Origin of the sequence: Curvibacter lanceolatus ATCC 14669 (genome assembly GCF_000381265.1) — a bacterium.
In the GTDB taxonomy this organism is placed as follows: domain Bacteria; phylum Pseudomonadota; class Gammaproteobacteria; order Burkholderiales; family Burkholderiaceae_C; genus Curvibacter; species Curvibacter lanceolatus.
On sequence record NZ_KB906269.1, the window covers coordinates 1 to 56,112 of the forward strand.

53 protein-coding genes and 1 tRNA gene (1 of these 54 only partly in view) are annotated in these 56,112 nt (G+C 66.3%); 28 read left to right on the plus strand and 26 right to left on the minus strand.

Annotated features, from left to right (window positions below):
• Both F624_RS0123320 and F624_RS35990 read right to left on the minus strand, forming a co-directional pair.
• Window positions 1-934 (minus strand): cache domain-containing protein (locus F624_RS0123320; RefSeq protein WP_031256020.1); only part of this gene is annotated, 934 nt, incomplete at its 3' end.
• 666 nt (window positions 935-1,600) lie between these two features.
• Window positions 1,601-1,975: an excisionase family protein gene (locus F624_RS35990; protein WP_245573719.1), complete on the minus strand. Its 375-nt coding sequence runs from the start codon at window positions 1,973-1,975 to the stop codon at window positions 1,601-1,603.
• Between the two features lie 170 nt (window positions 1,976-2,145).
• Here F624_RS35990 and F624_RS0123330 point away from each other — a divergent pair, with 170 nt between their 5' ends.
• Window positions 2,146-3,378 carry a hypothetical protein gene (locus tag F624_RS0123330; protein ID WP_031256021.1) on the plus strand — a complete coding sequence of 411 codons (1,233 nt, stop codon included), beginning with the start codon at window positions 2,146-2,148 and terminating at the stop codon, window positions 3,376-3,378.
• Between the two features lie 37 nt (window positions 3,379-3,415).
• On the opposite strand, the gene F624_RS0123335 is transcribed toward F624_RS0123330, so the two are convergent.
• The 3 genes from F624_RS0123335 to F624_RS0123350 all read right to left on the minus strand — a co-directional run bounded on the left by F624_RS0123335 (window position 3,416) and on the right by F624_RS0123350 (window position 5,183).
• Window positions 3,416-4,315 carry a M23 family metallopeptidase gene (locus tag F624_RS0123335; protein WP_157443600.1) on the minus strand — a complete coding sequence of 300 codons (900 nt, stop codon included), beginning with the start codon at window positions 4,313-4,315 and terminating at the stop codon, window positions 3,416-3,418.
• Between the two features lie 167 nt (window positions 4,316-4,482).
• On the minus strand, window positions 4,483-4,797 hold the full coding sequence (locus F624_RS36405; protein WP_019576791.1) for a KTSC domain-containing protein: 315 nt from the start codon (window positions 4,795-4,797) through the stop codon (window positions 4,483-4,485).
• Between the two features lie 312 nt (window positions 4,798-5,109).
• Window positions 5,110-5,183: transfer RNA gene (locus tag F624_RS0123350), tRNA-Gly, on the minus strand.
• Between the two features lie 250 nt (window positions 5,184-5,433).
• Between F624_RS0123350 and F624_RS36290 the strand changes: the two genes are divergently transcribed.
• The 7 genes from F624_RS36290 (at window position 5,434) to F624_RS0123385 (ending at window position 13,149) form a co-directional block, all read left to right on the plus strand.
• Window positions 5,434-5,895 carry a type IV pilin protein gene (locus F624_RS36290; protein WP_019576792.1) on the plus strand — a complete coding sequence of 154 codons (462 nt, stop codon included), beginning with the start codon at window positions 5,434-5,436 and terminating at the stop codon, window positions 5,893-5,895.
• The gene (locus F624_RS33620; RefSeq protein ID WP_019576793.1) at window positions 5,895-6,530 is read left to right on the plus strand and encodes a GspH/FimT family pseudopilin; all 636 of its coding nucleotides are present in this window, start codon (window positions 5,895-5,897) and stop codon (window positions 6,528-6,530) included. The genes F624_RS36290 and F624_RS33620 overlap by 1 nt, the downstream gene beginning before the upstream one ends.
• Window positions 6,514-7,008, plus strand: a complete 495-nt coding sequence (pilV, locus tag F624_RS33625) for a type IV pilus modification protein PilV (RefSeq protein WP_019576794.1) — start codon at window positions 6,514-6,516, stop codon at window positions 7,006-7,008. The genes F624_RS33620 and pilV overlap by 17 nt, the downstream gene beginning before the upstream one ends.
• Window positions 7,005-8,174: a PilW family protein gene (locus F624_RS0123370; protein WP_084679631.1), complete on the plus strand. Its 1,170-nt coding sequence runs from the start codon at window positions 7,005-7,007 to the stop codon at window positions 8,172-8,174. The genes pilV and F624_RS0123370 overlap by 4 nt, the downstream gene beginning before the upstream one ends.
• A 47-nt stretch (window positions 8,175-8,221) precedes the next feature.
• Complete coding sequence (locus F624_RS0123375) at window positions 8,222-8,833, plus strand: pilus assembly PilX family protein (protein ID WP_157443601.1); 612 nt, start codon at window positions 8,222-8,224, stop codon at window positions 8,831-8,833.
• 51 nt (window positions 8,834-8,884) lie between these two features.
• The gene (locus F624_RS36295) at window positions 8,885-12,607 is read left to right on the plus strand and encodes a pilus assembly protein (RefSeq protein ID WP_019576797.1); all 3,723 of its coding nucleotides are present in this window, start codon (window positions 8,885-8,887) and stop codon (window positions 12,605-12,607) included.
• Between the two features lie 68 nt (window positions 12,608-12,675).
• A complete protein-coding gene (locus tag F624_RS0123385) occupies window positions 12,676-13,149 on the plus strand; it encodes a RidA family protein (RefSeq protein ID WP_019576798.1) in 474 nt (157 codons plus the stop codon).
• A gap of 18 nt (window positions 13,150-13,167) precedes the next feature.
• Here the strand turns inward: F624_RS0123385 and F624_RS0123390 are convergent, their stop codons facing one another.
• Window positions 13,168-14,088 (minus strand): pseudouridine synthase, encoded by a 921-nt coding sequence (locus tag F624_RS0123390; RefSeq protein ID WP_019576799.1) that lies wholly within the window; start codon window positions 14,086-14,088, stop codon window positions 13,168-13,170.
• A 145-nt stretch (window positions 14,089-14,233) separates the two neighbouring features.
• Between F624_RS0123390 and F624_RS0123395 the strand changes: the two genes are divergently transcribed.
• Together F624_RS0123395 and pdxH are read left to right on the plus strand one after the other, a co-directional pair.
• Window positions 14,234-15,457, plus strand: coding sequence for an MFS transporter (locus F624_RS0123395; protein WP_019576800.1), 1,224 nt, complete (start codon window positions 14,234-14,236; stop codon window positions 15,455-15,457).
• Window positions 15,458-15,529: 72 nt separating this feature from the next.
• Window positions 15,530-16,186, plus strand: coding sequence for a pyridoxamine 5'-phosphate oxidase (pdxH, locus tag F624_RS0123400; RefSeq protein WP_019576801.1), 657 nt, complete (start codon window positions 15,530-15,532; stop codon window positions 16,184-16,186).
• Window positions 16,187-16,208: 22 nt separating this feature from the next.
• On the opposite strand, the gene F624_RS0123405 is transcribed toward pdxH, so the two are convergent.
• The 4 genes from F624_RS0123405 to msrA all read right to left on the minus strand — a co-directional run bounded on the left by F624_RS0123405 (window position 16,209) and on the right by msrA (window position 20,585).
• Complete coding sequence (locus tag F624_RS0123405; RefSeq protein WP_019576802.1) at window positions 16,209-17,159, minus strand: AEC family transporter; 951 nt, start codon at window positions 17,157-17,159, stop codon at window positions 16,209-16,211.
• A gap of 113 nt (window positions 17,160-17,272) precedes the next feature.
• On the minus strand, window positions 17,273-19,414 hold the full coding sequence (locus F624_RS0123410) for a TonB-dependent receptor (protein WP_019576804.1): 2,142 nt from the start codon (window positions 19,412-19,414) through the stop codon (window positions 17,273-17,275).
• A gap of 96 nt (window positions 19,415-19,510) precedes the next feature.
• Window positions 19,511-19,948, minus strand: a complete 438-nt coding sequence (locus F624_RS33630) for a hypothetical protein (RefSeq protein ID WP_019576805.1) — start codon at window positions 19,946-19,948, stop codon at window positions 19,511-19,513.
• A gap of 100 nt (window positions 19,949-20,048) precedes the next feature.
• A complete protein-coding gene (msrA, locus tag F624_RS0123420; protein ID WP_031256030.1) occupies window positions 20,049-20,585 on the minus strand; it encodes a peptide-methionine (S)-S-oxide reductase MsrA in 537 nt (178 codons plus the stop codon).
• Between the two features lie 165 nt (window positions 20,586-20,750).
• Between msrA and F624_RS0123425 the strand changes: the two genes are divergently transcribed.
• The 8 genes from F624_RS0123425 (at window position 20,751) to F624_RS0123460 (ending at window position 29,095) form a co-directional block, all read left to right on the plus strand.
• Entirely contained in the window at window positions 20,751-21,446 is a 696-nt protein-coding gene (locus tag F624_RS0123425; protein ID WP_019576807.1) for a TetR/AcrR family transcriptional regulator, read from the plus strand.
• A gap of 17 nt (window positions 21,447-21,463) precedes the next feature.
• Window positions 21,464-22,690: an efflux RND transporter periplasmic adaptor subunit gene (locus F624_RS0123430; protein WP_019576808.1), complete on the plus strand. Its 1,227-nt coding sequence runs from the start codon at window positions 21,464-21,466 to the stop codon at window positions 22,688-22,690.
• Between the two features lie 6 nt (window positions 22,691-22,696).
• Complete coding sequence (locus F624_RS0123435; protein WP_019576809.1) at window positions 22,697-25,903, plus strand: efflux RND transporter permease subunit; 3,207 nt, start codon at window positions 22,697-22,699, stop codon at window positions 25,901-25,903.
• Window positions 25,904-25,925: 22 nt separating this feature from the next.
• A complete protein-coding gene (locus F624_RS0123440) occupies window positions 25,926-26,591 on the plus strand; it encodes a protein-L-isoaspartate O-methyltransferase family protein (RefSeq protein ID WP_019576810.1) in 666 nt (221 codons plus the stop codon).
• A gap of 19 nt (window positions 26,592-26,610) precedes the next feature.
• Entirely contained in the window at window positions 26,611-26,952 is a 342-nt protein-coding gene (locus F624_RS0123445; protein ID WP_019576811.1) for a rhodanese-like domain-containing protein, read from the plus strand.
• 34 nt (window positions 26,953-26,986) lie between these two features.
• Window positions 26,987-28,354 (plus strand): TolC family outer membrane protein, encoded by a 1,368-nt coding sequence (locus F624_RS0123450; protein ID WP_019576812.1) that lies wholly within the window; start codon window positions 26,987-26,989, stop codon window positions 28,352-28,354.
• Between the two features lie 64 nt (window positions 28,355-28,418).
• The gene (locus F624_RS0123455) at window positions 28,419-28,709 is read left to right on the plus strand and encodes a nucleotidyltransferase family protein (RefSeq protein WP_019576813.1); all 291 of its coding nucleotides are present in this window, start codon (window positions 28,419-28,421) and stop codon (window positions 28,707-28,709) included.
• On the plus strand, window positions 28,706-29,095 hold the full coding sequence (locus F624_RS0123460; RefSeq protein WP_031256032.1) for a HepT-like ribonuclease domain-containing protein: 390 nt from the start codon (window positions 28,706-28,708) through the stop codon (window positions 29,093-29,095). Before F624_RS0123455 ends, F624_RS0123460 begins: the two co-directional genes overlap by 4 nt.
• 28 nt (window positions 29,096-29,123) lie before the next feature.
• Here the strand turns inward: F624_RS0123460 and F624_RS0123465 are convergent, their stop codons facing one another.
• Complete coding sequence (locus F624_RS0123465; RefSeq protein ID WP_019576815.1) at window positions 29,124-30,440, minus strand: 3-deoxy-D-manno-octulosonic acid transferase; 1,317 nt, start codon at window positions 30,438-30,440, stop codon at window positions 29,124-29,126.
• A 57-nt stretch (window positions 30,441-30,497) separates the two neighbouring features.
• Entirely contained in the window at window positions 30,498-31,913 is a 1,416-nt protein-coding gene (locus F624_RS0123470) for a phosphomannomutase/phosphoglucomutase (protein WP_019576816.1), read from the minus strand.
• 178 nt (window positions 31,914-32,091) lie between these two features.
• On the opposite strand from F624_RS0123470, the gene F624_RS0123475 reads away from it, so the two are divergent.
• The 4 genes from F624_RS0123475 (at window position 32,092) to F624_RS0123490 (ending at window position 39,227) form a co-directional block, all read left to right on the plus strand.
• The gene (locus tag F624_RS0123475) at window positions 32,092-33,723 is read left to right on the plus strand and encodes a DNA-3-methyladenine glycosylase 2 family protein (RefSeq protein ID WP_019576817.1); all 1,632 of its coding nucleotides are present in this window, start codon (window positions 32,092-32,094) and stop codon (window positions 33,721-33,723) included.
• Between the two features lie 53 nt (window positions 33,724-33,776).
• Window positions 33,777-34,334, plus strand: a complete 558-nt coding sequence (locus F624_RS0123480; protein WP_019576818.1) for a methylated-DNA--[protein]-cysteine S-methyltransferase — start codon at window positions 33,777-33,779, stop codon at window positions 34,332-34,334.
• Window positions 34,331-35,200 (plus strand): DMT family transporter, encoded by an 870-nt coding sequence (locus tag F624_RS0123485; protein WP_019576819.1) that lies wholly within the window; start codon window positions 34,331-34,333, stop codon window positions 35,198-35,200. The genes F624_RS0123480 and F624_RS0123485 overlap by 4 nt, the downstream gene beginning before the upstream one ends.
• A gap of 229 nt (window positions 35,201-35,429) precedes the next feature.
• A complete protein-coding gene (locus tag F624_RS0123490) occupies window positions 35,430-39,227 on the plus strand; it encodes a sensor domain-containing protein (protein WP_051107503.1) in 3,798 nt (1,265 codons plus the stop codon).
• On the opposite strand, the gene modA is transcribed toward F624_RS0123490, so the two are convergent.
• The 4 genes from modA to F624_RS0123510 all read right to left on the minus strand — a co-directional run bounded on the left by modA (window position 39,206) and on the right by F624_RS0123510 (window position 42,696).
• Complete coding sequence (modA, locus tag F624_RS0123495; protein WP_157443602.1) at window positions 39,206-39,982, minus strand: molybdate ABC transporter substrate-binding protein; 777 nt, start codon at window positions 39,980-39,982, stop codon at window positions 39,206-39,208. The two genes, F624_RS0123490 and modA, sit on opposite strands and share 22 nt — an antisense overlap.
• Window positions 39,983-40,031: 49 nt before the next feature.
• Window positions 40,032-40,439 (minus strand): type II toxin-antitoxin system VapC family toxin, encoded by a 408-nt coding sequence (locus F624_RS0123500; RefSeq protein ID WP_031256036.1) that lies wholly within the window; start codon window positions 40,437-40,439, stop codon window positions 40,032-40,034.
• Window positions 40,439-40,675, minus strand: a complete 237-nt coding sequence (vapB, locus tag F624_RS0123505) for a type II toxin-antitoxin system VapB family antitoxin (RefSeq protein ID WP_019576823.1) — start codon at window positions 40,673-40,675, stop codon at window positions 40,439-40,441. The genes F624_RS0123500 and vapB overlap by 1 nt, the downstream gene beginning before the upstream one ends.
• 125 nt (window positions 40,676-40,800) lie before the next feature.
• Window positions 40,801-42,696, minus strand: a complete 1,896-nt coding sequence (locus F624_RS0123510; protein ID WP_031256038.1) for a propionate--CoA ligase — start codon at window positions 42,694-42,696, stop codon at window positions 40,801-40,803.
• 249 nt (window positions 42,697-42,945) lie between these two features.
• On the opposite strand from F624_RS0123510, the gene F624_RS0123515 reads away from it, so the two are divergent.
• Entirely contained in the window at window positions 42,946-44,076 is a 1,131-nt protein-coding gene (locus tag F624_RS0123515; protein WP_019576825.1) for an HD domain-containing phosphohydrolase, read from the plus strand.
• Between the two features lie 51 nt (window positions 44,077-44,127).
• Here F624_RS0123515 and F624_RS0123520 read toward each other — a convergent pair whose 3' ends face one another.
• Window positions 44,128-44,730, minus strand: coding sequence for an isochorismatase family protein (locus F624_RS0123520; RefSeq protein WP_031256040.1), 603 nt, complete (start codon window positions 44,728-44,730; stop codon window positions 44,128-44,130).
• A gap of 173 nt (window positions 44,731-44,903) precedes the next feature.
• Here F624_RS0123520 and F624_RS0123525 point away from each other — a divergent pair, with 173 nt between their 5' ends.
• Window positions 44,904-45,482, plus strand: coding sequence for a C40 family peptidase (locus F624_RS0123525; RefSeq protein ID WP_051107501.1), 579 nt, complete (start codon window positions 44,904-44,906; stop codon window positions 45,480-45,482).
• A 56-nt stretch (window positions 45,483-45,538) separates the two neighbouring features.
• On the opposite strand, the gene F624_RS0123530 is transcribed toward F624_RS0123525, so the two are convergent.
• From F624_RS0123530 to pdxR, 7 genes are all read right to left on the minus strand, one after another.
• Window positions 45,539-46,852 (minus strand): hypothetical protein, encoded by a 1,314-nt coding sequence (locus F624_RS0123530; RefSeq protein WP_019576828.1) that lies wholly within the window; start codon window positions 46,850-46,852, stop codon window positions 45,539-45,541.
• On the minus strand, window positions 46,849-47,586 hold the full coding sequence (locus F624_RS0123535) for an outer membrane lipoprotein-sorting protein (protein ID WP_043426583.1): 738 nt from the start codon (window positions 47,584-47,586) through the stop codon (window positions 46,849-46,851). Before F624_RS0123535 ends, F624_RS0123530 begins: the two co-directional genes overlap by 4 nt.
• A 38-nt stretch (window positions 47,587-47,624) precedes the next feature.
• A complete protein-coding gene (locus tag F624_RS0123540; protein ID WP_019576830.1) occupies window positions 47,625-48,929 on the minus strand; it encodes an ABC transporter permease in 1,305 nt (434 codons plus the stop codon).
• The gene (locus F624_RS0123545; protein ID WP_019576831.1) at window positions 48,926-49,642 is read right to left on the minus strand and encodes an ABC transporter ATP-binding protein; all 717 of its coding nucleotides are present in this window, start codon (window positions 49,640-49,642) and stop codon (window positions 48,926-48,928) included. Before F624_RS0123545 ends, F624_RS0123540 begins: the two co-directional genes overlap by 4 nt.
• 10 nt (window positions 49,643-49,652) lie before the next feature.
• On the minus strand, window positions 49,653-50,096 hold the full coding sequence (locus F624_RS0123550) for a DUF2141 domain-containing protein (protein ID WP_019576832.1): 444 nt from the start codon (window positions 50,094-50,096) through the stop codon (window positions 49,653-49,655).
• A gap of 140 nt (window positions 50,097-50,236) precedes the next feature.
• Window positions 50,237-51,244 carry a tripartite tricarboxylate transporter substrate binding protein gene (locus F624_RS0123555; RefSeq protein WP_031256044.1) on the minus strand — a complete coding sequence of 336 codons (1,008 nt, stop codon included), beginning with the start codon at window positions 51,242-51,244 and terminating at the stop codon, window positions 50,237-50,239.
• Window positions 51,245-51,381: 137 nt separating this feature from the next.
• Window positions 51,382-52,806: a MocR-like pyridoxine biosynthesis transcription factor PdxR gene (gene pdxR / locus F624_RS0123560; RefSeq protein ID WP_019576834.1), complete on the minus strand. Its 1,425-nt coding sequence runs from the start codon at window positions 52,804-52,806 to the stop codon at window positions 51,382-51,384.
• 81 nt (window positions 52,807-52,887) lie between these two features.
• Here pdxR and F624_RS0123565 point away from each other — a divergent pair, with 81 nt between their 5' ends.
• A complete protein-coding gene (locus F624_RS0123565) occupies window positions 52,888-53,367 on the plus strand; it encodes an OsmC family protein (protein ID WP_019576835.1) in 480 nt (159 codons plus the stop codon).
• Window positions 53,364-53,810 (plus strand): GNAT family N-acetyltransferase, encoded by a 447-nt coding sequence (locus F624_RS0123570; RefSeq protein WP_019576836.1) that lies wholly within the window; start codon window positions 53,364-53,366, stop codon window positions 53,808-53,810. The genes F624_RS0123565 and F624_RS0123570 overlap by 4 nt, the downstream gene beginning before the upstream one ends.
• Window positions 53,811-53,846: 36 nt before the next feature.
• Here F624_RS0123570 and F624_RS0123575 read toward each other — a convergent pair whose 3' ends face one another.
• Window positions 53,847-54,428 (minus strand): NADPH-dependent FMN reductase, encoded by a 582-nt coding sequence (locus F624_RS0123575; protein ID WP_019576837.1) that lies wholly within the window; start codon window positions 54,426-54,428, stop codon window positions 53,847-53,849.
• 150 nt (window positions 54,429-54,578) lie between these two features.
• Here F624_RS0123575 and F624_RS0123580 point away from each other — a divergent pair, with 150 nt between their 5' ends.
• A complete protein-coding gene (locus F624_RS0123580) occupies window positions 54,579-55,058 on the plus strand; it encodes an EVE domain-containing protein (RefSeq protein ID WP_019576838.1) in 480 nt (159 codons plus the stop codon).
• On the opposite strand, the gene F624_RS0123585 is transcribed toward F624_RS0123580, so the two are convergent.
• Window positions 55,047-55,958, minus strand: a complete 912-nt coding sequence (locus F624_RS0123585) for a LysR family transcriptional regulator (RefSeq protein WP_019576839.1) — start codon at window positions 55,956-55,958, stop codon at window positions 55,047-55,049. The two genes, F624_RS0123580 and F624_RS0123585, sit on opposite strands and share 12 nt — an antisense overlap.
• 141 nt (window positions 55,959-56,099) lie before the next feature.
• Between F624_RS0123585 and F624_RS0123590 the strand changes: the two genes are divergently transcribed.
• Window positions 56,100-56,112, plus strand: partial view of a sterol desaturase family protein gene (locus F624_RS0123590; RefSeq protein ID WP_342663603.1) — the 5' end (the start) only. Its footprint extends 830 nt past the window's final position; 13 of the gene's 843 nt are visible here — the first part of the coding sequence; it begins with the start codon at window positions 56,100-56,102; its stop codon lies beyond the right edge, outside the window.

A 56,112-nucleotide genomic window follows, 5' to 3' on the forward strand; every position in this document is an offset into this window, starting at 1 on the left:
CGTTCTGACGCACCGAGCTGCTCAGTTGCTCCATCGAGGCCGCGGTTTCTTCCAGCGCACTGGCCTGGCTTTCTGTTCGACTGCTCAGATCCTGGTTGCCTTGAGCGATTTCGATGCTGGCCGTTTCCAGGTTCTCAGAGGCCTTGCGTACCTGGGTGACCAACTGGTTGAGCGAGGCCTGGGTGGTCGACACCGATTCCATCAAGCTGCCAGGGCGATAGGTCTCATGGTTCTGGCGACGCAGGTCGCCATTGGCGATCGACGCCGCAATCTGGGCGGCCTTCTGGGGTTCCCCTCCCAACGTCTTGTAAATGCCTTGGCTGACCCGCACGGCCCAGAAGGCCAGGACGACAAAGACGGCCAGGCTCAGACCGATGACGCTCCAGGCGGTGCGCCAGAAAATATCGTCCACATCGTCAACCCAGACGCCAAAGCCAATCACCCAGTCCCAGCCCGCAATTTTGACGACCCCATTGATTTTGGGCACCTCCACATCGGTGCCAGGCTTTTTGACCATCAACTGCACGTAGGCAATCTCTTGATTGGCCAGGCCGTCGAGGTAGCGTTGAAAATCAAATCGCCCATCGGGTAATTTTTTTCCGAAGTCCACCTTGCCAACATCCGCCTGATTCGGCAGGACCAGGCCCAAAGCCCCCGTGGTGCGCACCCAGACGTAGGCTGCTTTGCCATTGCGCAGTGTTTTCAGCACATCAACGGCCTTGGCCTGGGCCTCATCGCGTGACAATTTGCCGCTTTGCTCTTGCGCCTGAAACTCTTTGACCGATGCCGCAGCCAAGCCCAGCACCGTCTGGATTTCTGCCCGTTTGTCGTCCAGCAGCAAAGACCGCAGCGTCAACAATGAAAAAAACGCGATCACTATCAGACCGAGTACGGAACAAGCCACCAGTCCTGCCAGCCGTGTCGATAATTTCATGGTTGCTCCTCGTCTCCGACGTTACAAAGTTCAAAAGACCTGCCCCTGCATTCTGGCAGTGCCACTGGCCGCTTGAAGGATGTTGTCTCTGGTATTTTTAGAGCTCGAACGCACAAGCACCCAGGTGGCAAGCTCAGTGCCAATTCAAGCTCGAGGCCCCACGGGCATCGGTGAATCGGCAGCTCCCCTCTCGGGATGGCGTGCCGGTGAGAAGGCGCCGCACCGCTAAACGCAAAGGGGCTGCAACAGGGACAGTCACCGCGCACCGACGGCGGAACAACCGAAGAAGCGGCCCCATGCAGGTGCAGTGCCGTTGAACGAGGGTCAGCTCGCTGAAGCGAGAAGTGGGGTGCCTGCGCAGCTGAGGAGACCCTGTCCCAGTTCAAAGCCAATTTGCAGACGAATATCAGGAGAGCACCAAGCGTGAGACAACAAAAAACCCGCTGCCAGAGGGAGGTCAGCGGGTTCTGAGGTGGCCTGAGGCCGTATGAGACAGGAATCTGGAGCGGTGAAGGGAAGCAAATAACCACCCTATCCCATTGTTTTTAAATGTTTTTCCCGATCACGGTTGATCTCCGTACCAACAAATGAACCAACAAAATCTTTCGTCTCACCTGATGTTGTGAAAAAGCCAAAAGAAAACCCGGCACTTGGCCGGTGAAGCGGCTACGGCATCCCCTGCACCCACTTCTCCACCGCCTGCATGTCAATCCAGATGCGGCCGTCTTCAGCGCGGCGCCATTGTCGGCCCTCGATCCAGTAACCCCGGCCCATCCGTTTGTTGATGGCGCTGCGGGTCAAGCCTGTGATGGCCGCACACATTTCGATGGTCACGAACCTGGCCGCGTTGATGATCACCGGTTGACCCGCCCCGATTGAAGAGCTTCGGAGCGCCAGTCGATTCGGTGCCGGCCTGGTCAGGCCATCCCCGGCAGGTGGCGTTGATACCCTGCTCCCGTCGGGCTGGGCCTGCGATCGCAGCGCAGTGGCCATCAAAGCAAACACATCAGCCAGTTGGGCCGCATTGATTGTGGTGTCCATCTGAACCTCCTGAAGGTTCATCCAGTGTGTCTCTAGCCCGTAGACAATGGAAGGTCAGAAAACCGCTCACGGATGCATGTTTGCCAAATTGGCATTTGGACACAGATCATGATGCTGACTCGACCTGCCCAAAATTCGTATCGATTCAACACCCGATTCGACGCGTACCTATGACTCTCAATCTTGACGCTCTAATTCCAAGCAAAAAGCCTGTTGACACCTCGATAGGCACTCTCTATGTACGCATCCCGTCCAACAAAGATCTGGAGACGCTCGTCAAACATGCCCCTGGCAATATTGGGTCTGAAGCGATAAAAACCCTAGTTAATCGCATAGAGAAAAAGCGGGACAGATCTGAAATTAGCGAACAAGACCTGGAAAATTTGACGGATGTCGACAAAGACAAACTGGCCACCGCGATCAGCCAAGCGAACAGCATCCAACCAATGCCCCTGGCCCATCAATTCAGCGAACTAGAGGCCTCCATCAAGGCTGCTCACTCGATAGCTTTGGAAGCCGCAGTACAACGCCAGGATGAATTGCGCCAATCAATTGAACGTCAATATTCATTCCTTAACGACTCCACTCGCCATAAGTTACAAGAACAAATGACCGGCTTAGCAGCGTTGAGGGACAACGGGTACACACAAGAAATCAGGCAAGCGATCAAAGACATGGGACCCAACGCTGAAACCATGTTTGCCCCTCAACAAGAGATCACACGGTTCGTTGAAAAGGCGAGAGAGTGTGCCGCTGGAGAGTACCAGCGCCATCTGGAAAAGGCTGGCGAGCAAGCAAAAAACGATGCACTCGCGCAACTTGATTTACCAGCGCTTGAGGCAGCCAAACTGGTGCAGCAGATCTCAGACCAATATCCTGGGCACTGGTCCCCGAAGGAGGTGAAGACCTATTCAGAAGCCCCAAGAGCTTACTTTCCAGATCCAGAGAAATCCAAGCTGGGAAAAGCAGCGATAGAAAGTGCGGAGCATTCGAGAAGAGCCGCAGAGCAAACTGCCGCCTTGGTTCAGTTGGTAGGCGACTTGAATACGACCATGGTAAGGGAAATCCTTCCAGCATGGATGGATAAGGATAAATCAGACCGACAGCAGCAAATCGAGGCAAGCGAACAAGCCCAGAAGAGCTTAGGTCTCGCCATTACCGGCTTGTACTTGGCAATTGGCAGCATTGCAGTTTCAATAGGAATGACCTTCTGGCAAGTCCAGGTTTCTCGAGAAATAGATAACCAAAACAGCGTTCAGCAACAAAAGACTGAAGATTTGATGCGAGACCAATTGGCCGCACAAAAGAAACTGCTCGAGCAGCAAGAAAAACTTCTAATCGAGTTTCAAAGAAGAAGTGTCGTACAGCCTTCGACAACCGCGCCCCCTCGACCACAAAAATAGAGTGCCGAATATTCGCAACGCTCTAACAGCACTTCAACTACTTCCAGAGCTCAAGCCCTGCCTTCGGCACGACCAAGCCAGGCGCCGCCGAACGCTTGAAAACGAACGGCACTGACACGGCCTCAAAGTGGTCTCTCATGGCCCTTGTGACCTGCACGGCGAAATGCAGGTGGGGTGCCGATGAGTACCCTGTGTTCCCAGAAAGCCCAAGCATCTGCCCTTCGGCGACCCGGGCACCAGGCCGGACCAGCACGCCGTTCTGTTTCAGATGCCAGTACAGGGCCTGGGTGCCATCGTCGTGCAGCACTCGGACATAGTTGGCCTCGCCCGCATAGGTTGGCTCCATACCGCCTTGGTTGCTACCCAGTCGCGTGTCGATGACGGTGCCGGCCCGGGCTGCCAGGACGGGCGTGCCGATGGGGACGGGAATGTCCACGGCGTGCCTCGAGTAGCCGTTGTCGTGACTGGTGAGAGGTCCACCTGGGCCCTGGCTTATGCGTGTGCCTTGCACCGGGTCAACGGGTATGCGGTAGGGCCACTCCCCGGCGGGCTGGGCTTTGAAGTCGCCGACGAAGTGGTGATAGATGTACCGAAAACCCCAAGGCGCTTGCCGATTGGCCGCGGTCAGGGTGGTGACGACCTCCGTTGATCGCGGGGGAATGACCGCAGCGATGGGCAGCGGCCGAGATGCAGTGACGTTGCTGCTTTCCGTGAGCCGCACCATGATCGAAACGGGTGCAAATCCTTCGTTCTCGGCAACCAGGCGCTTCCCGTCAATGACGTCGACCTCTCGCACGAAGAACGGGTACGGGATGTCTGCCCAGGCCGTCTGTGAGCAGCACAGGCAGATCAAGACCGCCAGCGCAGCCAGAGCCGAACGCACAGGCGGCAGCAGCCCTTGTGGCCATGGGCGAACCCCAACGAAGCACACCAACACGATCACCCTCTCTGAACGTCGCCCGGCGCCTGGTTGACCGTAGTTTCCGGCTCATCTGCCGCCGGCTCCGTGCTTGCTAGGCCATGCAGCTCGTAGACGATCCACAACAGGGCCAGCACCTGGGCAATTCGAATCAAGCGGTCAATCAACGACTCACCTCTATCAATTTAGCCTCGGTACTTTTTTGGGATGGGGTGGGTGCGGCAATCGAAAGGTCCATCGGTTCCGTTGCCCTTGATTCGTGTTGCAAAGAACTGGCGCTTCGAACCGGCACCCAGCAGGCCCTGCACAGTGGCTGGGTCAATTTCGCAGTAGTGGTAGTAGACCGTTTTCAGTCGGATGACCATGTACCGCTCGGCTTTGTCGTAACAAATCCGAGTGACGTCGCTGCCCTCGTTGACTTCAGAACAGGCGAACGAATCGAGCGAAACAGCGCCGTGGTACTTCACCTGCACGGTTTCAGCGTTGGCGACTTGGCTCATCAAGACGAGCGCTGCCAAGATGAATGACTTCAAAACGTGACCTCCCTATTTTTCTGAAGGTCACATCCTACCCAGGTTTGTTACAACCTCCCTCGACTCCTGCTCCCCATCTCCATGGCTGCACGACAGTGCCGAACCGACATGCCGAGGGCCCACATTCGATGTCCCATCACCTCAGGGGAACGTCGCCACACGTATCGGAAACTACCCCGTATCCGTATGTCTCGAGCTTGCGTGAGACAACAAAAAACCCGCTGCCAGAGGGAGGTCAGCGGGTTCTGAGGTGGCCTGAGGCCGTATGAGACAGGAATCTGGAGCGGGTGAAGGGAATCGAACCCTCGTATGAAGCTTGGGAAGCTGCCGTTCTACCATTGAACTACACCCGCGGCAGGCGGGATTATAGGGGCAGAACTGGGTCGGCCGGGGCTCATCAGCTCCAAAGCAGCTACCACGCGCAAGGTGGATAGCTTGGACGCCGAGGCTTGCATCACATCGGCTCGTAAAGCACCGGCAATGCACAACAAACGCTTCGTAAAACCAGGTATCGACCCGAATACATGACGCTGCGGGGGCTCAAGAGCGCTTGTAATCGCGGCCAGCAGGACGTTTTTGCTTGCTGTCTCAACTGGCCTGCCCATGCCCCGTCGCTCCTTTTTTTCGCTGTCGTCACGCCGCCTCCAGGGCTTCACATTGATCGAGCTGATGATCACCGTGGCCGTGGTGGCCATCCTGTCGGCCATTGCCCTGCCGGCCTATGTTTATTACATCCAGCGTTCGCGCATCCCTGAAGCGACCGCCGCGCTGGCGGCCAAGCAGGTGGCGATGGAGCAGCTGTTTCAGGACAGCCGCAGCTACTACGCGCCCAACACCAGTGCCTGCAGCACCAGCGGCATGGCCAGCAGCAGCTATTTCACCTATGCCTTCAGCACCTGCACCACCTCGACCTATGTGCTGAGCGCCACCGGCAACACGGGCACCAACATGGCGGGGTTCGTCTTCACCATTGACCAGAGCGGCAACCGGGCCACGACCTCTGTCCCCACGGGCTGGACCACCTCCACCACCTGCTGGGTCACGGCCAAAGGGGGGCGTTGTTGATGGGGCCAGGCCGCAGGCCACGGGGGATACAGGGCGTGACGCTGATCGAATTGATGGTGGCGCTGGCCATTCTGGGGATCAGCCTGTTGATGGTGATCCCGGCCTTTTCAACCTGGTTGCGCAACGCCCAGGTGCGCAGCCAGGCCGAGAGCCTGCAAAGCGGGCTGCAGATGGCCCGTGCCGAGGCCGTGCGCCGCAACGCGGCCGTGCGGCTGCAGATCACCAGCGACCTCAGCGACAACTGCACCCTGGTCACGGCAGGCACCCAATGGGTGAGCAATCTGGGCAGCAGCGTGAGCCCGGCCTCGCACTGCGCCAGCGCCATCAGCGACAGCACCAGCCCCTACCTGCTGCAACGCAGCGCCGGCAGCAGCTCCTTGAGCAACGCGTTGATCACCGCCAGCCAGAGCGCCTTGGCCTTTGACAGCCTGGGCCGCCTCACGGCCACCACCAACCCGACCACCACGGTCAGCGCGAACGTGACGTTTCAGATCACGGCCCCCAGCGGCACCTGCATCGCCGCTGCGGGCGACACACGCTGCCTGAACCTGGTGGTCAGCCCAGGCGGGCAGATCCGCCTGTGCGACCCCAGCCTGAGCAGCACCCAGGCCGCCGACCGTGCACGCGCCTGCTGAAACTCGGCCGCCCCGGCACGCCCTGCCCCGCTCTGCGCCCGCCCATGCGCGGGGATCGGCACTGATCGAATCGCTGGTGGCCGTGCTGCTGTTTTCGGTCGGCCTGCTGGGCCTGGTCGGCATGCAGGCCGGGGCGGTGCAGCAGGCCAGCCAGGCCGAGTACCGCAGCATGGCCAGCTTGCTGGCCAACTCGGTGGCCAGCCAGATGTGGGCCAGTAACCGCACGGCCAGCACGCTGCAGACCCAGTTTGCCAGCCCCAGCGGCAGCGCCTACCTGCTGTGGCTGGCGCAGGTGCAGGCCAGCGGGCTGCCCGGGGTCTCTTCGGCCAACAGCACCTTGCCCACCATCAGCTTCAGCACGCTGGCAGGTGGCGGCAGCAGCGCCACCGCACGCAGCCAGGCCACCATCACCGTGTATTGGCGCGCCCCGGCCGACACCCAATCCCACCAATTGGTGACGTTGGTTCAATTGAAATGAAGGCTTCTTTGCATATCAACCGGGTCGGAATGACGCGCCAGCAAGGTTTCGGCCTCATCGAGGTGATGGTCGGCATCCTCATCGGCCTGGCGGCAGTGATCGTGATGATGCGCCTGATGCTGGACTCTGACACGGCCCGCCGCACCACGGCGGGTGGCAACGACGCCCTGGTCAACGCCACGGTGGCGCTGTACGGCCTGGAGCGGGACGTGCGCAGCTCGGCCTTCGGGGTCAATGCCTTCGCCATCCTGGGCTGCAGCCTGAGCTACACCACCAGCCAGGACAATGCCTCGGTCAGCCTGCCCCTGAGCCCGACCACCATCAACCCGGCGACCAGCCTGGTGCCAGCCGGCGACAGCAACACCGACACCCTGCTGGTGATCACCACCACCAACAACGGCTCCTCCGAAGGCGATGCCCTGATCGCCACCTCGGTGGCGGGTACCTACCAGGTCACCTCGCCGGGCAGCTTCGCCGTCGGCGACTACGTGGTCGCGCAAAACAGCACCCGCCCCAGCCCCTGCACCCTGCCGCTCAACCAGGTCAGCGTGATCGACAGCAGCACGGCCAAGCTGACGGTGGCCAACAACACGGTGGGGCTGGGCGCGGGCAGCCTGGTCTTCAACCTGGGCAAAACGCTGTCACTGCATGCCTATGCCGTGCGCAATGGCAACCTCACCCAGTGCGACTACCTGCGCTACAACTGCGGCAGCAGCAGCTACACCAGCACACTGGACAGCACGGTGTGGGTGCCCGTGGGCAGCAACATCGTGGCCCTGCGGGCCCAGTACGGGCGCGACACCAGCACCGCGCTGATGGACGGCACGCTCGACACCTACGACCAGACCACCCCGGGCAGCAGTGCCGACACCAGCGGCCTGAACCTGTACTGCGCCTGGTCGCGTGTGCTCACCCTGCGCATGGCCGTGGTGGCGCGCAGCCCCCAATACGACAAGGCCCTGCCCACCAGCAGCGCGCCGGTGTGGGACGGCAGCACGGTCAGCACCAGTGCCCCCACCAACCCCAGCGCGGCGCCCATCGTGCTCAGCGGGCTGACCGACTGGACGGCTTACCGCTACCGACTGGCCAGCACCGTGGTGCCGCTGCGCGACATGATCTGGTCGGGCTCGCAAATCAACTACCAGGGCGGGACCACCGGATGCTGAGGCGCCCGCTCCCTCACGGCCGCCCCCCGCGCGGCGTGGCCCTGATCATGGCGCTGATCGTGCTGGTGGCACTCACCTTGGGCGCGCTGGCGCTCACGCGCTCGGTCTACACATCCAACCAGATCGCGGGCAACCTGGCCTTTCAGCAGGCGGCCACCCACTCGGCCGACGAAGGCGTGGAGGCCGCCATCGCCTGGCTGGAGAACAACAACGGCCAAAGCACCAGCAACACGGCCAGCACCTGTGCCACCTCGGTCGGCAGCACCGTGCTGGCCTGTGACCAGACCGCCTACGGCTACCTGGCCACACGGCAAGACCCCGGCAGCAGCCAGAGCTGGGCCGACTTCTGGAGCGCCACGCTGGACAGCCAATCGCTCAAGCTCAGCACCGACAGCGCTGGCAACACCGCGGCCTATGTGATCCTGCGCCTGTGCAGTGCCGCGGGCGACGCCAACTCAACCAGCGTGGACTGCACCCAGTCGCCCAACGCCAACTCGGGCACCTGCGCGGGCGGCAGCAGTTGCGACTCGCAAAAGATCAACCTCAAGAGCAGTGGCGGCAGCGGCCAGAACGGCAGCCAGGTGTACTACCGCATCACGGTGCGGGTCAGCGGGCCACGCGGCACCCAAAGCCTGGTGCAGGTCGTTGTGGCGCTTTAGGCGCCGGCCCTTGCTCCCATTCGCCATCGCCCTCCAACCAGGAACAGCCCCATGCGCAGCCCCCGCCATGCCCTGACCCTCTTGCTGGTCGCGGCCCTGCCACCCCTGAGCCAGGCCACCGTGACGGATCTGGCCAGCAGCCCCCTGGAGACCGCCAGCCCCGGCCAGGTCAAACCCAACATCCTGTATGTGCTCGATGACTCGGGCAGCATGGGCGACACCTACCTGCCCGACTGGGCCAGCACCAACACGGCGGCCCTGTTCCGCAACAGCCGCTACAACGGCCTGTACTACAGCGCCGCGGTCACCTACAGCCCACCGGTGTACTACGACGGCAGCAGCTACCCCAGCATGAGCTCGAGCAACACCAGTGCCTGGACCAAGGTGCCCGACGATGGCTTTGGTGTGCAAAGCACCTCGACCAGCAACCTGGTCGGCAACGCCTACTTCTACACCTTCATCGCCGGCGAGTATTGCAACGATGTGCACCAGGCCAACTGCAGCACCCTCAGCGCGGCCACAACGGCCTACCCCTACCCGGCTTACCTTCGCTGGTGCTCGGACACCGCGCTCAGCGACTGCCAGGTCACCTACGTCGACACGGCCCCCACCGGTGGCAAGACCTACACCCGCCCACGCTACCCCACGCTGAGCTACAACCCAGGTACCGGCACGGCCACCGTGCCGGGCTCCAACATCCTCACCAGCATCGTCTCGGGCACCACCTCGTACAGCTTCCCCGGCACCTCGGCCAAGGCGGCCACGCGCACCGACTGCGCCAGCACCACCTGCACCTATGCCGAGGAGATGACCAACTACGCCAACTGGTGGGCCTACTACCACACGCGCATGCAGATGATGAAGACCGCCGCCACCCAGGCCTTCAGCACCCTGGGCACCAGCTACCGCCTGGGCTACATGAGCATCAACAACAACACCGGTTCTGATTTTCTGAACATCGCCGACCTGACCGCCGGCAGCAGCGGGCAGAAAGCAGCGTGGTTCAGCAAGTTCACCAAGGCCACGCCCAACAGCAGTACGCCGCTGCGCACGGCGTTGAGCAAGGCGGGGCGCTACTACGCCGGCAAGCTCAGCAGCATCAACAACGTGAGCGCCACCGACCCGATGCAGTACGCCTGCCAGCGCAACTACACCATCCTCTCGACCGATGGCTACTGGAACGAGACCGCCACCCCCACCCGCATCGATGGCAGCACCGCCATCGGCGACCAGGACGGCAGCGCCGCCCGCCCCTACCTCGACCCCAACGCCACCGCCAACACCCTGGCCGATGTGGCTTATTACTACTACACCACCGACCTGCGCGCCTCGGCCTACAGCAACACGCTGAGCGCCAGCGGCGTCGACGTGGCCAGCAACAGCGTGGCCGATGGTCAGCAGCGCATGTACACCTCCACCCTCGGGCTGGGGGCTTCGGGTTACATGTTGTTCCAGGAGGGCTACACCTCGCTGACCTCAGGCGACTACTACGACGTGAGCGTGGGCACCACCGCCAGCACCAGCAACGCCGGCAACGGCATCTGCAGCTGGCAGACCTCGGGCAGTTGCGGCTGGCCCAAGCCCACCAACAACACACAGACCACCATCGACGACCTGTGGCATGCCGCCGTCAATGGCCGCGGGGTTTACTACAGCGCCAGCAACGCCAGCAACCTGAAGACCGGGCTCAGCACCTTTCTGTCCTCCGTGCAGGCGGCCACCTCGAACTCGGCCACCGCCACCACCAGCACGCCCAACGTCACCTCCAGCGACAACTACGTCTTCAAGTCCACCTTCCGCTCGGTCGACTGGTATGGCGAACTGGCCCGCTACACCATCGATGTGAGCACGGGCGCCCTGTCGAGCTATGTGGATTGGTCGGAGTCGGGCACCGTCAACAGTGCCGCCAGCACGGCCGCCACCGCGCTGTATGACAAGCTGATCGCGGCCTCGCGCAGCATCTACACCTACAACGCCACCACGGGCGCGCTGCAGCCCTTCACCTGGGCCTCGCTCACCAGCACCCAGAAGGCCTACTTCCAGATCACCGGCGGTGCGATCTCGGGCCTGTCGCAGCTGTGCAGCAGCGGCACGCTGTGCATTGCCAGTGCCTCGCAGGTGGACAGCACCACGGCGGGCACCAGCACCGGTGCCGGCGGCATCAACCTGGTCAATTTTCTGCGCGGGGACCGCAGCAACGAATCCAGCGATGCCAGCAAGTACTACCGGGCCCGCACCCATGCGCTTGGCGATCTGGTCGACTCGACTCCGGTGTACGTCACCACCCCGCTGTTCAGCTACAAGGACTCGGGCTACGCGGCCTACAAATCGGCCCAGAGCGCGCGCCAGGGCATGGTCTACATCGGCGGCAACGACGGCATGCTGCACGCCTTCAACGCCAGCACCGGGGTTGAATCCTGGGCCTACATCCCGTCGGTGCTGCTGCCCAATCTGTACAAGCTGGCCGACAAGAACTACAGCAGCAACCACGTGAACTACGTCAACGCCACCCCCAAGACCGGCGACGCCTACTTTGACAGCGCCTGGCACACCATCCTGATCGGTGGCCTGGGCGGTGGCGGGCGCGGCTTCTATGCACTCGACATCACCACCCCGGCTTCGCCCAGCGTGCTGTGGGAGTTCAGCTACGACACCAGCAAGACCACCGGCTACACCACCGATGCCGACCTGGGCTATTCGTACGGCATCCCGGTGATCACCAAGCTGTCGGACGGCACCTGGGTGGTCATCGTGAGCTCCGGCTACAACAACGTCTCGCCCGGCACCGGGCACGGCATCGTCTGGATCCTCAACGCCAAGACGGGCGCCATCATCAAGAAGATCGACACCGGCGCCGGCAGCAGCAGCGCCGCCGTCAGCGGCTGCAGCACCGCGCCCTGCCCGGCCGGCCTGGCCCAGCTCAGCGCCTATGTCGACAGCGCCAGCACCAACAACCTGGCCCTGCGCCTGTATGGCGGCGACCTGCTGGGCAATGTGTGGCGCATCGACATCAGTGCCCTGACCGCCGCCAACGCCGCCAGCACCACGGTCACGCCCCAGCTGCTGGCCACCCTGGCCGATGCCAGCGGCACCCGGCAACCGGTCACCACGCGGCCCGAACTGGGCTACAGCAATGGCAACTACCTGGTGTTCGTGGGCACCGGCGAACTGCTGGGCCTGAGCGACCTCAGCAGCACCCAGACCCAGTCGATCTACGCCCTCAAGGACCCGCTCACCACCTCGACCGCCACCACCGGCCTGTACGGCAGCCCGCGCAGCAACCCCTGCTCCAGCAGCACCAAGACCAGTTGCTTCGTGAAGCAGACCCTGAGCGACACGGGCGGCGTGCGCACCGCCACCAGCACGGTCAGCTACGCGGTCGACCTGGGCACCATGGATGGCTGGTTCGCCGACCTGCCCGAAAGCGGCGAGCGCATGACCACCGACATGGACCTGCAACTCGGCACCCTGGCCTTCACCACCAACATCCCCACCACCAGCACCGGTTGCAGCGTGGGCGGCTCCAGCTACCTGAACTATTTCAGCTACACCACCGGGCTGGCGGTGGGCACCAGCACCAGCACCGGGGTGTTGCTAACCTCCGGCACCACCACCGGCCTGTCCAGCGGCGTGAGCCTGGTGCGCCTGGCCAATGGCAAGGTGGTGGCCATCACAAACCTGTCGGACGGCACCAGCCAGACCACCAGCATCCCGGTGTCCAGCACCAGCACGAGCACTCGGAGGGTGTCGTGGCGTGAGCTCAGCGTGCAGTGAATCCATGCCCGACGACCCGGGTAAGATCCGCCCCAACTCCACCCATCGCCACCCACCCCGCCACCGCCATGACCACCCGCCAAGCCCGTTTCGAAGCCGCCTGTGCCCCCTGGGGCGACGCCTTTGCCGGCCCCATCGTGATCGGCGGCAACTACCAACCCGTGCTGTGCCATGGCGACACGGTCTACATCAGCGGCCAGGTGCCCCGCGTGGGGACCACGGTGCAGGTCACCGGGCGCGTGGGTGCGGGCACCTCGCTGGAGCAGGCACGCACCGGCGCCCGCATCAGCGTGCTGCGCGCCCTGGCCCTGCTGCTGCAGCAACTGGGCAGCCTGGACCGCATCCAGCAGGTGCTGCGCGTCACCGTGTATGTGCAATGCGCCGACGACTTCACCCAGCACAGCGAGGTGGCCGATGCCGCCTCCGACCTGCTGGTCGAGGTGCTGGGCCCAGCCGGCCGCCACACCCGCACCTCGGTGGGCGTGCTGCAACTGCCCAAGAACGCCTCGGTCGAAATCGATCTCGTGGCGGCCTGGGGCTGAACCCCAGACACTTCGCCCTCAGGCCTCCCCAGGCCAGCGCAGCCGCAAGCCGCTGCGGAACTGCCGCGGCTGGCCCGTCACCGGGTCGTCAAAAGCCAGGGCCCGCGCCAGCAGGCGCAGCGGCTGGGAGTAATCGCCCTCGGGCGGGTCGTTCACCACGGGGTAGAAGTGGTCGTCCTGGATGGGCAGGCCCAGCGCATTCATGTGCACCCGCAGCTGGTGGCGCTTGCCCGTGACGGGGCTGAGCTGGTAGAGCGCCAGCTCGCCACGCACCTCCAGCACCTCCACCGTGCTGTCGGCATTGGGCTCGCCGGGCACCTCGCAGCAGCGGAAGAACTTGTCTGGGTCTTCCACGATGCGGCTTTGGCGCCGGATCGGGAACGCCAGCTCGGGCCGCCAAGGCGCGATCGCTTCGTACTGCTTGCCCACCTCGCGCTCGCGGAACAGCGCCTGGTAGGCGCCCCGGCTGGCCGGGTCGACCGAGAACAGCACCAGGCCGGCCGTCTCGCGGTCGATGCGGTGGATGGGCGAGAGGGTGGCGATGCCCAGCTGGTGCTTCAAGCGCACCAGCAAGGTCTCGTGCAGGTAGCGCCCGCCCGGGGTGACCGGCATGAAATGGGGTTTGTCGGCCACCAGCAGGTGCTCGTCCTGGTACACAACACCCACCTCGAAGGGGATCTGCGGCTCGGTGGCCAGCTCCCGGTAGTAGAAAAGGCGCAGGCTGTGTTCGAAGGGCCGCTCAGGCGTCACCACCTGGCCACGCTCGCACACCACGTCGCCACGGGCCATGCGCTGCACCCAATCCTCGCGGCTGACCTTGGGCAGGCGGTGCACCAGAAAGTCGAGCAGGGTGGGCCAAGGGCCGGCCGGCACCGCCACGCAACTGGGGCTGACGCCTTGGCGGATGGGCAAAACAGAGGGGCGGTCGGGCTTGTACATGGGCAAACAGGTTCTGGTGGCCTCCAGGTCGGGTTCAGGAGCCCCGGGGCAGGCGGGCGAACTATAAGCGAGCGCGCGCCCCCGGGCAGGGTCCGAGGTCCGCAAGCGGCCAGCAGCCTGGGGCGGAAGCTGCGAGACTTGCCGCATGACCGATTCCAAGCTGCCCGCCGCCTTCAACCGCCTGGCCTGGGCCAACCTGGCCGCCCAGGCCGCAGAACAACTGAGCCTGGCGGCCACGCCCATCGTGGCGGTGACGCTGCTGGGGGCCGGGCCGGGCGAGACCGGCCTGCTGGCCACCTTCCAGACCCTGCCCTTTCTGCTGTTCTCGATCCCGCTGGGCCTGCTGGCCGACCGTGGCTCGCGCCTGCGCCTGATGGTGGGGGCCGAGCTGTTGCGGGCCATCTCGCTGCTGGCCCTGCTGGGGGCCTTGCTGACGGGTCATGCGAGCCTGCGCTGGCTGCTGGCCATGGGCTTCATCGGGGCCCTGGGCACAGTGGGGTTCAGCGTGGCCGCCCCGGCGCTGGTGCCTTCGCTGGTGCCCGGCAGCGCGCTGGCGCGGGCCAACGGGCGGCTGGAGCTGGCGCGCAGCCTGGCCTATGCCGGTGGCCCGGCCCTGGCCGGCAGCCTGGTGGCCTGGGCGGGCGGATCGACCGCCTTTGTGGTGGCGGCTGTGGGTTCAGGCCTGGCCGTGGCGTGGATGCGCGGCCTGCACGAACCCCGGCGCACCCCGGCCCCGCCACGCCACCCCTGGGCCGAGCTGCGCGAGGGCGCCCGGCAGGTGTGGCACCAGCCCCTGCTGCGCCCCATCTTCCAGACCGCCGTGATCTGGAACATCGGCTGGTTTGTGCTGCAGGGCACCTACGTCTCGTATGCCGTGCGCCACCTGGGCCTGAACGCGGCCAGCGTGGGCCTGACGCTGGCCGGCTTTGGCGCTGGCATGGTGTGCGGCGCCCTGCTGGCCAGCCGGGTGCTGGCCCGCCTGCCCCTGGGCCGGGCGGTGCAGTTCGGGCCGGCCATGTCGCCGCTGGCCTGCAGCACACTGGCCGCCACGGTGTTGTGGCCTTCGGCCGCGCTGGCCGGGCTGGGGTTCTTTGTGTTCGGCTGCGGCGCCATCATCTGGACCATCAGCTCCACCACGCTGCGCCAGACCGTTACGCCCGGGGCCCTGCTGGGCCGGGTGTCGGCCATCTTTCTGACCGGCAATGCCGGCGCCCGCCCCTTGGGCGCTGCGCTGGGCGGGCTGGTGGGCGCGCAATGGGGCGAGGCCGCCTGCCTGGGCCTGGCGGTGCTGGCCTTTGCCTGGCAGCTGCTGCTGATCTCGGGGCCGGCCATCAGCCGCCTGCAAGGCTTGCCGCCGCAAGAGGTGTGAACAAGGTGGTGCCCATGCCCCGGCCCTGTGCTGGGTCAAGCACAAGGGCCGGCCAGCAGGCAAAATCGGCCCATGAGCAACAAAACCAGCCCCTCGGCGATAGCCGACCTGCGCAAGAGCTACGAGCGCGCAGAACTCAGTGAAGACGCCTCGGAGGCGCAGCCCCTGCGCCAGTTCGAGAAATGGCTCAACGAGGCCATCACGGGCGAGGTGCCTGAGCCCAATGCCATGACCCTGGCCACCGTGGGCCACGACCTGCGCCCCAGCACCCGCATCGTGCTGATCAAGGGCTATGACGAGCGGGGCATCGTCTGGTACACCAATTACGAAAGCCGCAAAGGCCACGAACTGGCCGGCAACCCGTTTGCCGCCCTGCAGTTCCACTGGGTGGAGCTGGAGCGCGTGGTGCGGATCGAGGGCCGGGTCGAGAAGGTCAGCGATGAAGAAAGCGACGCCTACTTCAACAGCCGGCCGCTCGATTCGCGCGTCGGCGCCTGGGCCAGCCCGCAAAGCCAGGTGATCAGCGGCCGCAGCGTGCTGGTGGCCAATGCGGCGCGCTACGGCGCGCAATTCATGCTCAAGCCGCCGCGCCCGCCGCACTGGGGTGGCTTCCGGCTGGTGCCTGAGCGTTGGGAGTTCTGGCAGGGCCGCAAGAGCCGCCTGCACGACCGCCTGCGTTACCGGCTGGAAGACAACGGCAGCTGGGTGCGCGAGCGCCTGGCCCCGTGAGAATCTGCGGCTGGCCTGAGGTTCAGACCAAGCCGCGCACCAGCAGCATGGCCAGCGGCAGCGTGATCAGGCCCATGACGGTGGTCACGGCCACGCTGGCGGTGATCAGCTCCTCGGCCACGCCATAGCGCTGCGAGAACAGGTAGACGTTGGCGCCGATCGGCAGGCCGGCCGTCACCACCATCACCGCCAGAGGAACCCCCTCCAGGCCCAGCAACCAGCCCAGGGCCAGCACCACGGCCGGGTGCAGCAGGTTCTTCACCCCGGCCATCGCCAGCGCCCCTTTGAGGTGGGTGCCCACCGAGCCATAGGCCAGGGTCACGCCCACCAGCACCAGTGCAATCGGCCCCATGGCATTGCCCAGCAGCTGCAAGGGCTGGTCGAGCAAGGGCGGAATGCTGAGGCCGGTGCTGCCGAACAGCAGGCCGGCCATGATGGGCAGGGGGATCGGGTGGATGATGCCTTTGCGCAAGGCCCCGCCCACGGTGGCCCAGACGCTGCGGGCCGGCGCCACACCGCGCCGCGCGTCCTCCCGCTGGGCCGCCAGCTCCAGCACGATGTTGCCGGCGGTCAGCAGCACCAGCGAGTGCAGCGAGATCAGGGTGAACAGGGTCACCATGCCGGGCTGCCCATAGGCCAGGCCGATCAGCGGGATGCCAATCATGCCGGTGTTGCTGAAGGTGCCGGCCAGGGCCAGCACCGCCCCGGTGGGGTTGTAGCCCTTGACCACGATCACCAGCGCATAGACCAGGGCTGCAGCGCCAAAGTACATCGCAATCGGCTTGAAGTCGAGCTGGCCCAGGTGCACCGCACTCATGGTGCGAAACAGCAAGGCCGGCAGCAGCAGCATGAACACCAGGTTGGACAGGTCACGCACCGCCCCACCCCCGATCCAGCGGCGCCGCCCGGCCACATAGCCCGTGAGAATGAACAGGACGACGGGCAGCAGGGCAACAACAACGGGATGGTTCACGGCAAGGCGGTCTGAGGGGCCAAAACACAGCGGCCCGCACGCAGCGGGCCGCTCTCAAGCTGCTGATTGTCGCCGCTTTGGCTCAGGTTGTCTGACAACCCAAGCCCTGAGGCTTAGAAAGCGATCTGCAAGCCGACCTTCAGGCTGCGCCCCGGCAGCGGGGCCTTGGGGAAGGCCGTGGTGGTCAGGATCGAGGTGGCGCTGTAGGCCAGCTGGTTGGTCAGGTTGTCGAGCCGGGCATACCACAGCATCTGGGTCGTCTGCCCACCCACACGGGCCGTGGTCTTGTAGCTGCCCATGGCGTTCCACAAGGTGTAGGCCGATGTGGCGCGGCTGTCGCTGGGCACCCGGGCCTGGGCGGCCGAGTGGTCAAAGCCGCCGCGCAGCGACCAGGGGCCGCGTGTCCAGGCCAGCGAGGCACCCAGGCGGGCCGGGGCGATGCGCGGCAAGGGGTCCAGCGTGTCGGCATTGATGGCGCGCACCAGATCACCGCGCAACAACAGATCCAGGGCGCCGGCGCTGCCGCCGGCCTGCAGGCCGCCGGGCCCCATCAGGCGCACCGTGGCGTTGCCCTCCAGCCCGGTGAAACGGGCGCGGATGCCGCTGTAGCGGTACTCGGGGTAGGTGGTCAGACTGCTGTCGCTGGGGTTGCGCTGGCCGTCAGCCGTCAACTGATCGCCGGTGGCCAACAGGCCGATGAAATTGCGAAAGCGCGTCTGGTAGGCATTGACGGAGGCCTTGTGGGCGCCCTGCTTCCACTGCAGGCCCAGTTCGGCGCTGGTGGAGCGCTCCTTGCCCAGCGAGGAATCCCCCGTTTCCCAGGCCACGGTGGCCATGTGGGGGCCGTTGGCAAACAGCTCGTAGTCCTTGGGCGCGCGCTCGGTGTAGGCCAGGTTGCCCGTCATCTGCCAGGCGGGGCTCAGCTTGACCAGCGCGCCCAGGGCGGCGCTGTGCGGGTTGAAGCGGCGCTCGCCAGATTCGAAACGGGCGGTCTCGGCGCTGCCCAGCGAGCGCACGGTCACGCTCTCGGTGCGGGCACCCGCGCTCAGCTTGCCCCAGGCGGTGGGCAGCTCTTCGTGGATGAACAAGGCCTGGCTGCTGCTGCGGCTCATCGGCGCAAAGGCTTCGTCGCCCAGGGCCGCAAAACGCCCGGTTTCGGCCTGCAGGCCGATCACACCGTCCAGGCCGGCAAAGCGCTCATGCCGCGCCTCCAACCGGAAGTCGTTGCCCTGGTTGGTGAAGCGCGTGCCCGCCACCCCCGATTCGTACTCGGTGTGGGCGTAATCAGAATGGCTGAACTGCCCCTTCAGGGATTGGATGAAGGCCACGGGGTAGCGCCACTCGCCTTCCAGCGCGTAGCGGTTGCTGCGCATGCCGATGGTCACGTTGTCCTCGGCCACCGTGCCATAGGTGGTCTGGTAGGTGGCGGCCGAGGCGCCCAGGTAGCCCTTGTCCCAGAACAGGCTGCCGCCGACGGACCCGCCCTGCGCGTCGCTGGCCGAGTTGCAGATGCGGCTGGCCTGGGGGCTGGCCCCGGTCTTCTCGCAAGGCAGGCTGACTGGCACATTGACATCACCCGTGCGCCGCTTGAAGCCGTCCACATGCAGGGCATAGCGGTCGTTGCCACCTTCCACCATGGCGGCCGCGCTGCGCTCTTTGTTGCCGCTGGCCAGGCCCAGGTCGACCTTGCCGGTCACGCCGTCCAGGGGCTCACGCGGGATGCGGTTGTCGATCACATTGACCACGCCGCCCACGGCGCTGCCGCCGTATTGCAAGGCACCGGGGCCGCGCAGCACCTCGATGCGGTCCACGGTGATGGGCTCCAGGGGCACGGCATGGTCAAAGCTCAGCGCCGAGGCGTCGACGGTGGCGCCGCCGTTGTTCAGCACCCGGATGCGGTCGCCGTCCAGGCCCCGGATGATGGGGCGGCTGGCGTTGGGGCCAAAGTAGGTGCTGCTCACGCCAGGCGTGCCGTCCAGGGTCTCGCCCAGGGTGCCGCGGGCGCGCTCGGTCAGATCGTCGCGCTGCAGCACCGTCACGGGCACGGTCAGCTCGGCAGCACCGAGCGGGTTGCCGGTCACGGTCACTTCACGCAGGCTGGGGCCGCTGGGTGTGGCCTGGGTGGCGGCCTCGGAGCTGGTCTGGGCCTGGGCCATCGGCACCGAGGCAATCAAGGACAGGCAGGCCAGCTGCAACAGACTGGGGCGGATCGAAGGCAGGCGCGCCAGACGCGCAGCGGGGGGCAAGGAAGTCATGGGAAATCTCGTTGAAACAGGGTCGAACACACGCTGCGTCGCCCATCAGGCGACGCAACGCCGGACAGCCAGACAGGCGGCCCGATCAGGCAGTCATCAACGAGAAAATGGAGGCGCCCTGGCCTGGCAAGGGGCGGCGGTGGCGGCCACCAGGGTGGCATCGAGCCACCAGGGCATGAAATGGCTCAGCGCCGGGCCCAGATCGGCCACGGTGAGCGCCTGGGGTGGGCCGTCGTGGCCCAGTTGGTCGTACACCAGGCAGTCCGCATCGCTGCTGTGATGTGAAAACAGTCGATCCAGCCAACGCTCGGCACTGACCTGGGCCGAGTACGCAGAAGCGGCTTCAAGCGCCGGTGAGGCCGAGGCCGGCACAGCCCCTGCGCGCCAGGCGGGGTGGTGAATCCGGTGCATCTGCCCCAACACCGGGGCCAGCACCAAGACCAGCAGCAAGGCGGCCCACCCCAGGCGCAGGCCTGTGACGGGCAACACCCTGCCCCACCAGGCGGCAAAGCCGGGCGCAGTCAAGGTCTTCATGGCGGATCGGGCGGACATCGTGAAAGGCGGGAGCGGCCTACAACAGGCTCAAACCAAGATTGTGTAATCGCTGTGACTCAGGATTGTGACAAAAACCCGCTCAATCTTTCAGAAACCGGGCAAAGGTTTTCTGGAACTTGGCCACTTTGGGCCCCACCACAAACGCGCAGTAGCCCTGGCCAGGGTGCTGCTCGAAGTAGTCCTGGTGGTAATCCTCGGCCGGCCAGTAGTTGTCCAGCAACGCCAGCTCCGTGACCACGGGCTGGGGCCAGGTGCCGCTGGCGTTCACCGCGGCCACAAAGGCCTGGGCCTGGGCCAGTTGGGCGGCATCCTCGGCGTAGATGCCGCTGCGGTACTGGGTGCCCACATCGTTGCCCTGGCGGTTGAGTGTGGTGGGGTCGTGGATCGAGAAAAAGACCTGCAGGATCTCGTCGAGCGAGATCATCGCCGGATCGAAGCGCAGGCGCACCACCTCCGCATGCCCCGTGCTGCCGCTGCACACCTGCTCGTAGCTGGGCTGGACCACCTGGCCATTGCAGTAGCCCGACTCCACATCCAGCACGCCGCGCACGCGCACATACACGGCCTCGGTGCACCAGAAGCAGCCGCCACCCAGGGTGATGGTCTCGATCGTCATGTTTTCCACCTTTTTTTGCACAACAACACAGACCGGCAATGTAGCCTGAGCCCAATGGGCACGCTGGCCCGGGGTCATCGGCCGCACGGGTTCAGTGTGGCCTGCTGGCTTGACGCGCGGCAAATGCGAACGTTACATTACTAACCAATCAGTCATTAGCCGCCCATGCCCCTGCCCAAATTCAAGCTCTGCTCTGCCGGCGACAGCCACAGCAAGCGCGAGCGCCGCAAGGAAGCCCGACCCGGTGAGTTGCTTGAAGCAGCGCTCGACCTGTTCGTGGAAAAAGGCTTTGCCGCCACCCGGGCGGAAGAGGTGGCGGCACGCGCCGGGGTGTCCAAGGGCACGCTGTTTCTGTACTTTGGCAGCAAGGAAGAGCTTTTCAAGGCCGTGGTGCGCGAGAACATCTCGGGCCGCTTCACCGAATGGGAGGGCGAGTTGAACACCTTCACCGGCACCAGCGCCGAACTGATGGCCTATGCCATGCGCAGCTGGTGGGAGCGGGTGGGCATGACCAAGGCCTCGGGCATCACCAAGCTGATGATGAGCGAGGCGCGCAATTTCCCCGAGATCGCCGAGTTCTACCAGCAAGAAGTGATCCTGCCGGGTCGCCAGCTGATCCGGCGCATCCTGGAGCGTGGCGTGGCCCGTGGCGAGTTCCGACCGCTGGACATGGACCACGCGGTGTACTGCGTGATGGCCCCCATGATCTTCCTGATGATGTGGCGCCACTCGGTCGGTGCCTGCGCCCCCACCGACTTCGAAATGTCCCCCGAGCGCTTCATCGACCAGCAGATCGACCTCTTGGTCGATGGCCTGCAGACACGCGCCCCGGGCGCAGCCCCCTCTTCCCCCGCACCATAAGAAACAACGAGACAAAGATGACGCAAACGCAAGCGCCCTCCGGGAAACGCCGGTGGATCAAATGGGCCGTGCTGGCCCTGGTCGTGCTGGCCCTGGGCTTCAGCGTGCTGCGGGCCCTGTCGGCGCGCAAGGCCCAACAGGCGGCCGTGGCCGAGGCCAGCCAGCGGGCGCAACCCGTGATCGAACTGGCGCCCACCGACCTGGTGGCCGCCAAGGTGCAGAGCCTGAGCCAGGGCCTGCCGGTGTCGGGCAGCTTGCGGGCGGTGAATTCGGCCTTCATCCGCACCCGGGTGCCGGGCGAATTGCAGCAACTGACCGTGCGCGAGGGCGACAGCGTCCAGGCCGGCCAGGTGCTGGCCCGCATCGAGGTGACCGAGTTCCAGTTCCGCCTGCGCCAGACCCAGGACCAGGCTGACTCGGCCAAGGCCCAGATCGACATCGCCCAGCGCCAGTACGACAACAACAAGGCCCTGGTGGCCCAGGGTTTCATATCGCAGACCGCGCTGGACACCTCGCTGGCCACGCTGAACTCAGCCATCTCCACCTACAAGGCCGCGCAGGCCGCCGTCGAAGTCACCCGCAAGACCTTCGAAGACACCGTGCTCAAGGCCCCCATCAGCGGCCAGGTGGCACAGCGCCTGGCCCAGCCCGGCGAGCGCCTGCCAGTGGACAGCAAGGTGCTGGAGATCGTCGATCTGAGCCGGCTGGAGCTGGAAGCCACCTTCAGCCCGGCCGATTCGCTGAGCTTGAAAGTGGGCCAACGGGCCCGCCTGAGCATCGAGCAGAACGGCCAAGGCAGCGCCACCGTGGGCGCCACCGTCTCGCGCATCAACCCCAGCGCCCAAGCGGGCAGCCGCAGTGTGCTGGCCTACCTGACGCTGGACACCCCCGGCAGCGCCGGCCCGGTGCTGCGCCAGGGCCTGTTTGCCCAGGGCATGCTCGACACCGTGCGCGTGAACGGACTGGCCGTGCCGTTGTCGGCCGTGCGCACCGACAAACCCAAGCCCTATGTGCAAACCGTGCAGCAGGGCCAGGTCAAGCACCTGGCCGTGACGCCGGGCCTCCGCGGCGAAGTAGGTCAGGACCTCTGGGTGGCCGTGCCCGACCTGCCCGAAGGCACCCAGGTGCTGCGCGGCGAACTGGGGCCGCTGCGCGAGGGCACGGCGGTGCGCCTGACGACATCGCCTGCACCTGCCGCCACCTCGGCCCCACCCGCCACTGCGGCTGCGGCTGCACGGAACTGAAGCGCCATGTGGTTCACCCGCGTCAGCCTGAAAAACCCCGTCTTCGCCACCATGGTGATGCTCGCCATCGTGGTGCTGGGCCTGTTCTCGTACCAGCGCCTGCAGGTCGATCAGTTCCCCAACATCGACTTTCCGGTGGTGGTGGTCACCACCGAATACCCGGGCGCCTCGCCTGAGATCGTCGAGAGCGAGGTCACCAAGAAGGTCGAAGAAGGCGTCAACTCAATCGCCGGCATCAACAACCTCACCTCGCGCACCTACCTGGGCCAGTCGGTGGTGATCATCGAGTTCCAGTTGCAGATCGATGGCCGCAAGGCGGCTGAAGACGTGCGCGAAAAAGTGGCCTCGATCCGGCCCAACTTCCGCACCGAGGTCAAGGAGCCGCGCGTGCTGCGCTTCGACCCGGCCAGCAAGGCGGTCTGGTCGCTGGCGGTGCTGCCCGAGGCCACTGCAGGCGGCGGCCAGGGCATGAGCCCGGTCGAGCTCACCAACTGGGCCGACCAGGTGCTCAAGAAGCGGCTGGAGAACGTGCGCGGCGTGGGCTCGGTGTCTCTGGTGGGCGGCACCAAGCGCGAGATCAACATCTACCTGAACCCGGCGGCGATGGAGTCCTTCGGCGTCACGGCCGATCAGGTGGCCACCGCCGTGCGCAACGAGGCGCAGGACCTGCCCGTGGGTTCGGTGCGCTCGCTGGCCCAGGAGCGGGTGGTGCAGATCGACGCCCGCATGCAGCGCCCCGAGGATTTCGGGCGCCTGATCGTGGCGCGGCGCGGCGGCAGCCCGGTGCGGCTCGAACAGGTGGCCCGCGTGGCCGACGGCGCCCAGGAGCTGGACAGCCTGGCGCTGTACAACGGCCAGCGCACCCTGCTGCTGTCGGTGCAGAAGGCGCAGGACGAAAACACCATCCAGGTGGTCGACGGCCTGTACAAGGCGATCGATGAGATGAAGGGCCAACTGCCACCGGGGCTCAGCCTGCAGCCCATCCTGGACGGCTCGCGCCCGATCCGCGTGGCGGTGGACAACGTGCGCCGCACCCTGATCGAAGGCGCGGTGCTGACCGTGCTGATCGTGTTCCTGTTCCTGAACTCCTGGCGCTCCACGCTGATCACCGGCCTGACGCTGCCCATTGCGCTGATCGGCACCTTTTTGTTCATGAACCTGTTCGGCTTCACCATCAACATGATCACGCTGATGGCGCTGTCGCTGTGCGTGGGCCTGCTGATCGACGACGCCATCGTGGTGCGCGAGAACATCGTGCGCCACGTGCAGATGGGCAAGACGGCCTTCCAGGCCTCGCTCGACGGAACACAGGAGATCGGCCTGGCGGTGCTGGCCACCACCTTGTCGATCGTGGCGGTGTTCCTGCCCATCGGGTTCATGGAAGGCATCATCGGCAAGTTCTTCCACGAGTTCGGCATCACCATCGTCGCCGCCGTGATGATCTCGATGTTCGTCAGCTTCACGCTCGACCCGATGCTGTCCTCCATCTGGCACGACCCCAGCATCCACGCCCATGGCGAGCGACACGCCCCGGTCACCCTGTACGACAAGACCATCGGCCGCGTCACCGGCGCGTTTGATGATGCCACCGAGTGGCTGGCCGAGGGCTACCAGACCCTGCTGCGCTGGTCGCTGGGGCACCGGCTGGCCACCCTGCTGCTGGCGCTGGCCATCTTCGTGCTGAGCGTGGTCATGGTGCCGCTGCTGGGTACCGAGTTCGTGCCCAAGGCCGACTTCTCCGAGACCACCATCAATTTCTACACCCCGGTGGGCTCGTCGCTGGAGGCCACCGAGGCCAAGGCACGCCAGGTCGAGGCCATCGTGCGCGAGGCGCCCGAGGTGCGCTACACCCTGGCCACCATCAACACCGGCACCGCCCAGGGCAAGATGTACGCCAGCCTGTACGTGCGCCTGGTGGACCGCAAGCAGCGCAGCCGCAGCGTGGACCAGATGTCGGCCGCACTGCGCGAACGCCTGCGCCAGGTGCCGGGCATCACGGTCACCCACGTGGGCCTGCTGGACTCAGTAGGCGGCAGCAAACAGGTCGAGTTCTCGCTGCAAGGCCCGGACCAGACCGAGCTGGAGCGCCTCAGCCGCCTGGTGATGGACAAGGTGCGGGGCATCCCGGGCCTGGTCGACCTCGACTCCAGCGTGAAAGACCCCGCCCCCCAGATCTCGGTGCAGCTGCGGCGCGACGCAGCCTCCGACCTGGGCCTGAGCGTGGGCCAAGTGGGCCAGTCGCTGCGCCTGCTGGTGGCCGGCGAGACCGAGGGCACCTGGCGGGCGCCCGACGACCAGACCTACGACATCAACGTGCGCCTGGCCCCCGATGCCCGCAACAGCCCGCAAGATCTGGAGCGCCTGCCCTTTGCCCTGGCCACCGCGGCCGATGGCAGCACGCGGGTCGTGCGCCTGAACCAGGTGGCCCAGGTGCGCGACTCGACCGGCAGCAACCAGATCAACCGGCGTGACCTGACGCGCGAGGTGGCGATCAATGCCAACGTCTACGGTCGCTCGGCCGGCGAGGTGTCGGCCGACATCCAGAAGTCCATGCAGGGCGTGCAATTGCCGCCGGGTTACCGCTATGCCTTCAGCGGCTCGACCAAGAGCATGGCCGAGTCCTTCGGCTACGCCGTGTCGGCCCTGGCGATGGCGGTCATCTTCATCTACATGATCCTGGCCAGCCAGTTCAAGAGCTTTCTGCAGCCCCTGGCGCTGATGACCTCCCTGCCGTTGACCCTGATCGGCGTGGTGCTGGCCCTGCTGATGTTCGGCTCGACCCTGTCGATGTTCTCCATCATCGGTGTGGTGATGCTGATGGGCCTGGTCACCAAGAATGCAATCTTGCTGGTCGACTTTGCCATCCGCGCCCGCGAAGGCGGCCTGGATGCGCAGGGCCAGTCCGTGGCCGGGCTGCCCCGTGCCGAGGCCCTGCTGCTGGCGGCCCGGGTGCGGCTGCGCCCCATCCTGATGACCACGCTGGCCATGATCTTCGGCATGGTGCCGCTGGCCTTTGCCATCACCGAAGGCTCCGAGCAGCGCGCCCCCATGGGGCAGGCCGTGATCGGGGGGGTGATCACCTCCTCCTTGCTGACCCTGGTGGTGGTGCCGGTGGTGTATTGCTACCTCGACGACCTCGCTGCATGGCTGCGCCGTTCGCGCCAGCGCGGCCAAACGCCGGCCAGCCCGCCTAAAATCGATGGTTTGTCCTGATCCACCGCCGGAGAACCCCAACATGTCCATGCCCCAGAACCTCGAGCAAGCCCGTTTCAACATGATCGAACAGCAGATCCGCCCCTGGGATGTGCACGCGCCTGAGATCCTGGAACTGCTCAACACCCTGCACCGCGAAGACTTTGTGCCCGAAAGCCAGCGCGCCATCGCCTTCGTCGACATGGAAGTGCCCCTGCCCGGCGGCCAGGTGATGCTGGCCCCCAAGTACGAAGCCCGTGTGATGCAGGAGCTGAAGGTGCAGAAGAACGAGAAGGTGCTCGAGATCGGCACCGGTTCGGGCTACATGGCCGCCCTGCTGGCCCACCAGGCACAGCGTGTGGTCAGCCTCGAAATCAACCCCGAACTGGCCGAGTTCGCCCGTGGCAACCTGCAGCGCGCCGGCATCCACAACGTGGAAGTGCGCGTGGCCGATGGCGCCCGCACGGTGCAGGCCGACGGCCCCTTCGACGTGATCGTGCTGAGCGGCTCGGTGGCCGAAGTGCCCCCCGCCCTGCTCGACCAGCTCAAGGTCGGTGGCCGCCTGTTCGCCATCGTGGGTTACGAGCCTGTGATGCGTGCCCACTACATCACCCGCAGCGGCGCCAAGACCTTCGAGACCAAGACCCCCTGGGACACCATCGCGCCCCGCCTGCAGAATTTCCCCGAGCCTTCGCGCTTCCGTTTCTGACCCTCACCGGAACCCTTGCATGATCGACCAAGTCCGACCCGCCAGCCTGAATGACTGGCTCCAGTCCCACCCCGGCGTCCAGCCCATCGTGCTGGACGTGCGCGAACCCTGGGAGCTGCAGACCGCCAGCATCAAGCCGGCGGCGGACTACCGGCTGGTCAGCATTCCGATGGGAGAGATTCCGGCGCGACTGGCCGAACTGGACCCCGCCACCCCGGTGGCCTGCCTGTGCCACCACGGGGCCCGCAGCCAGCGCGTCGCTGCCTTTTTGGCAGCAAACGGTTTTGAATCGGTCGTCAACCTGGCCGGCGGCATCCATGCCTGGGCTCTGGAGCGCGACCCTGAAGTGCCCGTTTATTGATGAACCTCCCCGGAGTGCCTTTTCCATGCCTTCCATGCAAGATTCTTTTCATGCCCTGCGGCGGCTGCCCGCTCTGCTGACCCTGATCGGCCTGACCACGGGCCTGAGCGCGCTCAGCACCCCGCTGCACGCCCAAAGCCTGGACGAGTTGTACCAGGCCGCCCGCGACTACGACGCCAGCTACCGCGGCGCCCGCTCGCAGTTCGAGGCCACGCTGGCCCGCGCCGAACAGGCCAAGGCCAATCTGCGCCCCACCATCGGCATGCAGACCTCGATCACCCGCAGCACCGTGTCGGGCAACATCGATTCGGTGCCTTATTTCAAACACCCCTATGGCGTGCGCCAGAACGGTGTCAACCTGACTCAGCCGCTGTACCGCCCGGGCAACCTGGCCTCCTACCAGCAAGGCGAAAAGCTGCTGCTGCAGGCCGATGCCCAACTGGCCCTGGCTGAACAAGACCTGATCGTGCGGGTGAGCCAGGCCTATTTCGACGTGCTGGCCGCGCAAGACAGTCTGGTCTTCGTGCAAGCCCAGAAGGTGGCGGTGGAAGAACAGCTCGCCTCGGCCCAGCGCAACTTCGAGGTGGGCACCGCGACCATCACCGACACGCGCGAGGCGCAGGCCCGGCGCGACCTGGTGCTGAGCCAAGAGATTGCGGCCCAGAACGACCTGCGGGTGAAACGCCTGTTCCTGGATCAACTGGTGGGCCGCAGCAACACCACGCCCAAGCCCCTGCAGCCCAACGTGCCCATCAGCGCGCCGCCGGCCGAGCAGATCAGCCAATGGATCGAAGCCACCAGCGGGCACCCCAGCGTGCAACTGGCCCAGACCGCGGTCGACGTGGCCGAACTGGAAGTGCGCAAGGCCCAGGCCGGCGAAAAGCCCACGGTCGACCTCACGGGCAGCTATGGCTTTGCCCGCAATGAGAACGGCTCCAGCCTCTCGCCCACCAGCACTGTGAGCTCGCGTATCTACCAGGGCTCGATCGGGGTGACCATGAACATCCCCCTGTACGCCGGTGGTGCGCTGCAGAACCGCATCCGCGAAACCCTGTCGCTCGAAGACAAGGCCCGCAGCGACCTCGAAGCCGCCCGCCGCAACGTGGCCCAGGCCACCCGCAGCGCGTTCTACGGCGTGGTGTCCGGGGCCAGCCAGGTGCAGGCCCTGCAGGCGGCCGAGGCCTCCAGCCAGGTGGCGCTGGACGCCAACCGCCTGGGCTACCAGGTGGGTGTGCGCATCAACATCGATGTGCTGAACTCGCAAAGCCAGCTCTACCAGACCAAGCGCGACCTGGCCCAGGCCCGCTACAACGTGCTGCTGGGCGGCCTGAAGCTGCGCCAGGCCAACGGCAGCCTCAAGCCCGAAGACCTGCAGGCGGTCAATCAGTTGCTGCTGCCTTGAGTCCAGGGCCGGGGCCCAGCGCTGCCCCGCCGTAGAATCAGCCTTCATTGTGGGAGCCGACCTGATGAGACCCTCTGAAGCCCTGGCCTTGAACCGAGCCGCCATTCGGGAAGTCGTCGCCTCTCACCGCGCCGGCAATGCCCGCGTGTTCGGCTCGGTGCTGCACGGCCACGATACCGACAACAGCGACCTGGACATCCTGATCGATCCGACGCCGCAGACGACGCTGTTCGATATTGGCGCCATCATGCACGACCTGCGCAAACTGCTGGGTGTGCCAGTTGACGTGCTCACGCCCAATGCACTCCCTGAAAGTTTCAGGGCCAGGGTCCTGGCGGAGGCTCGTCCGATATGAGTCGGGATCTCCAGCGTTTGCCAGACTACCTGGCGCACATCCTGGAAGCCATAGAGCGCATCGACAGCTATACCCGACACCTGGACGCCAAGGCCTTCACCAACGAGAAGTTGGTACAGGACGCAGTGATCCGCAACCTGGAAGTCATCGGCGAGGCGGGTAACAACATTGAAAAGCACCACCCAGGCTTTGCTGCAGCGCACCCGGAACTGCCACTGTCGATTGCCTACGACATGCGCAATGCCCTGGCCCATGGTTACTTCAAGGTGGATCTTGCAGTCGTCTGGCAAACGATCCAGAGTGACCTGCCAGAGTTGAAGGTGCGCATCACCAGGGCCCGAGAAGACCTTCTCGACGGTCAGGATCCAGCGATTTTGGGGCCTTGAGTTCGGCGGCCCCCCTCAGCCCACCCCATCAAGCACTCCCTGCAGCCCACAACCCGGCCGCCGCCTCAGCCGTGCGCTGCGCAGCCCCCCGATGCGCCTGGGTGAACGCCACCGCAGCCTGCGCCGCATCCAGACAACGGCGCTCGTCGGCCAGCAAAGCCTGGGCCTGGCCCACCGCATGGGCCATGTCGCTGACGCGCCATGCGGCGCCCGCCTCCAGGGCCAGTTCGACCGCATCGGCAAAATTGAAGGTGTGCGGGCCCACCAGCACCGGGCAACCGCTGGCACAGGCCTCGATCAGGTTCTGCCCCCCCAGTGGCTCGAAACTGCCCCCCAGCAAGGCCAGGCGGGCCAAGCGGTAATACAGGGCCATTTCGCCGAGTGAATCGCCAATCCAGACATCGGCCTGGGGTGGCAACACCGGGGCCGCCAGGTCGCCCCATTGGCTGCGCCGGGCCACTGTCAGGCCGGCGCTCTTGAACAAGGCCGCCACCTCGTCAAAGCGCTGGGGATGCCGCGGCACCACCAGCCACTGGATGGCCGCATTGCCCACACTGCCTGCATTGCTGCGCCAGCTTTCGATCAGGGCGGCCTCTTCGCCCTCGCGCGAACTGGCCAACAGCACCACGCGCTGACCCCGCTCGTTGTCCAGGCGGCGAGCCAAGGCCCGCCCCAGTGACTGCTGAGCCTCATCGGGCTGGGCATCGAACTTGACATTGCCGAGCACCGCTTGAACAGGCGCCCCCACCGAGCGCAGCCGAACGGCGTCGTCCTCGGTCTGGGCCCAGACGGCGCTGAAGCCTCGGTAGGCCGGCCCGCTGAGCCAGCGCAGGCGCTGGGCCGCAGCACGTGAGCGCTCGTTGAGCCGGGCATTGGCCAGCGCCAAAGGGATCCCGGCCCCCTGACAGGCCGCGATCAGATTGGGCCAGACCTCGGTTTCCATGATCAGCCCCAGCGCGGGCCGGAAATGGCGCACAAAACGCTGCACCGCCGCTGGCGTGTCCCAGGGCTGCCAGACCTGCACATCGCCTTCGCGCAGCAGGCGCAGCCCTTCGGCCCGGCCAGTGGCCGTGCCATGGGTCAGCAGCAATCGAAACGGCCAGCCGCGGCGCGCCCATTCCGAGCGCAGCGCCGCGATCAGGATGCCGGCGGCCCGGGTCTCGCCGAGCGACACCGCGTGCACCCAGACAAAACCTTGCCCGGGCGCGTGGCTGTAGTGACCGAATCGCTCTTCGATCGCCTCCAGGTAACCCGGCTCGTTGACCCCGCGGCGCGCCAGCTTGCGCCGCAACAGGGGTTGAGCGGCCACCAGGGCGGCCGAATAGAGGGTGCGCGCCAGGGTCATGCGCGGCCGGCGTGAGGATGGCGGTGGGATGCGGTCAATGCCGTGGCCGTCGGTGGGTCAGTGGGCCGCGCTGCCGACCTGGGCATCGGGCTTGATCTGGCGCAGCAGGGCCAGCATGTCGCCCTCGATGCGGTGCAGGGCCTCGGCGTTCTGTCCTTCAAAGCGCAGCACCAGCACCGGCGTGGTGTTGGAGGCACGGATCAGGCCAAAGCCATCGGCCCAGTCCACCCGCAGGCCGTCGATGGCCGAAATGGCCGGCGTGTCACTGTCGCCGCGCACAGCGGCCCGTTGCGCCAGGAAAGCGGGCGCTGCGGCCTGCAGTTCGGCCGTGACGCGGTGCGGCTCGCCTTCGGCGCAGGCCACATTCAACTCAGGCGTCGAATGGCTTTGCGGCAGGCCGTTGAGCACCGCATTGGCATCAGGGTGGCGGCTCAGGATCTCCAGCAGACGGCAACCCGCATAGGTGCCATCGTCAAAGCCGTACCAGCGCTCTTTGAAGAAGATGTGGCCGCTCATCTCGCCGCCGAGGGGAGCGTTGGTTTCGCGCATGCGGGCCTTGATCAGCGAGTGGCCGGTCTTGAACATCACCGGCACCCCGCCAGCGGCCGCGATCTCGGGCGCCAGGCGCTGGGTGCATTTGACGTCGAACACGATCTCGCCGCCGGGCACCCGCGACAGCACGTCGCGCGCAAACAGCATCATCTGGCGGTCGGGGAAGATGTTCTGACCGTCCTTGGTGACGATGCCCAGGCGGTCGCCGTCGCCATCAAAAGCCAGGCCCAGTTCGGCGTCACCGGCCTGCAAGGCGGCCATCAGGTCGCGCAGGTTTTCGGGCTTGCTGGGGTCGGGGTGGTGGTTGGGAAAGTCGCCATCGACCTCGCTGAACAGTTCGGTCACCTCGCAACCCAGGGCGCGGAAGATGGCCGGCGCCGACGCACCGGCAATGCCGTTGCCCGAGTCGACCACGATCTTCAGCGGGCGGGCCAGCTTCACATCGCCCACGATGCGGTCGCTGTAGGCGGGGCCCACGTCGGCCTGGCGCACGCTGCCACCGGCCAGGCGCGGAGCGCTGTCGGCCTCCATGGTGCGGCGCAGGGCCTGGATTTCATCGCCGTAGATGGCCTTGCCGGCCAGCACCATCTTGAAGCCGTTGTAGTCCTTGGGGTTGTGGCTGCCAGTGACCTGGATGCCGCTGCGGCACAGCGTGCTGGCGGCAAAGTACAGCATGGGCGTGGTCACCGCGCCCACATCGATCACCTCGATGCCCGCCGCCACCAGGCCACGGATCAGCGCCTGCACCAGGGACGGGCCGCTGAGGCGGCCATCACGCCCCACCGCCACCGTCTTTTCACCCAGGGCCTGGGCCGCCGCACCGAAAGCCAGGCCCAGGGCCTCGGCCACCTCGGTGTTCAGGGTCGTGGGCACAATGCCCCGGATGTCATAAGCCTTGAAGATCGCTGCATTCACTTGCATGGATAGAGCCCGTACGGAGGATGTGTCACTGGTGAAAACCGGCACACCGTGTGCCGGAACTTCGCCCGATTGTAGTGAGGGGAAAGCCTGAGTTGACAATTTCTTACTCATCCGTTTAGGGGAAGGATGGGGTCCGAAAACGGCCAGCACATCCCCCTGCGCTGCGTATCATGCCGGCATGCCCTCGCCATCAGCCCCCGCCACAGAACTGCCTGAAAGTCATCTCCGACCGCCCGGGCAAATCCTGCACAGAGGGCTGAGCGCCGACCCCGACGCCTGCTACCTGGCACTCAGCACCCGCGATGCGCGCTTTGACGGCCATTTTTTCACGGGCGTCACCAGCACCGGCATCTACTGCCGTCCGGTCTGCACGGTGCGTGCGCCCAAACGCGAAAACTGCCGCTTCTTTGAACTGGCCGCCCAGGCCGAGCAAGCGGGGTTTCGGCCCTGCCTGCGCTGCCGGCCCGAGCTGGCGCCCCAGACACTGGCCTGGTCCAGCACCGACGCACGCCGGATTCTGGCTGCCGAGGCCGCGCGCTGGCTGGACGACCCCAGCCACTGGCCCCAGGCCGGCGGCCCCGGGGCTGCACCGGTCATGACGCGCCTGGCCCATCATCTGGGGGTGAGTGACCGGCACCTGAGGCGCGTCTTTGAAGCCAGTCTGGGGGTGCCCCCCTTGCGCTACCTGCAGACCCGACGCCTGCTGGCCGCCAAGCAGTTGCTGACCGACACCCCCTTGCCAGTGACCGAGGTGGCGCAGGCGAGCGGCTTTGCCAGCCTGCGCCGATTCAATGCCGCCTTTGTCGAACACTACGGCCTGAACCCCAGCCAATGGCGAAAGAGCTCGGATGTCGCCGGCCATGCGCAGGCCGCCATCCGCCTGGCCTACCGACCTCCCTACGATCAGAGCGGGTTGGCGCGCTTTGTCACCCAGCGGGCCTTGCAAGGGCTGGAAACCGTCGAGTCGACGGTTGATGGCCTGCGCCTGGCGCGCACGCTGCGCCTGCCACCGCTGCGCAGCGGCGCCGCCCCCCTTGTGGGCTGGGTGCAGGTGCATTGGCCAGCAAAACAGCATCAGGTGTTGCTGCATTGCAGCGAAAGCCTGAGCCCCGCCCTGCCCTCACTGATCCGTCGGGTGCGCCAATGGCTGGACCTGGACGCCGATCCGGGCGCCATCGACCAGGTCTTGGCGCCGCATTTCGGATCACTGAACGGCCTGCGCGTGCCGGGCACGCTGGACGGGTTCGAGCTGGCGGTGCGCGCCATCCTGGGCCAGCAGGTCACCGTGGCGGGCGGGCGTACCTTGTGCCAGCGCCTGGTCGATCTGCTGGGCCCGGCCCTGTCCACCGATGCCAACGCCCCCACCGGCCTGAACCGGCTGTTCCCTGACGCTGCCACCCTGGCCGCCCTGGATGATGGCCAGGGCCTGGCGCCCTGCCTGGGCGAGCTGGGCATCGTGCGGCAACGGCAGCGCGCCCTGCTGGCCCTGGCGCAGGCAATGCACACAGGCCGTCTGGCCCTGGATGGCAGTGCCCCACTGGCCCAGACCTTGGCCACTCTCACCGCCCTGCCCGGCATCGGCGACTGGACAGCGCAATACATTGCCCTGCGCGCCCTGCGCTGGCCCGATGCCTTCCCGGCCGGCGATGGCGTGCTGCAGGAACGCCTGGGCACCCGCCCGCCCGGCAGCACACCACGCCAACGCCTGCTGGCCACCGAGGCCGCATCGGCCGCGTGGAAACCCTGGCGTGGCTATGCTGTGCTGCGCATCTGGGAACACGGCCCACCCACGGTGGCTGGCACCGACTGAAACCGGCGACAAGCGCCCCGCCCCTTCCCACCTTCACCCCACAGGATCTGCTGATGAACTCCCCCTCCGAACGGGTTCAGCTGGTGTTCGACACCACGCTGGGCCCCATGCACCTGGCGGCCAGCCCACGCGGCCTGGCTGGCGCCTGGTTTGCCGGCCAGCGGCATGCCCCGGCCCAGCTCGATGGGCCCTCCGCCTGGCCCCTTGCCCCCGGTCACACGCTGTTGCTGCAGGCCCGGGATGAACTGCAGGCCTACCTGCAGGGCCGCTTGCACGCGTTTTCCGTGCCGCTCGATCTGAGCAGCGGCACGCCGTTCCAGCAGGCGGTGTGGCAGGCCCTGTTGGGCATTCCCTGCGGCCAGCTGCGAGGTTATGGCGCACTGGCAGCCCAGCTGGGGCGCCCCGCCGCGGCGAGGGCGGTGGGCGCGGCGGTGGGCCGCAACCCGGTGTCGGTCATCGTGCCCTGCCACCGGGTGGTGGGCGCCGACGGCAGCCTGACCGGCTATGCCGGCGGGCTGGAGCGCAAGCAGGCGCTGTTGCGCCTCGAAGGCGTCGCCCAGAGTGCGCTGCGCGCCAGCCAGGCCTCGCTGTGGACCGAGGTGACCGCATGAGCGCAGCCTGGGTGTTGGAGTTTGTCTTGCTGGCTGCGCTGTGGGGCGCGTCTTTTCTGTTCATGCGCCTGGGGGCCTCGGAGTTCGGCCCGCTGGCCACGGCGGGGTTGCGGGTGATCCTGGCCACGGTCTTTTTGTGGCCCATCATGGTCTCGCGAGGGCAGTGGCCCGCCCTCAAGGCCCAGTGGCGGGCCATTTTGCTGATCGGGGTGGTGAATTCGGCGCTTCCGTTTGCGCTGTATGCCTGGGCCGTGTTGTCCATCAACACCGGGCTCGCCGCCATCCTGAACGCCACCACACCGCTGTGCGGCGCCTTGCTGGCCTGGTTGTGGCTGGGCGAACGCCCGGGTCGCATGAAGGCACTGGGCCTGGCCATCGGTTTCACGGGGGTGGTGCTGCTGGCGGTGGACAAGGCCAGCTTCAAGCCCGGTGGCAGCGGCTTTGCCGTGCTGGCCTGCCTGGCCGCCACCTTGTGCTACGGCTGGGCCGCCAACCTGACGCGGCGCTACCTCAGCGGGGTGCCCGCCCTGGCCAACGCCACGGGCAGCCAACTGGGTTCTGCCCTGGTGCTGGCCCTGCCCACGGCCTTGTCCTGGCCATCGCAGGCCCCCAGCCTGCAGGCCTGGGCCGCCATCGCGGCGATCGCGGTGTTTTGCACCGGCATCGCCTACATCCTGTATTTCCGTCTCATCCTGCATGCGGGCCCAGCCCGTGCGATGACGGTGACCTTCGTCACCCCCCTGTTTGCCGTGGCCTACGGTGGCCTGTTTCTGGGTGAACAGATCACGCCCTGGATGGTGCTGTGCGGTGTGGTCATCGTGTGCGGAACCGCACTGTCCACCGGCCTGATCCAGATCAAAAAATAGGCAAACGCTGCTCAAGAAGGGGGCCTACCCGGGTTTGCCCCCCCTCTGACACGGCCCGGCGCGCCCTGAGGCGGGCCACCAGCCCTCTACACTTGTATCCAGTGATGCAGTCCGGCGCCGTGCCTCACGGCTGAAGGCCCTTACCAAGGCCTTGGGGTTTGTGCCCGGATGCCCGGCTTCAAGACAGGAACGAGGTGATGGGTTGATTGACTTTCCGCTTGACTTGGCGGTGAACAGCGGTATCACGGCGGCAGTGGTCGGCGTGTTCCTGCTGCTGCCACCCGGCTGGCTGTTGACCCCTTCCCCGCGACACCGGCTGTTCACAGGCGCCCTGTTAGGCCTGGCCTCGGTCGTGGCCATGTACTGGAGCCTGCTCGCGGGGCTGTCCCCCGTGGCCGAACTGCGCCCCGCCTACCTGACCCTGGCACTGTTCATCATGGGGCGTCGGGTCGGCCTGATCGCGCTGGCCCCTGCCTTGCTAGCCGCCCTGCTCCTGCGCCCCCCCGCTGCCGGGGCACAAGTGTTGCTGACCGTGATGCTGATGGTCTGGGCCGATGTGTGCCGCCAGGTGTTACGGCGTGAGTTGTCCAAGGTGTCACCCCGGGTCCGGGTGTGGCTGTCCTTGCTGATGCTGGCCGCGGGAGTGCAGGCCTTGATGCTGCTGGCCAGCCAGTTGGGCTGGGTGAGCGATCAATCGCATGCCCAGTTGTGGCGCTACGGGGGGAGCACCCTGCTGCTGGGTTGCTGCCTGGAGTTGCTGCTGGGACGGGCACGTTACGAACTGCAGCTCCAACGGCGTGAAAACGAACTGCTGCAGGTGCTGGATTCCTCCGGAGGGGGGCGCTGGATCTGGGATGTGCCCAGGCACTGGACCACCTTCCAGGGCAGCTTTTACGATCAGTTCGATCTGATCGGCCCCCGTGGCACCGACCCCTGGCAGGTCTGGTTCCAGCACTGGCATCCCGATGACGCCCAGCGACTTGAACGCATCCGACAAGACCTGCTGCGCAGCCCCGACGATGCCTTCGAGACCGAGTTCCGGGTGCACGACCGCGAGGGCCGCTGGCATTGGGTGCTGGCCCGCGGGCGCATTGTCGAGCGCGATGCACTGGGCCAGGCCACGCGGGTGGTGGGCATGCACCACGACATCACGGCCAGCCACCAGGCCAGCGATGCCCTGCAGCTGTCGCAGGCCAAGTTTCAGACCATCTACGAGGCCTTGCCCGACGCGGCGGGAATCACCCGCATCAGTGACGGCACCTACCGGGAGGTGAACCCCGCTTTCTGCCGCCTGCTGGGCCGCCAACGCGACGAGATCCTGGGGCACACCTCGCTGGAGCTCAACATCTGGGCCAGCCCTGCAGAACGCGACAAGCTGCTGAGCAGCTTCCGTGAAAAGGGGCGGGTCGACAGCCTGCCCCTTCTGGCGCGCAGTGTTCACGGAGCGACCATCCCGGGGCGCATGTCGGCGCGCCAGATCAACATGGATGGAGAGCCCTGCTTCATCTTCCTGTTCCATGACATGAGCGAGCACCAGTCCATGCAGGATGAACTGGTGCGGGTGAACGCCCTGCTGCAGCAGGCTGGCCGCATCGCCCGACTGGGGGTGTGGGAAGACTCGCCCGACCCAGCCGAGCGGTATTGGTCGGACGTCTGCTACGAACTGCACGGGTTGGCCGCCGGGTCGGGCGTGCCCGAGCACTATGTCGATCAGTTCGTGGCCCCACCCTACCGCGAGATCTTCCGCGAGGCGATGCGGCTCGCCGTGCTGGAGCAAAAGCCTTTTGAACACGAGATTCAGATCGTACGCTATGACCAGCGAGCGGTCTGGGTACAGGCCATGGCCGAACCCGTGGTGCAGGACGGCCGGGTGCGGCGGGTGCGCGGCGTGATCCGCGACATCGATGAGGCCCGACGCAGTCGTGACCGCCTGCGCGAATCAGAGGAACGGTTCTCACGCATCTTCCAGGCCATTCCCGACCCCATGGGCATCTGCAGCAAGGCCAGCGGGCGCTACCTGGAAGTCAACCCCGCCTGGGAGCAGGCCACCGGCATCAGCCGAGCCGAGGCCTTGCAAGACAGTTCACCGACCGGCCTGGGCCTGTACACCCCGGCCGATCGGGATGCCCTGCTGGCCACGGCCAACGCGCAGGGTGTGCTGAGCGCCTATGAGGTCGATTTCAAACCCCGGGGCCAACCGACGCGCACCGGCCTGCAATCCATGCAGACCATCGAGTTCGATGGCCTGGCCTGCTGGCTGTTCGGCATCAAGGACATCACCGAGCGCAAGCAGGCCGAGCGCCTGGTGCAAGAGCGTGAGGCGTTGCTGTCGCTGACCATCGAGGCCGCAGCCCTGGCGCTCTGGGACCTGAACATGCAGACCGGCGAGGTGGTGGGCGACCGCCAATGGCTTGAACTGCGGGGCCTGCCTCCTGCCATTGCGGGCGCGGCCCCCGAGCGCTGGAGTGATGTCATCCATCCCGACGACGAGGCATTGGCTTTTGACGCCCTGGACCGCCATCAAAAACACCCCGACCAGCCCTTCGACGTGACCTTGCGCCTGCAGCATGTGGACGGCAACGTGCGTTGGGTGCGCAACCTGGGCCGCGTGATCGCCCGCCAGGCCGACGGCAAACCCCTGCGCATGGTGGGCGTGGGCCTGGATGTGACACGCCAGCGCGAGCAGGAAGCCCAGTTGCAGAAGCTGGCCCACTTCGATGCCCTGACCGGCCTGCCCAACCGGGTACAGCTGGCCCAGGCCCTGGAATCCGCCATGCAGGAGGCGCGCCAGAGCGGCCACCTGCTGGGGGTGGCCTACCTGGATCTGGATGGTTTCAAGCCGGTCAACGACCGCCTGGGCCATGGGGTTGGCGACCGCTTGCTGGTCGAGATTGCCCGCCGCCTGCAAGGCGCCATCCGGGCCAAGGACCTGGTGGCGCGACTGGGGGGCGACGAGTTCGTGATCCTGCTGACCCAGCCCGAGTGCCGCAAGGATTGCGAATCCACCCTCAGCCGCCTGATGCAGCGCATGGCCGAGCCGGTGCGCCTGGAAGGCGAGGCCCTGACCGTGACCGCCAGCATTGGCCTGACGCTGTACCCCGAGGACGATGCCGACGCCGACACCCTGCTGCGCCACGCCGATCAGGCCATGTACCTGGCCAAGCAGGCCGGGCGCAACCGCATCCACCTGTTCGATGCGGAACGCGAACGGGCCTCGCGCGAGCACCACACCCGACTGGACCGCCTGGCCACAGCCCTGCAGGCGGGCGAGTTCTGCCTGTATGTGCAGCCCAAGGTGGACATGCAGGAAGGCACCTTGGTGGGGGTTGAAGCCCTGGCGCGTTGGCGGCACCCTGAGCAAGGCCTGCTGGGCCCGGGCGAGTTTCTGCCACAGATTGAGGGCTCCGCCCTGGAAGCGCCCTTTGGCGAATGGGTGCTCACGCACTCCCTGACGCTGCAGAGGCAATGGCTGGCCCAGGGCCTGCGCGTGCCCCTGAGCCTGAACATCTCGGCACGGCACCTGCAAATGGCCGACTTTCCGCACCGTGTGCAGCATCTGCTGGGGCAGTATGCCGACGTGCCCACCTCGCTGATCGAAATCGAAATCACCGAAAGTGCCGCCCTGACCGACATCAACGCCGTATCGGCCACCCTGGTCCAGTTGCGCAACATGGGCCTGTCGATCGCCATCGACGACTTTGGCACGGGCTATTCTTCGCTCACCTACCTGCGCCAGCTGCCGGCCGATACGCTGAAGATCGACCGCAGCTTCGTGATGGGCATGATGAGCGACATCGGCGACATGGCCATCGTGGACGGCGTGATCGGCCTGTCACGCTCCTTCGGGCTGACCTTGATCGCCGAGGGGGTGGAGACCACCGAGCAAGGCCTGCGCCTGCTGCAAATGGGTTGCCTGCTGGGCCAGGGCTATGGCATTGCCCGGCCCATGCCGGCCCACGAGCTGCAGGCCTGGGCCGCCCAATGGCGCGCCCCCGAGGCCTGGGCTCAGGGCTTGGCGAAGCCGTAAGTGCTCAGAATCTCCTGGGCGGGTGCAGAACGCACATAGCTGATGAAGCTCTGAGCCAGGGCCTGGTTCTTGCCCGCCGCCACCGGGGCGATCGGGTAGCTGACCCGCGTGTTGGTGGGCACGGTGAAGGCAATGCGCACGCGGTCTTTCTCGATCAAAGCATCGGTGCGGTACACAAAGCCCGCATCCACCTCACCGCGCGCCACATAGGCCAACACCTGGCGCACGCTGTCGGCATAGATCCAGCGCGGCTGCAACTCGGCCTCCAGGCCGGCGGCCTTCACGGCTTCCAGGGTGTAGCGCCCCACGGGCACGCTGGCGGGGCTGCCGGTGGACAGGCGCTTGAAAGCCGGCGCGGCCAGATCGGCCAGGGCTTTGGGGCTGGGGCTCGCCGCAGCGGGTTGGACCACCACCAGGGTGTTGGCCGCAAAGTCGACCCGGCCCGGTGCCAGCAGCTGGGCCGCGGCCGCCTTGTCCATGGTCTCCTGATCGGCCGAGGCAAACACGTCCACCGGCGCTCCCTGCCGGATCTGCTGCAACAAAGGCCCGGAGGCGGCAAAGTTGAGCACCACCTTGCTGCCCGGGTGGGCCCTCTCAAAGGCCTTGGCAATGTCCTGGAACGCGTTGGTCAGGCTGGCCGCCGCCGACACGGTGAGCTCCTGGGTGGGTGCCTGGGCCAGGGCAAGGCCCGGTGCCAGGCCCATCAGAGCCAGCAGAACAAGCCTTCGGGGAGCGCGGATGAGGGGGTGGTTCATGATCGCTATTCCGTAAATGAATAGCGAATGTTACGACCATCGGCACCATTCAGTGTGAATTCACCCAGTTCTCGACCACCAGGCCCGGGAAAGCCAGAAAATCAGATTCGTTGTTGGTGACGAGCACCACCTGCAGCGCCATGGCGTGCGCGGCAATCAATTTGTCCAGCGCATTCCTGTTGCGCTCACGGTGTTGAGCCCGCAAAGGCCCGTAAGCGCGTGCCGCAGCAGCCTCAAAGGGCGCCACCTGGATATCTTCGAGCAAGCTGGCCAATGCAGCCTGGTTGCGTGCCTGAGCCTCTGGGGAACACGCGACACCGAACTCCAGTTCGGCCAGGGTGATCGCCGAGATCACGACATCGCCCACATAGCAGGCGGCAAAGCGCTCACGCACCTGCGGCGGCTGGTGCTTCATCAAGTAGACGCAGATGTTGGTGTCGAGCATGTAACGAGGCATCACAGAGCCTCACGCTCAGCGGCTTCGTCCTGAGCACGGCCATCGGCCATGAAATCGGGTGAAAACTCAGCAAACTTGCCCAGAACATCGCCCATGCGGCGCCGCGCCGGCCGAATCAGCAACTCATCGCCTCGGCGCTCGATGACCAGATCGAGGTCCCATTGGGCATAGGCCAACTCGGCGGGAATGCGAACGGCTTGTGAATTGCCATTCTTGAAGAGCTTGGTTTGAATCATGGCCGCCTTGAAAACAAAATAGGATGTACATGTACATCCTATTTGGAATTCCCAGGTTGTCAAATCCGGGCCAGACAAAGGGCTCAGATCACGCTGGGGCCTGCCGCCGCCGCGTAGCGCCGTTCTCAGCCTGGCTGCACCATGTCACGCACCTGTTGCAGCGCAGCCGGGTCGTCCATGGTGGTCAGGTCACCCGGATCGCGGCCTTCGCACACGGCCTGCAGGGCCCGGCGCAGCAGCTTGCCGCTGCGGGTCTTGGGCAGCACGTTGACGATCAGCACGCGCGAGGGCCGGGCCACGGCGCCCAGTTGGCCGTCCACCACCTTCATGATCTCGCCTTCCAGCTTCAGACGGGCCGCGTCGCTGTCGACCGAGGCCGCGTCCTTGGGCACCACAAAGGCCATGGCGACCTGGCCCTTGAGGTTGTCGGCCACCCCGACCACCGCCACCTCGGCCACATTGGGGTGGCTGGAGATGCTCTCCTCGATCTCGCGGGTGCCCAGGCGGTGGCCCGCCACGTTGATCACGTCGTCGGTGCGGCCCAGGATGAAGAAGTAGCCGTCTTCGTCGCGGATGCCCCAGTCGAAGGTGCTGTACACCAGCTTGCCCGGAATGCTCTTCCAGTAGGTGTTCACAAAACGCTGGTCATCGCGCCAGACGGTCTGCATGCAGCCCGGCGGCAGCGGCCCTTCGATGGCCACCACGCCCTTCTGGTTGGGCCCCTTGAGTTCTTCGCCGGTGGACTCGTCGAACAGCTTGACGTCGTAGCCATACATGGCCAGGCCCGGGCTGCCGAACTTGCTGGTCTGGGCCTGCACCCCGTTGGCCAGTGTGAGGATGGGCCAGCCTGACTCGGTCTGCCAGTAGTTGTCGATGATGGGCACATTGAGCGCACTGCTGATCCATTGCGCGGTCGGCTCGTCCAGCGGCTCGCCCGCCAGGTACAGGGCCTTGAGGCTGGACAGGTCGTACTTGCTCAGGTAGGCCGGGTCCTGCTTCTTGAGCACGCGCACGGCCGTGGGGGCGCTGAACATGCGGGTGACCTTGTATTTTTCGACCAGCTGCCACCAGATGCCGGCATCGGGCCGGGTGGGCAGGCCTTCGTAGACGATGGTCGCCATGCCGGCAATCAAGGGGCCGTAGACGATGTAGCTGTGGCCCACCACCCAGCCAATGTCGCTGGTCGAGAAATACGTTTCGCCAGGGTTGCCCTGGAAGATGTGCTTCATGCTGGCGGCCAGGGCCACGGCGTAGCCGCCCGTGTCGCGCTGCACGCCCTTGGGCTTGCCCGTGGTGCCACTGGTGTACAGGGTGTAGCTGGGGTGGGTGGATTCGAGCCACTCGCAGGGCACCCGGGCGTCCAGGTACTTCTGGCGCAGATCAACCCAACGGTGGTCGCGGCCGGCCACATAGGTCAGCGGCACCAGGCCGCGTTCGACCAGCAGCACGGCGCTGGGTTTGTGCACAGCCAGGCTGATGGCAGCGTCCAGCAGGGGCTTGTAGGGCACGGGCTTGCCACCACGCGACCCGCCATCGGCGCTCACGATCACCACCGGCTCGGCGTCATCGATGCGCGAGGCCAGGGCCCCGGAGGCAAAGCCCCCGAACACCACGGTGTGCAAGGCCCCGATGCGGGCGCAGGCCAGCATGGCAAAGGCGGCCTCGGCAATCATGGGCATGTAGATCAACACCCGGTCGCCCTTGCCCACCCCCAGCGATTTGAGCGAGGCCGCCATGCGCTCCACCTCGCGCTGCAGTTCGGCAAAGGTGTAGACCCGCTCGGTGTCGGTCTCGGTCGACACGGCGATCAGCGCTGCCTGGTCGCCCCGGGTGGCCACATGGCGGTCCACCGCGTTGTGGCACAGGTTGGTGGTGCCACCGACGAACCAGCGCGCAAACGGCGGGTTGCTGTAGTCACAGACCTGCTGGGGCGGCTGTTGCCAGTCGATCAGGGCGGCCTGTTCGGTCCAGAAGGCGTCGCGCTCTGTCAAGGAGCGCTGATGGAATTGTGCGTATGTCATCTGATTGATCTCCTCTCACCGACTCCGGGACCCCACGGCGGCAAGCCAGGCTGGGGGCTTGGGTCCATTCAATTGAATTCATAATTATTCATCAGGGGCTTGCTCAGACCTGACAGGCAGGCGGCGGCACAAGCGAGACCAGCCGCCGCGTTGCTTGTTCAATACACGAACTTGATTTGTATCAAGATAAAACGATACTGAGGCCCTTGGGGCCCAGCCTTCGGTGTTCCAATCTCGGCGGCGCGCACCATGACTGAAATACCCATTCCCCACTTTGTCGACCTGTTTGCCGGCGCCCGCAGCCTGAGCGAGCGACTGAGGCAGATGCACGAGCAGTTGCGTGCCGCCGTGCCCCTGCTCGACCGCGTGGCCTGCGCGCTCTATGACGAGAGCGAAGACCGGCTCAAAACCTTCTTGCACAGCACCCTCACGGGCGAAGCCTTGCGCGGCTACGAGTTTCCCCTGCACGAAAGCCGGTCGCTGTTGGCACTGGCGCGCAGCGGCGAGATGCGCGTGCTGGACCATATCCCGAAGGTCATCGGCCAGGGCAGCGAGCATGCCCGATGGCTGCAGCAGCAGGGCTACCAGTCCTCCTTCACCGTGCCCATGTACGGCCAGGGCACGCTGCTGGGTTTCGTGTTCTTCGACTCGCTGCAGCCCGAGGTCTTCAACGCCACCGTGCAGCGTGATCTGGTGCTGGCCTGCAGCCTGATCAACATGATGATCAGCAGCGAGATGGCCACCGTGCGCATGATGCTGGCCTCGACCCAGATCGCGCGCGACTTCGCGAACCTGCGTGACTTCGAAACCGGCGCCCACCTGGAGCGCATGTCACGCTACGCACGCCTGATCGCCCGAGCCGTGGCGCCCCGTTGCGGCCTGGACGATGAGTTCGTGGAGAACATCTACCAGTTTGCGCCGCTGCACGACATCGGCAAGATCGGCATCCCGGACCGCATCCTGCTCAAGGAAGGATCGCTGGACGAGGCCGAGCACACCATCATGGAGAGCCACGTCGAACTGGGCTGTACCCTGGTGGGCAAGATGATGGGCGACTTCAGGCTCAATGACCTGCCCCATTCGGCCATGATCCACAACATCGTGGCCTACCACCACGAATTGCTTGACGGCTCGGGCTACCCGAAGGGCGTGAAGGAACCCGATATCCCGATCGAGGCACGCATCGTCACGGTGGCCGACATTTTTGACGCACTGACCAGCCCGCGCCCCTACAAGGAGGGCTGGCCCACGGATCGGGCCCTGGCCGAGTTGCAACGCATGGCCGAAGCAGGCCAATTGGACCGGCATTGCGTGGCGGCCCTGGCGCAAGAGCGTGCCACCATCGACGACATCACGCGCCGCTTTTGCGACACGCTCTGAGGCCACCGGCCTGAGGGCCTGAGGGCCTGAGGGCCTGAGGGCCAGGCTTGCTTACTTGATCAGCTCATGCACCGCCTTGAACTGGGGGTGCTCGGCAGTGCGCAGCCATTCGAACAGCACCATCTCGGTGGTCACCAGCTCGGCGCCGGCACCGGCCAGGCGGTCAAAGGCCGCGTCGCGGTTGCGCTCGGTGCGCGAGCCGCAGGCATCGGTCACCACCCAGACATCGAACTCGTCTTCCAGCAGATCGAGCGCGGTCTGCAACAGGCACACATGGGCCTCGCAACCGGCCACCACGATGGCGCTGCGGTCGGCCTCGCCCTGGGCCGGCTTTTGCAGGTGCTTGGGCAGGCTGCGCGCATTGCCCTGCACCGCCTTGGCGGGCGGGCGCAGCCATTCGGACAAGCCTTCTTCACAGGCGCTGAAATGCATCTTGGCCAGCGTCTTCTGGCACAGGGCCTTGAGCTCGGGCGGGTTCTCGCCCAGCTTGGACGGGTTTTGCTCGGTGCCGAACGCGGGTACCTGCAGCAGGCGGGCCGCACGGGCCAGGCGCAGCGCGTTTTCGAGCACCAGCGGGCCTTCGTGGATGGCGGGCATCAGGCGGGTTTGGTAATCGACCAGCACGAGCTGGGATTCCTGGGCGTCAATCAACACGGGGCTTTCTCTCATCATGCTGGCCTACAGCAGGCCACGGCCCGTATTAGAACCCAGTCGCCCGCCCCAGAAGCCACCCGGCCATGCGGCAGGTCAATGCAAACTCAAGTGCATGCGCTTTCTCGCGAATCCCCGCTTGACTTGAACCTGACAGGTCGTTAACCTCTGCGCCCATGTCTCGTTGGCTCTGCCTACTCCTTCTCGGCCTCACGATCTTCGGTTTAGCCCTTCGGGCTCAGGCGGCGCCATCGACCCAGCCGGTCGACGACGTGGAACGCTTGCTGGCCGACCGCGGCCTGCTCACGCAACTGAGTTACGTGCGCCAAAGCCTCAGCAGCCGCGCCTCAGAGCTGGTGGTCAACGCCATGGGTTTTCTGGGCGTGCCCTACCGCCGCGGCGGCAACAATGCCGAAACCGGCTTTGATTGCAGCGGCTTTGTCCGCGCCATGTACGAACAGACCGTGGGCCTGGTGCTGCCCCGCCGCGCCGACCAGCAGGCCGCCGCCACCCAGACCATCGACAAGCAAGAATTGCAGCCCGGCGATCTGGTGTTCTTCAACACCATGCGCCATGCCTTCAGCCACGTGGGCATCTATGTGGGCGACGGCAAGTTCATCCACTCCCCCCGCACCGGCAGCCAGATCCGTGTCGAAGACATGCGTGACAGTTACTGGCAGCGCCGCTTCGATGGCGCCCGCCGCGTGAACGTGCCCTCGGTTTCGGCCTCCACCGACAACGTCAACCCGCGTTGAAACGTCTGGGTGCCTGACGCGGCGCCCCACGTTGGGGCAACGCCACCCTCCCCCTCTCAAAACACAAACAGCTTCACCCCCACGGTGAGGCGGCTGCGCACCAGGCTGCCGAACTCGGTCTGAACACCCCCGACGGTGCGGCTCAGCACCACAAAGCCCGACAACTGGCGCCAGAAGTTCTTCTCGCCGTACAAGAGCAGCTGCCCGCTGTGGTCGGCCAGCTGCGTGCTGTATTCGGCGCGCCAGTACAGGCCGCTCTCCTGCGGGTTGCTCTGCAGGCCCAGCCACAGGTAGTCGCGCCCCAGCAGACGGGGTGCCTGGCCCAAGGCCTGGCCCAGGCTGGCGTAGCCCAGGGCCGGGTTTTGGGTGGCCAGGGTGTTGGCCCGGCCCGCCTGGGCCCAATAGGCGCCCTGCCCGGCCTCGCTGTAGCCGCCTCCGCTGTGCAGCCACTCGCCGATCAGCACATGGCCGCTCTCCAGCGTGTAGCTGGCCCCCAGCAAGGCGTCGGTGCTGCGCGGGGCCGGCTGCTGCCAACGGTAAAGCGGGCCATTGCCGGGCCCGGCCACCTGCAGCTGGCCAGGCTGCCGGTTGCTGCCCACCTCCCCATAGAGCAGCCAGGCGTCATCTGGCGTCCATTGCGCAAAGCCCCCGACAAAGGTCGCGCCCCCGCGCTGCTGGCTGAGCACCAGACTGGCCAGGTGCGCCTCGCCCTGGTTGTCGATCTTGAGCCAGCTGCTGTGGCCCAGATCGGTGGCCGGCGTGATCTGCGAGGTCGACAGCACATAGCCCCCACCCACTCGCCAACCCGGCGCGACCTGACCGGTGTAGCGCAGCACGTCCACGCCGGGCGTGGACGCCAGCGGATTGGTGCGGCCGGCATCAAAGTAAAAGGGGTTGCTGGGCGAGCGGAAATTGGCCGGGCCCCAGCTCAGCAACTCACGCCCCACCGTCAGCACGCCTTCGCCCTGCCGGTAACGCGCAAAGGCCTGGAGCACCTGCTGGGTGTCGTCGCTGTCACGCCGGTCCGGGCGCGCCGCCAGTTCGGTCAGGCTGCGCTGCGAGGTCAGCCGGGCGGAGCCCACCAGCGCCAGCGGCCCATGCTCGGCACGCCCGTTCAGGCGGATGTCCAGCAGGTCCAGGTCGCGCGGCAAGGCCGCCACCCGGTTACCCGGGTTGAGCAGGCTGGTGCTCAGCACGCTGTTGCGGGTGCCGTACACCCAGGCCTCGCCCGAGCCGCTGAGGCGCCAGGACGGCTCGGCCTCCGGGCCTTCGCCCGCTGGCGCCGCCGGCTCTTGCGCCATGGCCGGCTGAGCCAAGACGGTCGCCACGGCCCAGGCCACAGCCCGCCATCGGATGCGGCCGGCACTCATTGCAGGTTCCCCACATCAAACTCAGAGCTGGGGATCGCCTGAGCCGAGATGCGGCTGTAGACCAGCGTGGTGCGGGCATCGCTGAGCGCATCGGCAATCGCCATGCGGCTGACGAACAGCACCGTCTTGCCGTGGATGTTCAGGCTGTTGCCGTACTCGAATTGCGCGCTCTTGAGCTTCTTGCCCGACAGCGACAGGAAATCCGCCTGCACCCCCACGCCCCGACGCACCGAGATCCAGTAGGTGATGCGGTCGTAGGTGGTCTGGCGGCTGGAGGCGGTCAACTCCAGCACATGGCAGGGTTCGTCGCCCACGTCTTCCTGGCGCAGGTAGCGCGCCTGGTAGTCTTTGGCGTAGTTGGTGGCGGCGATGTCGCCGATGGCCGCCTGTCCGGTCAGGCGCTGGCGTGGCGAGATGGCCACCGGCTTTTTCAGGCCGGGCTTGGTCAGCCACATGTTGCGATCGACCTGCAGCATGCGCGAGCCCTTGCTGCTCAGGGGCTCCAGCACCTCGGCCACGCTGGCGTTGTCGATGGCCTTGATGCGCAAGCGCTGGTCGGGCTGGTCATCGGCCTGGCTGCCGCTGTTGTGGGCATGCACCTCCCAGATCAGGCCCGGAAAGCCGCCGCCACGCGCCTGGTCGGCCTGGCGCAGCAACTGGGCGGCATCGGGCTCGGCCGCCCAGGCTGACGAGGCTAGGGAGGCCCCCAGAAGACTGCCAACAGACAGGAGCAATGCGCCGCGGCGGGTGAAACAGGAAAAGCCAAGGTGGTTCATACATGCCCCAAAGAAGCGGTGATGGAATGGTGCGCAGCACGGCGGGCCGGCCAGTAGGCGGCAAACACCGCCAGCACGGCCAGAACAAACGCCGCAAATGCGGTGCGCGGCAGGTCAAAGCCGATGTAGATCGGCACGCTCTGGGTGTTGCTGGGCGGCACGTAACGGATGTCGGCCACGTTCACGCCCCAGCGCACGGCGGCCGTCAGCAGCAGGCCGGTGACGGTGCCGACCAGCACCAGCATCAGCGCCTCATTGACGAACAGCCGGGCAATGCCGCTTCGGCGCACGCCGATGGCGCGCAGGGTGCCGATCTCGCGGGTGCGTTCCACCACCGCCATGCTCATGGCGTTGGCAATCGAGAGCACCACGATGGCCAGCACCACCGACAGCATCAGCGCAAAAATCATGTCGTACATGCCCTTGACCTGGCGGAAGAAGGCCGACATCTCCTGCCAGGTGCGCACCTCCATGTCGAGGCCGGCGGCCTTGAAATCGGCACTCAGCTGATCCCGCACGGCCACCGATTGGGCTTCGCTGGGCGCTGGCCGGGTGTACATGTCGCGCAGGCGGCCTTCCACATCGGCGCTGTCGGCATGGCCCTCGCCGGGCAGCAACACGGTCAGGGTCTCGGCCCGCCCCTTGGCGTCCATCAGGTCCTGAACCAGGGCCAGCGGCATCAGCATCAGCTTGTCGTTGGTGGCCACGTTGCCGGTGTTGACGGCGTCGGTCATGTCCACGTCGGAGGCATTGGCCTGGCCGTGCAGCGTGCTGGCCAGCACCGAGGCGCTGTCGCCCATCTTCAGGCCCAGCACGTCGGCCAGGCCCTGGGCGGCCGTCACGCCCTGGGGCTGGTCTTCTTTCAAGGCGCCGGGGGCAAAGCGGAAGGGGCCGCGCAGCAGGTCCAGATCGGCCGGGGCAATGCCCGCGCCCACAAAAATCGTGCTGCTCTTGCCGTTGGACAGCAGGCCGGTGGCGCTGAGCTTGGGGATCAGGCGGGCGCCTGGCAGGCGCTTCTCGACGATGGCCTGCACCTGGCGGATCTCATCGGCGGTCAGCAGGTACTTGTCGGGGTGCAGCTTGCCCTCGGTCTGCCAGCCCTGGCGGTTGATGGTCAGGTGGCCGATCAGCTCGGCATGGATGGCCGCGTTGCTGAGCGCCACATACACCGCGCTGGTGTAGCCCGCGAACAGGGCCACGGCGGCAAAGCCGAAGGCCAGGCTGAGGATGGTGGCGGCGCTGCGGCGGCGGTTGCGCCACAGGTTGCGCCAGGCGAGCTGGATGTTGCCGATGCCGGTCATGCGGCCTCCTGGTAGCTGTCTTGTGAGATCAGACCGTCCTGCAGGCGCAACTGGCGCGGCACGCGGGCCAGCAGGCGGGGGTCGTGGGTGGTGAAGATGCAGGTCACGCCGGTTTCGCGGTTCAGGCGTTCGATCAGGTCGATCACCTCGCGGCTGGTCTGCGAGTCGAGGTTGGCCGTGGGTTCATCGGCGATCAGCAGGCGTGGCGCCCCCACCAGGGCACGGGCGATGGCCACCCGCTGGCGCTGGCCGCCGCTCAGGCGATCCGGGCGAAAGTCGAGGAACTCGCCCAGGCCCACGTGGCCCAGCCACTCGGCGGCGCGGCGGCGCACCTCCGCGGCCTTCACGCCCTGCACCTGCAGCGGCAGGGCCACGTTTTCAAGCGCGGTCAGCACCGGCACCAGGTTGAAGCTCTGGAACACAAAGCCGATCTTGTGGTTGCGGCAGTCCGACAGGGCGTCGTCCGAGAGCTGGCTCACATCCTGCCCCTCGAATCGCAGCACGCCCTTGTCGGCCGCATCGATCAAGCCCAGCAGGTTCAGCAGCGTCGACTTGCCACTGCCCGAGGGGCCCCAGATGGCCATGAACTCGCCCGGCGCCACGTCCAGGTCGATGCCGCGCAGCGCGCGGATGCGGGTCTCGCCCAGCGCAAACTCGCGCTCGATGCCGCGCAGCGACAGCAAGGGGGCAGGCGTTTGGTTTGCAGTGCTCATACCACCCACCTCACTGGCCCGACAGCTTGAACTGGATGCGCTGGGCTTCGGCACCCACCTTGACGACGGCATCGTCGAACTTGGGCGGCCCGAACTGCCCCTTGGCGTCGCGCGAGAAGCCGTAGGGTTCGGTGGGCATGCCCACCATGTTGGCGTCCAGGCGCTGGTTGCCGTTCAGGTCCTGGTAGGCCGACACGGCATAGCTGCCGGGTGCCAGGTCCTTGAACACCACCTCGACCTGGCCGGGTTTGGCCGGGGTCATCTGGCCATTGAGCACCTTGCCGCGCGGAAAGCCCACAGGGTCGTTGAACAAGGCCACCATCACCTGCCCTTCGGCCTTGGTCACCCCGGACACCACCACCGTCAGGTCACCCGCCTGGGCCAGCCCGGCAAGAAGAAACAGCGAAAAACCGCCCGCGGGCAGCACACGAAGGGCACGTTGCAAGATCGACATGGTTCCGACTCCTGGTTGAACAAGTGTCGGCAGTGTCGGCCGGCCCTCCGTCGTCGGCCACCGGGTTGCGACAAACCAGCGTCAGACGGGCGCGAAATGCAGCTTGCCGGAGCCAAAAGCAGGCTCTGGGCGAGAGGAACTCAATCGGGCGTGACCTTCGCCTCGCGGATCACCTTGCCCCATTTGCTGGTTTCGGCGGCCACAAAGGCGTCGAACTCCTCGGGCGTGCCGCCCCCCGGGAAGGTGCCCATGGCCTCGAGACGGGGCCGCATCTCCTCGCTGCGCACGATGCGGGTTACCTCCTCGGACATGCGGCGCAGGATGTCACGCGGCGTGCCGGCCGGGGCGATCATGCCGGCCCAGGTGCTGCCGGTGAAGTTCTTGAAACCCTGCTCCACAAAGGTGGGCACGTCGGGCAGCACCGGCAGTCGGCGGTCGCTGGCCACGCCGATCAGGCGCACCTTGCCCTGCTTGCCCATGTTGATCAGCCCTGTGGCTGCATCGAAGAACAGCTGGATCTGCCCGCCGATGAGGTCGGTCAGGGCCGGCGCCGCACCCCGGTAGGGGATGTGCACCATGTAGGCACCGGTCTGCATCTTGAACAGCTCGGTGGTCAGGTGCACGGCCGAGCCGTTGCCCGACGAGCCATAGCTGACCTTGCCCGGGTTGGCCTTGGCGTAGCGGATCAGCTCCTGGGCCGTCTTGAACGGTGCATCGAGCGGCACTGCGGCCACCAGGGGCGACACCCCCATCAGCGCCACGCCGGTGAGGTCTTTGCGGGCGTCGTAGGGCAGCTTGGGGTAGAGCGTGTTGTTGGCGGCATAGGCGGCGATCACCACACCAAAGGTGCTGCCGTCGGGTGCCGATTTGGCGACCGCATCGACCCCGATCACGCTGCCGGCGCCGGGCTTGTTGTCGATCAGCACGGTCTGGCCCAGCCGGGTCTGCAGACCGTTCTGGATCAGGCGGGCCATCTGGTCGGTGAAGCCGCCGGGGGTGTAGGGCACGATCAGGCGGATGGGCTTGTTGGGCCAGCCGCCCGCGTTCTGGGCCCAGGCCGGCGCGGCCAGCGAGGCCACCGAGCCCACGGCAGCCGAGAGCACCTGACGGCGGGAGGGACGGACAAGAGAGGTGGGGGACGAAGGCATCAGGCCAGACTCCGGCAACAGGACAAAGCCCGATTCTGGGCAGGCTGGGTGCGCAGCGCATTGGGGCAAGCCCGGCCGGGCGGTCGCCTCGGTGACCCGCCGCCGGGCCTGTGGCGGCCCACGCCAAGGCCCAGACCTCAGCCCTTGAACAAGGGGCCGACCAGCCTGGCGGCCGCCTGCAGGCTGTCCGGCGCATAACCGGCATAGCCGAACAGCCAACCCCGGCGCGGCGACGCCACCGCGTAGCGCGACAGGGGCGTCAGCACCACGCCCAGCGCGGCAGCGCGCCGGCTCAAGCCCTCGTCATCGGTGCCGGCGGGCTGCTCCAGGCACAGGTGCATGCCTCGGTCACTGGCCTGCAGTTGCAAGGCCCCCTCGCTGGCCTCGGCCAGCGCCTCGATCATCACCCGTTGCCGGGCCTGATACAGCTCACGCATGCGCCGCAGATGGCGCAGCAGGTGCCCCTGGGCAACGAAGCTGGCCAGCACCGCCTGGTTGTCGCCGGGGGCGTGGCGGTCGCTCAGCGCACGGGCCATGGCAAAGGACGGTACCCAGGCGGGCGGCAGCAGGATGAAGCCCAGCCTCAGGCCCGGGTGCAGGGTCTTGGAAAAAGTGCCCACATACAGCACCCGCTCCGACTGCGGCAGGCTGCACAAGGCGGGCAGGCGGTGGGGGCCATACTGAAACTCGCCGTCGTAGTCGTCCTCGATCACCCAGGCTTGCTGGCGGTGCGACCAGTCCAGCAAGGCCTGGCGGCGCGCCAGGCTCATGCGCACCCCGGTTGGAAACTGGTGCGTGGGCGTGACCACGGCCAGGCGTGCCCGGGGCCATTGCTGCTCGGCCTCGGCAATGCACAGGCCCTCCTCGTCCAGCGGCACCGGCCGCGCCTGCACCCCATGGCCCAGCAGGCTGGCGCGGATGCCGGGGTAGCCCGGGTCTTCGACCAGCACCTCGTCGCCCACATCCAGCAGCAGGCGGCCCACCAGGTCCAGGGCCTGTTGCGAGCCCGCGCACACCAGCACCCGGCTGGCGTCGCAGCGGATGCCGCGCGAAGCCCACAGCCAGTGCGCAATCGCTTCGCGCAGCGCCGGGTCACCGGCCGGGTCCAGGTACTGGGCGCCCGCCTGCCGCTGCAGCGGCGTGCGCTGCCGGCCCAGGCGGTCCCAGGTGCCATAGGGAAAGCTGGTCACATCGGGCGCTCCGATGCGAAACGGCGTGGCCGCCTGGGTGGGGGGGCTCCAGTGCCGCACCGTCTCGGCGATCAACTGCCCTCGCCGCGACAGGCCCAGAGGCAAGGCGCTCAAGGCCCCCGCCGCGGTGGCCGGGGCCAGCTTGGCGCTGACGTAGCTGCCGTCCCCCACCCGGGCCATCACATAGCCCTCGGCCTGCAGGCGCTCCATGGCCCACAACAAGGTGTTGCGCGACACCCCCAGGGTGCGTGCATGGTCCCGTGTGGCCGGCAGCCGGCTGCCCGCGGCCAGGGTGCCCTGCTCGATGGCCAGACGCAACTGCTCGTACACCTGCTGCCGTCGGGTGAGCCCCCGATGGGTCCCCTGCTTCATGGGCAATTGGCTCCTTGAATAGCTATTTTTCAAAATAGACTGAGGGATCATTCCACAAGCCAGAGCGAAACGGAAACCCCCATGGCCCACTACACCGCCAGCGTGCGCTGGCAACTCGATGACGGCAACTTCAGCCAACGCCGCTACAGCCGGCGCCACCAGTGGCAGTTCGATGGCGGCGTGAGCGTGCCGGCCTCGTCCTCGCCCCAAGTCGTGCCCCTGCCCTGGTCCGACCCGGCGGCGGTCGACCCCGAGGAGGCCTTTGTGGCGGCCTTGTCGAGCTGCCACATGCTGTGGTTTCTGGACCTGGCCGCCCGCGCAGGTTGGGCCATCGAGTCCTACGACGATGAGGCCAGCGGTGTGATGGCCGCCGATGCCCAGGGGCGCCAGGTGATGACCGAGGTGACCCTGCGGCCGGTGGTGCGGCTGGCAGCAGGCTGCGAGCGCGACCAGGCCGCGCTGATCGCCTTGCACCACCAGGCCCACGAGGCCTGCTTTCTGGCCAATTCGGTGCACACCCGCATCCATTGCGAGCCCCGCTTCGCGTCGGAGGCTGCATGAACACCCTCGTCATTGCGCCCTTGCAACCCGCAGACCTGAGCGACTGGCTGCCCCTGGTCCAGGCCTACAAGGCGTTCTACAACACCCCGACCAGCGAGGCCGAGTACCAACAGGCCTGGGCGCGCCTGCTGGCCGGCCAGGGTTTGCATGGCCTGGGCGCGCGCGTGCAGGGGCAGCTGGTGGGCATCACCCACTACCTGTTCCACGGCAGCACCTGGGCCCCCCGGGTCTGCTACCTGCAGGATCTGTACGTGTCGGAAGCCCACCGCGGCCAGGGCACGGCGGCGGCGCTGATCGAGGCTGTGGCCCAGGCGGCGCGCGAGGGCGGTGCCCAGCGGCTGTACTGGCTCACCCAGACGGACAACCTGCGGGCGCGCCGCCTGTATGACCGCGTGGCCGAGTACCGGGGCTTCATCCGCTACGACCACCCGATGCCTGGCTGAAGACAGGGGGCGGAAGACACCCGACTGACAAGACGTTCAGGCCGTCTGCACAGCACGGGTCAATTTGCTCAAGGCCTCCAGCACGCCTTGCACGGCCTGGCGGGTCTTGTCGTCGCTCAGGGCGCCTTCGGCCGTGAAGGCCTCACCCGCGCGGCCCAGGGCAAACTGCTGTGGCACGACCAGCGAGGCAAAGTTCATCTGCAGGAACTGGCGCACGTAGTTCAGGGCACGCAAGCCTCCCATCGGGCCGGGCGAGGCCGACAGCAGCGCCGTGGGCTTGTTGGCCGTGGCCGCCACGCCGGTGGGCAGGCGCGACAGCCAGTCGAAGGCATTGATGAACAGAGGCGTGGGAAAGCCGTTGTACTCGGGCGTGACCACCACCAGGGCATCGCTGTCGATCAGGGCCTGCTGCAAGGCCGTGGCCCCGGCGGGCACACCCGAGGCGGCCTCGGCGTCGCCGTCGTACAGGGGCAGGTCCAGGGCGCGCAAATCCAGTTCGTGGGGCACAAAGCCGGCCTGGGTGGCCCCCAGCGCCACGGCGTGGGCCAGACGGCGGTTCAGCGAACCCTGGCGGGCGCTGCCGGAAATGATCAGAAGACGCGGAGAATGAGTGGACATGGACAGGGCTCCAAGGCGGTGATTGGCGACAATGCCAGACGGTGCACAGCACGTGTTCACACACTGAATGCACACGGGGCTGCGCCATTGTGCCGCCCCAGCCAACATCCGTCTGTCAGACAAACCACATCGTTGATCACAATACCGCCCATGAGCCCTGCCCGCCGCTATTGGTTGATGAAATCCGAGCCTGAAGAGTGCTCGATCGACGACGCCCTGGCCGCCCCTGAGGCCACCGTGCCCTGGACCGGCGTTCGCAACTACCAGGCACGCAACTTCATGCGCGACCAGATGCAAGTGGGCGATGGCGTGCTGTTCTATCACTCGAGTTGCGCCGAACCCGGCATTGCCGGCCTGGCCCGCGTGGCCTCGGGCACCCGGCCCGACCCCACGCAGTTCGATGCAGCATCACCCTACTACGACCCGAAATCACCGCCTGCGGCGCCGCGCTGGCTGCTGCTGGATGTGCAGGCCCTGCGCAAGACCCGCGTGATCAGCCTGGCCGAACTGCGGGCCCAGCCCGAGCTGGCTGACATGACGGTGCTGCAGCGCGGCAACCGCCTGTCCATCACCGAAGTCACGCCGGCGCAATGGCAGTTCATCGAAAGCCGCCTGCTGTCAGGCGCCTGAGTCCTGAGCCCCCAGTGCGAAACGCTGAAACAGCTCGATGACCTTCAAGGCCATCGGCGACGGCGTTCGATGACGCAGGCACACGATGCCCATCTCGGCATGCACCACGGGCAATTCGGGCAAGTGCAAGGCGCGCAGCAGGCCTTGCTGCACCAAATCGGCCACCGCCAGTTCGGTGGTGGCGATCACGGTGTCCGTGCTCAGACCGATCTGATGCAGCAGCCGGGGGTCATCGCACTCCAGCGCAGGCTGGGCCAGCGCGTCTTCGGACCCCAGGCGGCCCAACACAGCCTTGAGCGCTGCCGGCAGGCGGGTGGTGCCCACGCCATAGGGCCAGACCTCGGCTAGGCGATGCTCACCCGGGCCCAGCGGGTGGTCGGCACGCACGTAGAAGCGCCCGGCCTGCCGCATCAAGGGTTCGACCTGCAAGGCGGCGTCCTGCGGCAGGTCGCGCACCTCGGCCACAAAAAACTCGATTTCCTCCAGCTGCAGGCGCTCCAGCAGCAAGGCCCAGTTGCTGATCTCCAGCCGCATCCGGATCTGGGGGTAGGCCTGGCGGACCTCGGCCACCACCTTCGGGCCCAGGGTCACGTTGGGCATGGGGCCCATGCCGAAGGCCACGTCGCCGAGCTGATGGTCGAGGTAAAGCGCCAGATCGCGCTCCAGGCAGCGGGCCTCGAACAGCAGGCGGCGCGCGCGCTCCACCAGAAAGGCACCGGCCGGGGTGGGCCGCACATCACCGGGTTGGCGCTCGAACAGCCGCAGGCCCAGTTGGGCTTCGATGGCCTGGATGCTGCGGCTGAACGCCGGCTGGCTCAGGTGCACGCGCTCCGCCGCACGCGCGAAATGACGCTCTTCGGCCAGGGTCAGCACATGGCGGTATTGGTTCAGGTTGATCATAGGCAATGCACCAGTCACATCAGGACCATGCGGACAATGCAATAGACACATTAAAACACCGGGCTTACATTCGCAAAAAAAATGAATGGAGACCTGCCTGTGACCGCCAACCAATTTCAGAACACGCTGATTCTGTGCTTCATGAGCGGCTTCG

Bases quoted from the DNA above. Each gene is read 5' to 3' on its own strand.
- F624_RS0123550 (WP_019576832.1), bottom strand. From the start codon at position 50,096: ATGTCGATCTTGCAACGTGCCCTTCGTGTGCTGCCCGCGGGCGGTTTT.
- msrA (WP_031256030.1), bottom strand. From the start codon at position 20,585: ATGACGATCGAGACCATCACCCTGGGTGGCGGCTGCTTCTGGTGCACC.
- pdxH (WP_019576801.1), top strand. From the start codon at position 15,530: ATGAGCAACAAAACCAGCCCCTCGGCGATAGCCGACCTGCGCAAGAGC.
- F624_RS0123435 (WP_019576809.1), top strand. From the start codon at position 22,697: ATGTGGTTCACCCGCGTCAGCCTGAAAAACCCCGTCTTCGCCACCATG.
- F624_RS0123430 (WP_019576808.1), top strand. From the start codon at position 21,464: ATGACGCAAACGCAAGCGCCCTCCGGGAAACGCCGGTGGATCAAATGG.
- F624_RS0123525 (WP_051107501.1), top strand. From the start codon at position 44,904: ATGTCTCGTTGGCTCTGCCTACTCCTTCTCGGCCTCACGATCTTCGGT.
- F624_RS0123465 (WP_019576815.1), bottom strand. From the start codon at position 30,440: ATGACCCTGGCGCGCACCCTCTATTCGGCCGCCCTGGTGGCCGCTCAA.
- F624_RS35990 (WP_245573719.1), bottom strand. From the start codon at position 1,975: ATGGACACCACAATCAATGCGGCCCAACTGGCTGATGTGTTTGCTTTG.
- F624_RS0123580 (WP_019576838.1), top strand. From the start codon at position 54,579: ATGAGCCCTGCCCGCCGCTATTGGTTGATGAAATCCGAGCCTGAAGAG.
- F624_RS0123470 (WP_019576816.1), bottom strand. From the start codon at position 31,913: ATGCAAGTGAATGCAGCGATCTTCAAGGCTTATGACATCCGGGGCATT.
- F624_RS0123530 (WP_019576828.1), bottom strand. From the start codon at position 46,852: ATGAGTGCCGGCCGCATCCGATGGCGGGCTGTGGCCTGGGCCGTGGCG.
- F624_RS0123410 (WP_019576804.1), bottom strand. From the start codon at position 19,414: ATGACTTCCTTGCCCCCCGCTGCGCGTCTGGCGCGCCTGCCTTCGATC.
- pdxR (WP_019576834.1), bottom strand. From the start codon at position 52,806: ATGAAGCAGGGGACCCATCGGGGGCTCACCCGACGGCAGCAGGTGTAC.
- F624_RS36295 (WP_019576797.1), top strand. From the start codon at position 8,885: ATGCGCAGCCCCCGCCATGCCCTGACCCTCTTGCTGGTCGCGGCCCTG.
- F624_RS0123480 (WP_019576818.1), top strand. From the start codon at position 33,777: ATGAACTCCCCCTCCGAACGGGTTCAGCTGGTGTTCGACACCACGCTG.
- F624_RS0123440 (WP_019576810.1), top strand. From the start codon at position 25,926: ATGTCCATGCCCCAGAACCTCGAGCAAGCCCGTTTCAACATGATCGAA.
- F624_RS0123390 (WP_019576799.1), bottom strand. From the start codon at position 14,088: ATGTACAAGCCCGACCGCCCCTCTGTTTTGCCCATCCGCCAAGGCGTC.
- F624_RS0123375 (WP_157443601.1), top strand. From the start codon at position 8,222: ATGGCGCTGATCGTGCTGGTGGCACTCACCTTGGGCGCGCTGGCGCTC.
- modA (WP_157443602.1), bottom strand. From the start codon at position 39,982: ATGAACCACCCCCTCATCCGCGCTCCCCGAAGGCTTGTTCTGCTGGCT.
- F624_RS0123585 (WP_019576839.1), bottom strand. From the start codon at position 55,958: ATGATCAACCTGAACCAATACCGCCATGTGCTGACCCTGGCCGAAGAG.
- F624_RS0123545 (WP_019576831.1), bottom strand. From the start codon at position 49,642: ATGAGCACTGCAAACCAAACGCCTGCCCCCTTGCTGTCGCTGCGCGGC.
- vapB (WP_019576823.1), bottom strand. From the start codon at position 40,675: ATGATTCAAACCAAGCTCTTCAAGAATGGCAATTCACAAGCCGTTCGC.
- F624_RS0123485 (WP_019576819.1), top strand. From the start codon at position 34,331: ATGAGCGCAGCCTGGGTGTTGGAGTTTGTCTTGCTGGCTGCGCTGTGG.
- F624_RS36405 (WP_019576791.1), bottom strand. From the start codon at position 4,797: ATGAGCCAAGTCGCCAACGCTGAAACCGTGCAGGTGAAGTACCACGGC.
- F624_RS0123455 (WP_019576813.1), top strand. From the start codon at position 28,419: ATGAGACCCTCTGAAGCCCTGGCCTTGAACCGAGCCGCCATTCGGGAA.
- F624_RS0123445 (WP_019576811.1), top strand. From the start codon at position 26,611: ATGATCGACCAAGTCCGACCCGCCAGCCTGAATGACTGGCTCCAGTCC.
- F624_RS0123565 (WP_019576835.1), top strand. From the start codon at position 52,888: ATGGCCCACTACACCGCCAGCGTGCGCTGGCAACTCGATGACGGCAAC.
- F624_RS0123555 (WP_031256044.1), bottom strand. From the start codon at position 51,244: ATGCCTTCGTCCCCCACCTCTCTTGTCCGTCCCTCCCGCCGTCAGGTG.
- F624_RS0123425 (WP_019576807.1), top strand. From the start codon at position 20,751: ATGCCCCTGCCCAAATTCAAGCTCTGCTCTGCCGGCGACAGCCACAGC.
- F624_RS33630 (WP_019576805.1), bottom strand. From the start codon at position 19,948: ATGAAGACCTTGACTGCGCCCGGCTTTGCCGCCTGGTGGGGCAGGGTG.
- F624_RS0123540 (WP_019576830.1), bottom strand. From the start codon at position 48,929: ATGACCGGCATCGGCAACATCCAGCTCGCCTGGCGCAACCTGTGGCGC.
- F624_RS0123510 (WP_031256038.1), bottom strand. From the start codon at position 42,696: ATGACATACGCACAATTCCATCAGCGCTCCTTGACAGAGCGCGACGCC.
- F624_RS0123370 (WP_084679631.1), top strand. From the start codon at position 7,005: ATGAAGGCTTCTTTGCATATCAACCGGGTCGGAATGACGCGCCAGCAA.
- F624_RS0123575 (WP_019576837.1), bottom strand. From the start codon at position 54,428: ATGTCCACTCATTCTCCGCGTCTTCTGATCATTTCCGGCAGCGCCCGC.
- F624_RS0123515 (WP_019576825.1), top strand. From the start codon at position 42,946: ATGACTGAAATACCCATTCCCCACTTTGTCGACCTGTTTGCCGGCGCC.
- F624_RS36290 (WP_019576792.1), top strand. From the start codon at position 5,434: ATGCCCCGTCGCTCCTTTTTTTCGCTGTCGTCACGCCGCCTCCAGGGC.
- F624_RS33620 (WP_019576793.1), top strand. From the start codon at position 5,895: ATGGGGCCAGGCCGCAGGCCACGGGGGATACAGGGCGTGACGCTGATC.
- F624_RS0123500 (WP_031256036.1), bottom strand. From the start codon at position 40,439: ATGCCTCGTTACATGCTCGACACCAACATCTGCGTCTACTTGATGAAG.
- F624_RS0123460 (WP_031256032.1), top strand. From the start codon at position 28,706: ATGAGTCGGGATCTCCAGCGTTTGCCAGACTACCTGGCGCACATCCTG.
- F624_RS0123385 (WP_019576798.1), top strand. From the start codon at position 12,676: ATGACCACCCGCCAAGCCCGTTTCGAAGCCGCCTGTGCCCCCTGGGGC.
- F624_RS0123475 (WP_019576817.1), top strand. From the start codon at position 32,092: ATGCCCTCGCCATCAGCCCCCGCCACAGAACTGCCTGAAAGTCATCTC.
- F624_RS0123450 (WP_019576812.1), top strand. From the start codon at position 26,987: ATGCAAGATTCTTTTCATGCCCTGCGGCGGCTGCCCGCTCTGCTGACC.
- F624_RS0123330 (WP_031256021.1), top strand. From the start codon at position 2,146: ATGACTCTCAATCTTGACGCTCTAATTCCAAGCAAAAAGCCTGTTGAC.
- F624_RS0123570 (WP_019576836.1), top strand. From the start codon at position 53,364: ATGAACACCCTCGTCATTGCGCCCTTGCAACCCGCAGACCTGAGCGAC.
- F624_RS0123395 (WP_019576800.1), top strand. From the start codon at position 14,234: ATGACCGATTCCAAGCTGCCCGCCGCCTTCAACCGCCTGGCCTGGGCC.